The organism is Stenotrophomonas sp. STEN063, assembly GCF_056854515.1.
The window spans coordinates 1-57532 of sequence record NZ_JBXFWF010000014.1 but is presented as its reverse complement, the minus strand read 5'-3'; the positions used below and the strand labels follow the sequence as shown (position 1 = coordinate 57532).

General features: G+C 64.2%; 50 protein-coding genes (1 of these 50 cut by a window edge). 17 read left to right on the top strand and 33 right to left on the bottom strand.

All coding sequences use genetic code 11. The annotated features are described in order from the left end of the window. From AC1VWL_RS05835 to AC1VWL_RS05815, 5 genes are all read left to right on the top strand, one after another. Positions 1–904: the 3' portion of a C13 family peptidase gene (locus tag AC1VWL_RS05835; RefSeq protein ID WP_482986079.1), read on the top strand. It extends 92 nt beyond the left edge of the window; 904 of the gene's 996 nt are visible here — the last part of the coding sequence; its start codon lies beyond the left edge, outside the window; it ends in the stop codon at positions 902–904. 87 nt (positions 905–991) lie between these two features. Further along, positions 992–2368 carry an ATP-dependent RNA helicase DbpA gene (gene dbpA, locus AC1VWL_RS05830; RefSeq protein ID WP_482986078.1) on the top strand — a complete coding sequence of 459 codons (1377 nt, stop codon included), beginning with the start codon at positions 992–994 and terminating at the stop codon, positions 2366–2368. Positions 2369–2404: 36 nt separating this feature from the next. Beyond that, complete coding sequence (locus tag AC1VWL_RS05825) at positions 2405–3496, top strand: sensor histidine kinase (RefSeq protein ID WP_482986077.1); 1092 nt, start codon at positions 2405–2407, stop codon at positions 3494–3496. After that, positions 3493–4200 (top strand): LytR/AlgR family response regulator transcription factor, encoded by a 708-nt coding sequence (locus AC1VWL_RS05820; protein WP_482986076.1) that lies wholly within the window; start codon positions 3493–3495, stop codon positions 4198–4200. The genes AC1VWL_RS05825 and AC1VWL_RS05820 overlap by 4 nt, the downstream gene beginning before the upstream one ends. A gap of 113 nt (positions 4201–4313) precedes the next feature. After that, positions 4314–5651: an acyl-CoA thioesterase/bile acid-CoA:amino acid N-acyltransferase family protein gene (locus AC1VWL_RS05815; protein ID WP_482986075.1), complete on the top strand. Its 1338-nt coding sequence runs from the start codon at positions 4314–4316 to the stop codon at positions 5649–5651. Positions 5652–5658: 7 nt separating this feature from the next. On the opposite strand, the gene AC1VWL_RS05810 is transcribed toward AC1VWL_RS05815, so the two are convergent. The 6 genes from AC1VWL_RS05810 to AC1VWL_RS05785 all read right to left on the bottom strand — a co-directional run bounded on the left by AC1VWL_RS05810 (position 5659) and on the right by AC1VWL_RS05785 (position 10055). Next, positions 5659–6003 carry a hypothetical protein gene (locus AC1VWL_RS05810; RefSeq protein ID WP_482986074.1) on the bottom strand — a complete coding sequence of 115 codons (345 nt, stop codon included), beginning with the start codon at positions 6001–6003 and terminating at the stop codon, positions 5659–5661. Then, positions 6003–6785, bottom strand: a complete 783-nt coding sequence (locus tag AC1VWL_RS05805) for a thioesterase family protein (protein WP_482986073.1) — start codon at positions 6783–6785, stop codon at positions 6003–6005. Before AC1VWL_RS05805 ends, AC1VWL_RS05810 begins: the two co-directional genes overlap by 1 nt. Positions 6786–6818: 33 nt before the next feature. Next, the gene (locus AC1VWL_RS05800) at positions 6819–7361 is read right to left on the bottom strand and encodes an adenine phosphoribosyltransferase (protein WP_296246299.1); all 543 of its coding nucleotides are present in this window, start codon (positions 7359–7361) and stop codon (positions 6819–6821) included. 14 nt (positions 7362–7375) lie between these two features. After that, complete coding sequence (locus AC1VWL_RS05795) at positions 7376–8938, bottom strand: protein adenylyltransferase SelO (RefSeq protein ID WP_482986072.1); 1563 nt, start codon at positions 8936–8938, stop codon at positions 7376–7378. A 51-nt stretch (positions 8939–8989) separates the two neighbouring features. Then, on the bottom strand, positions 8990–9682 hold the full coding sequence (locus tag AC1VWL_RS05790; protein WP_482986090.1) for a glutathione S-transferase family protein: 693 nt from the start codon (positions 9680–9682) through the stop codon (positions 8990–8992). A 163-nt stretch (positions 9683–9845) separates the two neighbouring features. Further along, on the bottom strand, positions 9846–10055 hold the full coding sequence (locus AC1VWL_RS05785) for a cold-shock protein (protein WP_054659637.1): 210 nt from the start codon (positions 10053–10055) through the stop codon (positions 9846–9848). A 309-nt stretch (positions 10056–10364) separates the two neighbouring features. On the opposite strand from AC1VWL_RS05785, the gene AC1VWL_RS05780 reads away from it, so the two are divergent. After that, positions 10365–10850 carry a YaiI/YqxD family protein gene (locus tag AC1VWL_RS05780; RefSeq protein WP_481533389.1) on the top strand — a complete coding sequence of 162 codons (486 nt, stop codon included), beginning with the start codon at positions 10365–10367 and terminating at the stop codon, positions 10848–10850. Positions 10851–10853: 3 nt separating this feature from the next. Here AC1VWL_RS05780 and AC1VWL_RS05775 read toward each other — a convergent pair whose 3' ends face one another. Continuing rightward, positions 10854–11723, bottom strand: a complete 870-nt coding sequence (locus tag AC1VWL_RS05775) for a pseudouridine synthase (RefSeq protein WP_482986071.1) — start codon at positions 11721–11723, stop codon at positions 10854–10856. A gap of 63 nt (positions 11724–11786) precedes the next feature. On the opposite strand from AC1VWL_RS05775, the gene AC1VWL_RS05770 reads away from it, so the two are divergent. The 3 genes from AC1VWL_RS05770 to AC1VWL_RS05760 all read left to right on the top strand — a co-directional run bounded on the left by AC1VWL_RS05770 (position 11787) and on the right by AC1VWL_RS05760 (position 15796). Then, on the top strand, positions 11787–12335 hold the full coding sequence (locus AC1VWL_RS05770) for a YaeQ family protein (RefSeq protein WP_296246312.1): 549 nt from the start codon (positions 11787–11789) through the stop codon (positions 12333–12335). Positions 12336–12341: 6 nt separating this feature from the next. Beyond that, positions 12342–13532 carry a BaiN/RdsA family NAD(P)/FAD-dependent oxidoreductase gene (locus AC1VWL_RS05765; RefSeq protein ID WP_482986070.1) on the top strand — a complete coding sequence of 397 codons (1191 nt, stop codon included), beginning with the start codon at positions 12342–12344 and terminating at the stop codon, positions 13530–13532. Positions 13533–13726: 194 nt separating this feature from the next. Further along, the gene (locus AC1VWL_RS05760) at positions 13727–15796 is read left to right on the top strand and encodes a GGDEF/EAL domain-containing response regulator (protein ID WP_482986069.1); all 2070 of its coding nucleotides are present in this window, start codon (positions 13727–13729) and stop codon (positions 15794–15796) included. A gap of 215 nt (positions 15797–16011) precedes the next feature. Here the strand turns inward: AC1VWL_RS05760 and fabV are convergent, their stop codons facing one another. The 10 genes from fabV to AC1VWL_RS05710 form a co-directional block, all read right to left on the bottom strand. Further along, positions 16012–17271 carry an enoyl-ACP reductase FabV gene (gene fabV / locus AC1VWL_RS05755; protein WP_303746690.1) on the bottom strand — a complete coding sequence of 420 codons (1260 nt, stop codon included), beginning with the start codon at positions 17269–17271 and terminating at the stop codon, positions 16012–16014. A gap of 189 nt (positions 17272–17460) precedes the next feature. Then, positions 17461–18429: a protein translocase subunit SecF gene (secF, locus tag AC1VWL_RS05750; RefSeq protein ID WP_282271728.1), complete on the bottom strand. Its 969-nt coding sequence runs from the start codon at positions 18427–18429 to the stop codon at positions 17461–17463. 61 nt (positions 18430–18490) lie between these two features. Continuing rightward, the gene (secD, locus tag AC1VWL_RS05745; RefSeq protein WP_481533393.1) at positions 18491–20335 is read right to left on the bottom strand and encodes a protein translocase subunit SecD; all 1845 of its coding nucleotides are present in this window, start codon (positions 20333–20335) and stop codon (positions 18491–18493) included. Between the two features lie 57 nt (positions 20336–20392). Then, positions 20393–20722 carry a preprotein translocase subunit YajC gene (yajC, locus tag AC1VWL_RS05740; protein WP_282271731.1) on the bottom strand — a complete coding sequence of 110 codons (330 nt, stop codon included), beginning with the start codon at positions 20720–20722 and terminating at the stop codon, positions 20393–20395. Positions 20723–20848: 126 nt separating this feature from the next. After that, positions 20849–21988, bottom strand: coding sequence for a tRNA guanosine(34) transglycosylase Tgt (gene tgt, locus AC1VWL_RS05735; protein ID WP_282271735.1), 1140 nt, complete (start codon positions 21986–21988; stop codon positions 20849–20851). Between the two features lie 74 nt (positions 21989–22062). Further along, positions 22063–23064 carry an ABC transporter ATP-binding protein gene (locus AC1VWL_RS05730; RefSeq protein ID WP_481533394.1) on the bottom strand — a complete coding sequence of 334 codons (1002 nt, stop codon included), beginning with the start codon at positions 23062–23064 and terminating at the stop codon, positions 22063–22065. Next, the gene (locus AC1VWL_RS05725) at positions 23054–24706 is read right to left on the bottom strand and encodes an ABC transporter permease (RefSeq protein WP_482986068.1); all 1653 of its coding nucleotides are present in this window, start codon (positions 24704–24706) and stop codon (positions 23054–23056) included. Before AC1VWL_RS05725 ends, AC1VWL_RS05730 begins: the two co-directional genes overlap by 11 nt. Before the next feature lie 72 nt (positions 24707–24778). Next, complete coding sequence (locus tag AC1VWL_RS05720) at positions 24779–25861, bottom strand: Fe(3+) ABC transporter substrate-binding protein (protein ID WP_481533396.1); 1083 nt, start codon at positions 25859–25861, stop codon at positions 24779–24781. A 93-nt stretch (positions 25862–25954) separates the two neighbouring features. Continuing rightward, positions 25955–26998, bottom strand: coding sequence for a tRNA preQ1(34) S-adenosylmethionine ribosyltransferase-isomerase QueA (gene queA / locus AC1VWL_RS05715; RefSeq protein WP_296246330.1), 1044 nt, complete (start codon positions 26996–26998; stop codon positions 25955–25957). A 290-nt stretch (positions 26999–27288) separates the two neighbouring features. Beyond that, on the bottom strand, positions 27289–27720 hold the full coding sequence (locus AC1VWL_RS05710; RefSeq protein WP_282271858.1) for an Lrp/AsnC family transcriptional regulator: 432 nt from the start codon (positions 27718–27720) through the stop codon (positions 27289–27291). A 118-nt stretch (positions 27721–27838) separates the two neighbouring features. Between AC1VWL_RS05710 and AC1VWL_RS05705 the strand changes: the two genes are divergently transcribed. Next, positions 27839–29335 carry an aminotransferase class III-fold pyridoxal phosphate-dependent enzyme gene (locus AC1VWL_RS05705; protein WP_482986067.1) on the top strand — a complete coding sequence of 499 codons (1497 nt, stop codon included), beginning with the start codon at positions 27839–27841 and terminating at the stop codon, positions 29333–29335. A gap of 76 nt (positions 29336–29411) precedes the next feature. On the opposite strand, the gene AC1VWL_RS05700 is transcribed toward AC1VWL_RS05705, so the two are convergent. From AC1VWL_RS05700 to AC1VWL_RS05685, 4 genes are all read right to left on the bottom strand, one after another. Next, complete coding sequence (locus AC1VWL_RS05700; RefSeq protein ID WP_482986066.1) at positions 29412–30830, bottom strand: efflux transporter outer membrane subunit; 1419 nt, start codon at positions 30828–30830, stop codon at positions 29412–29414. Next, on the bottom strand, positions 30830–31567 hold the full coding sequence (locus AC1VWL_RS05695; RefSeq protein ID WP_482986065.1) for an SDR family oxidoreductase: 738 nt from the start codon (positions 31565–31567) through the stop codon (positions 30830–30832). Before AC1VWL_RS05695 ends, AC1VWL_RS05700 begins: the two co-directional genes overlap by 1 nt. Positions 31568–31697: 130 nt before the next feature. Further along, positions 31698–34868 (bottom strand): efflux RND transporter permease subunit, encoded by a 3171-nt coding sequence (locus AC1VWL_RS05690; protein WP_296246339.1) that lies wholly within the window; start codon positions 34866–34868, stop codon positions 31698–31700. Between the two features lie 105 nt (positions 34869–34973). Beyond that, positions 34974–36179 carry an efflux RND transporter periplasmic adaptor subunit gene (locus AC1VWL_RS05685; RefSeq protein ID WP_482986064.1) on the bottom strand — a complete coding sequence of 402 codons (1206 nt, stop codon included), beginning with the start codon at positions 36177–36179 and terminating at the stop codon, positions 34974–34976. Positions 36180–36683: 504 nt separating this feature from the next. Here AC1VWL_RS05685 and AC1VWL_RS05680 point away from each other — a divergent pair. Next, positions 36684–37706 carry a LysR family transcriptional regulator gene (locus AC1VWL_RS05680; protein ID WP_481533402.1) on the top strand — a complete coding sequence of 341 codons (1023 nt, stop codon included), beginning with the start codon at positions 36684–36686 and terminating at the stop codon, positions 37704–37706. A 205-nt stretch (positions 37707–37911) separates the two neighbouring features. Here AC1VWL_RS05680 and AC1VWL_RS05675 read toward each other — a convergent pair whose 3' ends face one another. From AC1VWL_RS05675 to AC1VWL_RS05655, 5 genes are all read right to left on the bottom strand, one after another. Then, the gene (locus tag AC1VWL_RS05675) at positions 37912–38391 is read right to left on the bottom strand and encodes a hypothetical protein (RefSeq protein WP_481533417.1); all 480 of its coding nucleotides are present in this window, start codon (positions 38389–38391) and stop codon (positions 37912–37914) included. Positions 38392–38602: 211 nt separating this feature from the next. Continuing rightward, positions 38603–39214 (bottom strand): inorganic diphosphatase, encoded by a 612-nt coding sequence (locus AC1VWL_RS05670; RefSeq protein ID WP_482986063.1) that lies wholly within the window; start codon positions 39212–39214, stop codon positions 38603–38605. 4 nt (positions 39215–39218) lie between these two features. Then, positions 39219–40547 carry a purple acid phosphatase family protein gene (locus tag AC1VWL_RS05665; protein ID WP_482986089.1) on the bottom strand — a complete coding sequence of 443 codons (1329 nt, stop codon included), beginning with the start codon at positions 40545–40547 and terminating at the stop codon, positions 39219–39221. A gap of 59 nt (positions 40548–40606) precedes the next feature. Then, the gene (locus AC1VWL_RS05660) at positions 40607–41716 is read right to left on the bottom strand and encodes a phytase (RefSeq protein WP_482986062.1); all 1110 of its coding nucleotides are present in this window, start codon (positions 41714–41716) and stop codon (positions 40607–40609) included. Further along, entirely contained in the window at positions 41713–44256 is a 2544-nt protein-coding gene (locus tag AC1VWL_RS05655; protein WP_482986088.1) for a TonB-dependent receptor, read from the bottom strand. Before AC1VWL_RS05655 ends, AC1VWL_RS05660 begins: the two co-directional genes overlap by 4 nt. 177 nt (positions 44257–44433) lie before the next feature. Here AC1VWL_RS05655 and upp point away from each other — a divergent pair, with 177 nt between their 5' ends. Next, on the top strand, positions 44434–45066 hold the full coding sequence (gene upp / locus AC1VWL_RS05650; protein WP_481533405.1) for a uracil phosphoribosyltransferase: 633 nt from the start codon (positions 44434–44436) through the stop codon (positions 45064–45066). Positions 45067–45124: 58 nt separating this feature from the next. Beyond that, entirely contained in the window at positions 45125–45535 is a 411-nt protein-coding gene (locus AC1VWL_RS05645; RefSeq protein WP_482986061.1) for a g-type lysozyme inhibitor, read from the top strand. Positions 45536–45671: 136 nt separating this feature from the next. Here the strand turns inward: AC1VWL_RS05645 and AC1VWL_RS05640 are convergent, their stop codons facing one another. From AC1VWL_RS05640 to rsmD, 7 genes are all read right to left on the bottom strand, one after another. Continuing rightward, positions 45672–46508, bottom strand: coding sequence for an alpha/beta hydrolase family protein (locus AC1VWL_RS05640; RefSeq protein ID WP_482986060.1), 837 nt, complete (start codon positions 46506–46508; stop codon positions 45672–45674). Between the two features lie 96 nt (positions 46509–46604). Further along, positions 46605–47495: an MBL fold metallo-hydrolase gene (locus tag AC1VWL_RS05635; RefSeq protein WP_482986059.1), complete on the bottom strand. Its 891-nt coding sequence runs from the start codon at positions 47493–47495 to the stop codon at positions 46605–46607. Between the two features lie 357 nt (positions 47496–47852). Beyond that, positions 47853–49595 (bottom strand): gamma-glutamyltransferase, encoded by a 1743-nt coding sequence (gene ggt, locus AC1VWL_RS05630; protein ID WP_482986058.1) that lies wholly within the window; start codon positions 49593–49595, stop codon positions 47853–47855. Then, a complete protein-coding gene (locus tag AC1VWL_RS05625) occupies positions 49592–49876 on the bottom strand; it encodes a YfhL family 4Fe-4S dicluster ferredoxin (RefSeq protein ID WP_282268820.1) in 285 nt (94 codons plus the stop codon). The genes ggt and AC1VWL_RS05625 overlap by 4 nt, the downstream gene beginning before the upstream one ends. A 453-nt stretch (positions 49877–50329) precedes the next feature. Next, the gene (locus tag AC1VWL_RS05620; protein WP_282268818.1) at positions 50330–50818 is read right to left on the bottom strand and encodes a hypothetical protein; all 489 of its coding nucleotides are present in this window, start codon (positions 50816–50818) and stop codon (positions 50330–50332) included. A gap of 39 nt (positions 50819–50857) precedes the next feature. Beyond that, the gene (coaD, locus tag AC1VWL_RS05615; RefSeq protein ID WP_481533409.1) at positions 50858–51361 is read right to left on the bottom strand and encodes a pantetheine-phosphate adenylyltransferase; all 504 of its coding nucleotides are present in this window, start codon (positions 51359–51361) and stop codon (positions 50858–50860) included. Continuing rightward, entirely contained in the window at positions 51358–51981 is a 624-nt protein-coding gene (rsmD, locus tag AC1VWL_RS05610) for a 16S rRNA (guanine(966)-N(2))-methyltransferase RsmD (protein ID WP_482986057.1), read from the bottom strand. The genes coaD and rsmD overlap by 4 nt, the downstream gene beginning before the upstream one ends. A 201-nt stretch (positions 51982–52182) precedes the next feature. On the opposite strand from rsmD, the gene htpG reads away from it, so the two are divergent. From htpG to AC1VWL_RS05590, 4 genes are all read left to right on the top strand, one after another. Beyond that, positions 52183–54087, top strand: a complete 1905-nt coding sequence (gene htpG / locus AC1VWL_RS05605) for a molecular chaperone HtpG (protein WP_482986056.1) — start codon at positions 52183–52185, stop codon at positions 54085–54087. Positions 54088–54520: 433 nt separating this feature from the next. Next, entirely contained in the window at positions 54521–55942 is a 1422-nt protein-coding gene (gene ftsY, locus AC1VWL_RS05600; RefSeq protein WP_482986055.1) for a signal recognition particle-docking protein FtsY, read from the top strand. Positions 55943–56099: 157 nt separating this feature from the next. Then, positions 56100–57155, top strand: a complete 1056-nt coding sequence (gene mutY / locus AC1VWL_RS05595) for an A/G-specific adenine glycosylase (protein ID WP_482986087.1) — start codon at positions 56100–56102, stop codon at positions 57153–57155. 17 nt (positions 57156–57172) lie between these two features. Next, positions 57173–57448 carry an oxidative damage protection protein gene (locus tag AC1VWL_RS05590; RefSeq protein ID WP_482986054.1) on the top strand — a complete coding sequence of 92 codons (276 nt, stop codon included), beginning with the start codon at positions 57173–57175 and terminating at the stop codon, positions 57446–57448. Positions 57449–57532 lie beyond the last annotated feature (84 nt).

Sequence of the window (57532 nt, the reverse complement as noted above, 5' to 3'; positions counted from 1 at the left end):
ATTCGCCGACGCCGCAGCAGCACCCCAGCGGCAAGCCACCACACCCAAACTCGAAGGCAGCCAACTCACGATGCTGGACGCCGCATTGGCGGGCTTGCCAGCCCAGCGCCCCGGCGTCACCGACATCTATGTGCTCGGCGTGGCCGGCGATGCCGACGAAGACGTGTTCCCCAATGAAGTGGCCTACCTGCGGCAACTGTCCGCAACACGCTGGGGTGCCGAAGGCCGCATGATCAGCCTGGTCAACCAGCCTGCCCTGGGCCATGGCGGCCCGCCGCAGGTTCTGGCTACCGCCGACAGCATCGGCCATGCCCTCAATGGACTCGGGCAGAAGCTGGACCCGGATGAAGACGTGTTGTTCCTCTACCTGACCAGCCACGGCCTGCATGACAACAGCGTCTACCTGCACACCGGCCGCGACCAGGAAGACTACCTGGCACCGGCACAGCTCGCGCGGATACTGGATCAAGCCCAGATCGGCAATGCGGTGATCGTGGTCTCGGCCTGTTTCTCGGGCGCCTTCGTGCCGGCACTGATGTCTCCGCAGCGCATGGTGATCACTGCCGCGCGCAAGGACCGCCCATCCTTTGGCTGCGGCAATACCGATAGCGCCACCTGGTTTGGCCGCGCCTTCCTGGTCGAGGCCCTGAACGCCACCAATGACTTCGCCCACGCCTACACACTGGCTGCAGGCAGCGTCCGCCGCCGCGAAAAGGAGCAAGGCGAGCTCCCCTCCGAACCGCAGTTCAAGACTGGCAAGGCCGTGGCTACCGTGCTCGAACAATGGCGTGCAGGCTTGCCGGACACACCTGCCGTGCCCTATCCCTTCGTTTACCAGCGCCCTTCCGGGGCCAAGACCGTCACACCCAGGAGCAAACCTGTCACCAATAATCGCAAGAACTGATTCCGCCCCACCGGCACTGGATGAAGCCGACCGGGCTACCCATTCAGGAAGGCAAGCGCCGCCGCCCGGCTTCTGCGAAAATATGGCATGACTGACTTCTCTTCCCTGCCGCTGTCGCCGGCACTCGCTCCTGGCATCGACGCGCTGGGCTATACCTCGATGACGCCGGTACAGGCGCTGGCCCTGCCGCCGATCCTGGAAGGCCGCGACGTGATCGCGCAGGCCCCGACCGGCAGCGGCAAGACCGCCGCCTTCGGCCTGGGCCTGCTCAACCGGCTCGACCTGTCCGTCAGCCGCACCCAGGCGCTGGTGCTGTGCCCTACCCGCGAACTGGCCGACCAGGTCGGCAAGCAGCTGCGCAAGCTGGCCACCGGCATCCCCAACCTGAAGCTGCTGATCCTCACCGGCGGCATGCCGCTGGGCCCGCAGCTGGCCTCGCTGGAAGCCCATGACCCGCAGGTCGTGGTCGGCACTCCCGGCCGCGTGCAGGAACTGGCGCGCAAGCGCGCATTGAACCTGGGCCAGGTCCGCAGCTTCGTGCTGGACGAAGCCGACCGCATGCTCGACATGGGCTTCGAGGAGCCGATCCGCGAAATCGCCGGCCGCACCCACAAGGAACGCCAGAGCCTGTTGTTTTCGGCCACCTTCCCGGAAGCGATCCGCGAACTGGCCCGCGCCCTGCTCAACGAGCCGGCCGAAGTCACTGTCGATGGCCAGGCCGAGGCACCGGCCATCCAGCAGCTGTTCTTCGAGACCGAGCCGGCCAACCGCCAGAAGGCACTCGGCGGCTTGCTGCTGAGGTATACGCCGGAATCGGCGGTGGTGTTCTGCAACACCCGCAAGGACGTGGACGAAGTGGCCAACTCGCTGCGCCAGTTCGGCTTCTCGGCGTTGGCGCTGCATGGCGACATGGAACAGCGCGACCGCGACGAAGTGCTGATGCAGTTCTCCAACCGCAGCTGCAACGTACTGGTCGCCAGTGACGTGGCCGCACGCGGTCTGGATGTGGAAGACCTGGCTGCGGTGGTCAACTACGAGCTGCCGACCGACATCGATACCTACCAGCACCGCGTAGGCCGTACTGGCCGTGCCGGTCGCAATGGTCTTGCACTGAGCCTGGTCGCCGGCCGCGAACGCAGCCGCGCCGATGCACTGGAAGCACAGCAGGGCAAGCCGCTGAACTGGCAGAAGACCCCGCTGGCAACCGCGCGTCCGGCTGAGCTGCCACAGGCGGCGATGACCACCCTGCGCATCGATGGCGGCAAGACCGACAAGCTGCGTGCTGGCGACATCCTCGGTGCACTAACCGGCGACGCCGGGCTGTCGGCCAAGACGATCGGCAAGATCGACATCTTCCCGACCCGCTCCTACGTGGCTATTGCCCGTGAGCAGGTAGGCAAGGCCTTGGCACGGCTGGAAGCCGGCAAGATCAAGGGCAAGCGTTTCCGCGTTCGCAAGATGTAAGCAGGTGCCGGCCCAGCCCGGCGCTTGAGCGCGCACATGACCTCCCAGCCGGACACCCGCTCTTCCAGCATTGCGGCGGATACGCACACCACGGCCTTTCCGTGGCGTGCCGTGTCCGCGGGTTGGCTGCTGCTGATCCTGGTCACCCTGCCGGCAGTACAGCTCACCGGCCCCTCCGCTGGCAGTCTGGCTCCCGTCGAGCTGATGCGCTCCCTGCTGTTCCTGCTTGGCATCTACAGCCCCTGGCTGCTGGCAACGCCTGGTCTTTGGCTGCTGTGCGCACGCTGGCCGCTGGGCATGGGCAGCGACGCCCAGGCAGCGGGCAAGCTGCTGACCGCCGGCATCTGCATCATTCCTGCGCTGTCGCTGATGGGCTGGATGTTTGGCTACCACCTCTCGCAGCTGGCGTTGCCCCGCGCGCTGCCCGACAGCTGGCTGCATGCGGTTGTCGCCACCAGCCTGTTCGCGCTCCCAACCTATGTTGCTGTCATCGGCATCGGCCAGGCATTGACCTATATCCGGCGCTATCGTCGCCGTGGCGAGCTGCTGGCGCAGGCGCGCGAGCAAGCCTTGCGGGCACGCCTGAATCACCACTTCCTGTTCAACGCACTCAATGCGATCGGCGCGCTGGGTTATCGCGATGCAGAACGCGCCGACGCTGCCTTGGCGCAGCTGGGTGAGTTGTTGCGCAACCTGCTGCAGAGCGAACCCTTCGTCGCCCTGCGCGAGGAAGTGGCGCAGGCGATGGCCTTCATCGAACTGCAGCGACTGCTGCAGCAACAGCCAGTGCAGGTGCAACTGCAGGCCAGCGCCGATGCTTGGGATGCGCGCGTGCCCAGCCTGCTGCTGCAGCCATTGATCGAGAACGCCGTGCGCTTCGCCAGCACCTCGGACACAGAGGACGCCACGATCAGCCTGCAGTTCGAGTCGCGCGATGATCTGCTTCACCTGCAGATCCGCAACCCGCTTGGCGACGCGACCGCCGGCATGGGGATTGGCCTGCAAGCCAGCCGCGAACGCCTGCAGGCAATCTACGGCGAGCATGCCACGCTGCGCGCACAACGCGACGGTGCGCACTTCCAGGTCAACATCCAGCTGCCGCTTGCCAGCGGCGAGCCCGCCGCATGATCCGCACCCTGCTGATCGACGACGTCGCACTGGCCCGCGAAAAGCTGCGTCATCTGCTGGGCGCGCATGCGGATATCCAGATCGTCGGCGAAGCGCCCAGCATCGCCCAGGCCCGTTCGCTGCTGGCTGCCGAACCGGTAGAGCTGTTGTTGCTGGACATCCAGCTACCCGATGAAGACGGCCTGCAGCTCGCGCGCAGCCTGGCCGCACCTGCACCGGCGATCATCTTCACCACCGCCCATGCAGAACATGCATTGGCCTCCTACGAACTGGGCGCGGTCGACTATCTGCCCAAGCCACTGGATGCCAACCGTCTTGCCGTCGCACTGCACCGGCTGCGCAGGCACCTGGCACGCGAGACCATCAACCCGCTGGCACCGCTATGCATCCGCAACGGCAGCCGCAGCGACTACGTGTCACCGACCGACATCGACTACATCGACAGCGCCGGCCACTATGCCTGCCTGCATGTCGGCAAGCAGGTGCACCTGTTGCGCGAGAGCATTGGCCGGCTCGCCGAGCAGCTGGCGCCGGCCGGCTTCGTGCAGGTACAGCGCGCGGTGATCGTCAATTGCGCACGGGTGCGCTATCTGCTGCCACGCCGCAATGGCGATGCGACGCTGGAACTTCTGGATGGCACACAGCTACCACTGAGCCGGCTGCACCGCGACGCCTTCGAATCGAAGATGGGCAAGGCCGGCTGAGACGCACGGCTCATGCCACGCCCGGCACGGCCTGCGCCATTGGTGGCGTCCACTTGTTCCGTTGCACTTCCAGCAGCGGCAACATCGCGGGCCGCTCCTCGTTCACAACACCCATGCTCAAGCATCTCCTGCTTCCGCTGCTGCTCAGCTGCAGCTCCCTGGCCTTTGCCGCCGAACTGCGCGTACATCCCGTGGACGGTCCAGCCGATCAACCGGTGCAGATCAGCGTTGCCGGACTGCTGCCAAGCCAAGCTGTGAAACTGCAACTTTCCATGCAGGACAGCAGCGGTAATCGATGGTTGGCGCACGCAAACTACCGTGCCGATCACAACGGCATTGCCGATACCGCCACTGCCGGCGCCGAGGCTGGCAGCTACGCAGGTGTCGATGCAATGGGGCTGTTCTGGTCAATGCGGCCAGAGGCAGGTAAGGGCAGACCCACGCCACTGCCGATGCGCAGCGAACCCGACGGCCTGCGCTATACGCCGGTAGCGATGCAACTGGAGGCCTTCGTCGACGGCGAGCGGATCGCTCAGCAGACGTTGTTGCGGCGGATCAACGCGGCCAATGTCGTTGCCACGCCTTTGCAGTTGCAAGGAGTGGTCGGCAATCTCTATCACCCCGCTGGTGCGCTGGACGACGACCGCCGCCATCCTGTCGTGATCACCCTGGGCGGCGCCGAAGGCGGCATCGATACTGCGAATCTGTATGCCGCCTGGTTGGCGTCCAACGGTTTCGTCGCTGTGGCCGTTGCCTATTACCGGATGCCCGGGCTGCCCAAGGATCTGATCCGCGTACCGATCGACCCGGTCAGCAGCACGGTGGATTGGCTGCGCACCCAGCCCTTTGCCGGCAAGGTCGGGGTGATGGGGGGGTCCTGGGGTGGCATCGTGGCGATGGCGGCCGCAGTGCATGATCCGCGCCTGCAGGCAGCGGTGTCATGGGTAGGTAGCCCTGCGCCATTCCGCGGCATCCGCCGTGATGTGCCGCCGGCCGATTTCCGCGCCGTGGACGAGCCCGCATTGCGCGTTGGTGGCCGCGACCTGCCATTCCTGCCCTATGTGGAACGGCTCAACTGGAATCAGCCTGGCGCGCACGCGGCAGCATTGGAGCAGGCGATGCTTCCGATCGAACGCATCAACGGCCCGCTGCTGCTGGTCGCAGGTGGTGACGATCAGCTCGGTGTTTCCGGCGAGATGGCGGCATTGGCGCTGCAACGCCTGAAGCGCCGCAGCGCGCCGCAAGCGGACGCACTGCTGTATTACTCCGACGCCGGTCATCTGATCACGCCCTTCCTGCAGCCCACCACCTTCCGCAGCGACACCGGCCCTCACATCCCGGTTGGCGGCACTGCCGAAGGCTATGCCCGCGCCGACCGGGAAAGCGGCCCAGCAGTACTGGCATTCCTGCGGCAGGCGCTGGCCGAAGGGGACATCCGGCTGACCCGCTGAACCCGCTTCAGGCAGCGCGAGCGCGCAGCGTCACCCGGAATGCCGCGGCAACAACCGCTACGCTGGCTGCCACAAACAGCGCCAGCGCAGTGGCCTCGCCGACGCCACGATGAATCAGCAGCAGGTAAACGCCGATGCAGCTTGCCTGTGCAAACAACGGCCAGGCAATACGGCGTAAACCACCACGGAACACGCGCCGGGCCAACACCGCGCTCAGCAGCCAGCCGCCGGCGAACGCCAGCGGGTCCAGTGCTGGCGAGAATTCATACACATTGCAGATGACGAACCACGCGCTCCAGCCCAGCATCGCCAGCAACAGCGCCAGTCCACCCAACACCCGCAGGGCGCGCATCAGGCAAACACCGCCACGCTCTGGCGGCCGCGCATCACCACCCGGCCCTGCTCATCCCAGGCCTGCATGTCCTGCGACGAATAGCCGTCACCCGCATGCTGGCTAAAGGAACGCAGCAGGAACCATTCGCCCAGCGGCGAAGGATCGAGCAGCTCAACGTTCCAGGTGATCGAACTGATCGGCGCAGCAGCACGGAAACTGGTGAATGCCGCCGGCGGCATCGCATCGCCCATCGCGATCAGGGCTACCGCCGGATCTACCCCGCCGGCATCCCGATGGCGAATCCAGGTCAGCAACTCCGGAATCTCCGCAGCCGACACCGGCATCGCGCCACCGGCAGGACGCATCTGGAAGTTGCGGGTAAAGGCCGGCGCGAACGGCATCGCCGCCATGTCGAAATCACGGTACGCGGCAGGCCCCTGGGCCGGGAGCTCGCCACCGAAATCATGCGCAACCGCACTTTCACGGGCGCGACCGAACACCAATGACAAGCGCGCCGCCAGGGCATCGTCGGAGAACACATCCACGCCGATATTCACCACCGACTTGCCCTCGCGCAGGACCGCCGGCACGAAACGCAGCAGGCCGGCTGCGGGCCCGATGAAGGTCACCTGCATCGCGCGCAATGGCGGCAACACGCCTGCATGGCTTTGCATCGCCGCGGCCACCGCCAGCGCACTGAGCACGCCGCCGTAGGCGGTGCGCCCCTGTCGCCAACTGTCAGGGAGCAGCAGCCCTTGTTCACCATCGAAGGAAGACAGCAGCTCGCTCAACGTCGGCATTCGGGACTCCGCGGATTGGGATGGATCAGGTACTCAGTAAACCAGTGTAGCGGCCAGCGGCAAACCATCAGGCCAGCGCTCACGGCCGCCCAGTCCGTCCAGCTCCACCAACACCGCGCCGCCAACAACCTGCGCCTCAAGCTGCGCAGCCAACTGCAAGGCGGCAAGCAAGGTGCCGCCGGTGGCCAGCACGTCATCGACCAGCAGCACGCGCGCGCCCGGCGGGGTTGCGCCGACGCTGACTTCGATGCGATCGGTGCCGTACTCCAACGCGTATTCCTGTTTCAAAGTCGCACCCGGCAGCTTGCCCGGCTTGCGCACCGGCACGAAGCCCACGCCCAGCTCAAGGGCCAACGCGGTGCCGAGAATGAAGCCGCGCGCCTCCACGCCCAGCACCGCATGCAGGCCAGCGTCGCGCCACGGCTCGGCCATGGCCTGCACGGCGGCACGGAAGCAGGCGCCATCGCCCAGCAGCGGGATGATGTCCTTGAACAGGATGCCGGGCTTGGGGAAATCAGCGATGTCGCGGATCGGGCGCGACCATTCGGGGTAGGCAGGAGAAGTCATATCAGTCATTCGTGGAAAGGTGCTCAGGAGCTGCACGACAGCATCGAGCAGCCGGCGCGGTTGCGCGCCCATTCCGGACGCTTGTCGGCAAAAGCCTCGCGCCCGGGTTGTTCGTCGTAAGGATGCCGCATCACGTCCAGCAAGTCCGTGATTCCAGCCATATCGCCTTGTTCGGCACGGTCGATGGCCTGCTGGGCCAGCCAGTTGCGCAGCACGTACTTTGGATTCGCAGCCTGCATGGCATCAAGGCGCTGTTGCGGCGACTGCCCTGCGCCCTGGACCCGCGCGGCGTAGCGCTGCAGCCAGTCGGTCAGTGCCGGCAGCACCTGCTCGCGGGCAGCCGGCGAGTAGAAGGCCTGCTCCAGCGGGTCAATCTCCGGCGCGTCGATATCAATGGACGCCAAGGCGCGGAACGCCAGCGTCATGTCCATCTCGCCTTCCTGCAGCAGCTGCTGGAACTGCGCCATCAGCTCGGCGTCGCCGTCGCGGAACTCGCCCAGGCCAAGCTTGGCGACCAGATGCGCGCGCTCTTCGGCTTCATAGCGCTGACGGAAGCCATCCAATCCGGCCTGCAGAGGTGCAACCTCGGCAAACAAAGGCGACAACGCCTGCGCCAATCGCACCAGATTCCAGTACGCCACCTGCATCTGCGTGCCAAAGCGGTAGCGGCGGCCCTGGGCATCGGTGGTGTTGGGCGTCCAGTCCGGATCGTAGTCCTCGACCCAGCCGTAAGGGCCGTAATCCAGGGTCAAACCCAGAATGGACATGTTGTCGGTGTTCATCACCCCGTGCACGAAGCCGACCCGCATCCACTGCGCCACCATCACCGCGGTGCGCGTGCAGACCTGCGCGAACCAGTCGGCGTACAGCGCCTCGCCACTGCCCTGCAGTTCGGGGAAATCACGGGCGATGCAGAACTCGACCAGTTGCCGCAGCAGCCCGACATCACCGCGCGCCGACGGCAGCTCGAATGTGCCAAAGCGGATGAACGACGGCGCGACCCGGCACACCACCGCACCGGGTTCGGCCTGCGGATGGCCGTCGTAGAACATGTCACGCATCACCGCCTCGCCGGTGCCGACCAGGCTCAATGCGCGGGTAGTCGGCACACCGAGATGATGCATGGCCTCGGAGCACAGGAACTCGCGCAGTGAAGAGCGCAGCACCGCACGCCCGTCAGCACCGCGCGAATACGGGGTTGGGCCAGCTCCTTTGAGCTGCAGCTCCCAGCGCTTGCCGCCGGCCAGCAACTCCCCCAGGGAGATGGCGCGGCCATCGCCGAGCTGCCCGGCCCAATGGCCGAACTGATGGCCGCCGTAATTGGCGGCCCACGGCTGCATGCCGGCGAACAAGGCATTGCCACCAAAGACCTCGGCAAACTCCGGGCTGGCAATCGTTGTTGGGGCGAAGCCAAGCAGGTCTGCGACCTCAGCCGAGTGCGCCAGCAAGCGCGGTGCAGCCACCGGTGCCGGCATCACGGCCGACCAAGCGGCACCCAGCACCTCGCGGCGACGCGCGCCGGTTTCAGGATCACCGGGCAGCTCGCGCTGGAAGCGGTTATCAAATAGCGGGGGCGTGTCGTTCATCATCTGAAAGTGGGGACTGCCGGGCCATGCTGCAAGCTTGGCCCGTTGTGCTCAACGAGCGCCGCCGATCAGATCCAGCGCGCCGCCACGCTGCTCGGCACGCTGATAGGCCGGCCGTTCGGCGATGCGGGCCAGGAAAGCCTGCAGCTTCGGATAGTCGGTCATGGGACCGGCGCGGACTGCCGCCGCCTGGACCGGGAAACTCATCTGGATATCAGCCGCGCTGAAACGCTCGCCGGCAAACCAGGTGGATTCGCCCAAGGCCTGCTCCATCCAGCCCAGGTGCAGACGCAGCTGCGGACTGATGAAGCTCTTCATCACCTTGTCGACAATGCTGTGGGCAATCGGCTTGGCGAAAAATGGCAGCGGTGCCTTGCGCACTTTCGCGAACACCAGGCTCATCACCAGCGGCGGCATCGCCGAGCCTTCGGCGTAGTGCATCCAGTAGTGATAGTGCAGGCGTTCCGGCGCCTCCACTGGCAGGGGCTGCGGCGACAGGCTGCGCTGCAGGTCATAGCGGTCAGCCAGGTATTCCAGGATGGCCCCGGATTCGGCCAGGATCAGTGCGCCGTCCTGCAGCACCGGAGATTTGCCGAGCGGATGCACCTTGCGCAGTTCCGGCGGCGCCAGCCAGGTCTTGGGGTCACGCTTGTAGCTGACCACGTCGTAGGCCAGGCCCAACTCTTCCAGCATCCACAGCACGCGCTGCGAACGCGATTGTTCCAGATGGTGCACGGTGATCATCGCTGGCTCCAACGTCATTCAATCGACACGAGACAACATCCTAGCCAACACCTGCAGAACGCAGCGTCAGTGCAAGGCGAAGCTCGATGCGAAAACACAAATAAAAACGCCGGAAGCTTTCGCTTCCGGCGTTCCAAGCAACCTTACGGTAGCAAGGGGTCGATTAGACCGCCTGCACCTGGTCAGCCTGCATACCCTTCTGGCCCTGCACGGCGACGAAAGTCACCTTCTGGCCTTCCTGCAGCGACTTGAAGCCGTTGCCCTGGATGGCGCGGAAATGCACGAACAGGTCCGGGCCGCTTTCCGGGGTGATGAAGCCGAAGCCCTTGGCGTCGTTGAACCACTTGACAGTGCCGGTCTGACGATCAGACATGTACTAACTCCTGAAACATAAGTTGAAATAATCGCAGCCACCGGAGATCGGGGCCGAGACTGAGTTGCAGGCGTTGGTAAAGCGGATCGATGAGCCGATCAAGAAGATCAACTGCATCAGGCCACGATTCACGGTGACCCTTGCAAGCACAGTGGGATGGACAATACGCCGCTTTGTTCCAAAAAGCGATAATTACCGTATTCAGAAACCCAATTTGATTCAGTTCGTCTATTAAGTCGCTGAAAACAGTCAATTTTCTGACGATAGCCCGGAACCAGCAAAGTCCGAAAATCCAATAGACTGCGCGGCATGAGCACTGAAGACGTCGTTTCCGCCACCCGTTCAGCCACCCAGATCTGGGTCGATGCCGATGCCTGCCCCGTGGTGATCAAGGAAATCCTGTTCCGCGCCGCCGAACGGGCCAAGGTCGAGACCGTACTGGTCGCCAACCAATGGCTGCGCACCCCGCCCTCGCGCTTCATCCGTGCCATGCAGGTGCCGGGTGGGCCGGATGTTGCCGACGACGCCATTGCCGAGCGGGTGAACCCCGGCGACCTGGTCGTTACCCAGGACATTCCGCTGGCAGCGCGTGTGCTGGAGAAAAAAGCCGTCGCACTGAATCCGCGCGGTGAGCTCTATACCGCCAACACCATCGCCGAGCGGCTATCGGTGCGCAACTTCATGGAAGAACTGCGTGGTGCTGGCGTTCAGACCGGCGGTCCTGCCACCTTGCACGCGCGTGACCGCCAGGCCTTTGCCGCCCAGCTCGACCGCTGGCTCGCGCAACGGCGCTGAAGCTCACACCAGCTCACGCGCACTGCGGAATTCCCGCTGCCGGCCGCTGAGCGGATCAACGAAGGCCAAGCGCCGCGCCAACAGTTGCAGCGGCTGCCGGTAGTCCTCCGGTGCGCGCTCGATTACCTGCGGGTAGAAATCGTCACCGATGATGGGCGCTCCCAGCGCGGCCATGTGCACGCGCAACTGGTGTTTGCGCCCAGTCACCGGCTCCAACGCGTAGCACCACACATCGCCACGCCGCTCGATCACATCCACCCGGCTCAGGGCATTGGCCTCGCCCGCCAGCTCGGCCATGCGAAAGAACGGTTCACCGCGGCCGATACGACTGTTCCGCTGCAGCGGGAACTGCAGCGTCGGCAGGGCCGGGGCCAGGGCCTCATAGCCCTTGTCGATGCGACGCTCGGCGAATAGCCGCTGGTAGGCGGCGCGCGTCTGCGGATTGCAGGAGAACAACACCAATCCCGCAGTGCCACGATCAATCCGGTGCAGCGGCACCAGCTCGCGATTGCCGGTGCTGGCGATCAGTCGCGCGAGCAGGGTCTGCCGCACGAAGCGCCCGGCCGGGGTGACCGGCAGGAAATGCGGCTTGTCGGCCACCAACAGGTGTTCGTCCTGGTGCAGGATCTGCTCGGCGAACGGTATCTCCGGCTCGTCGGCAACCTCACGGAAATACTGGATCTCCTGCCCTGCCCGCCACGGCTGCGCCGGCAGCAGCGGCCGGCCGTCGCTGCCCAGCACCCGCCCGCGCGCAAAACGGCCCAGCCATTGCGCCTGGCTTACCGCCGGGAAGCGGGCGCACAAACCCTCCAACAGGCTTGCCCACGGGCCTGGAGCGAGTTGCAGACGGCTTGGCAGGTCTTGGTCAGGCACGTTGAAACGGGTCCGGTGCGGGGCCAGGCATTATGATGGGCAGTCTTTGTACCCGGTATTCCCATGGCCCTCACCGCCACCATCCGCAAGGCCGAGCTGCAGATCAGCGACATGGACCGCGGTTACTACGCGACCCACAACCTGACCCTGGCCCAGCATCCCTCCGAAACCGACGAGCGCCTGATGGTGCGCCTGCTCGCCTTCGCCCTCAACGCCGAGGACCGGCTGGAATTCGGCAAGGGCCTGAGCAGCGAGGACGAACCGGACCTGTGGCAGCTGGACTACACCGGCGACATCGAGCAGTGGATCGACCTGGGTCACCCGGACGAATCACGCGTGCGCAAGGCCTGCAACCGCAGCCGTCGCGTGCAGATCGTCAACTACGGCGGCAATGCCTCCGACATCTGGTGGCAGAAGCAGGGCAAGCACCTGACCCGTTTCAACAACTTGTCGGTGATCGACCTGCCGTCCGCGTTCGTCGAGCGCTGGGGTGAGCAGGTGCAACGCGCGATGCGCTGGAGCGTGCTGATCCAGGATGGCGAGGTCCAGATCCTCAATGATCACATCCAGCTGGACGTGATCCCGGCCTGGCGCAAGCGCCCGGCGGAGTAAGCAGTAGTGGCTGACAAGGTAATCCGCTGCGACGTACTGGTGATCGGCGCTGGCGCCGCGGGGCTGATGTGCGCGCTCACCGCCGGCCAGCGCGGCCGCATCGTGCAGGTGATCGATCATGCCAACAAGGTTGGCAAGAAGATCCTGATGTCCGGCGGCGGCCGCTGCAACTTCACCAATACCGGCACCACCGCAGCGAACTTCATCTCGAACAACCCGCACTTCTGCAAATCAGCGCTGGCGCGTTATACGCCGGCCGATTTCATCGAGATGGTCGAACGCCACGGCATCGCCTATCACGAGAAGGAGCTGGGCCAGCTGTTCTGCGACATTTCCTCCAAGCAGATCGTGAAGATGCTGCTGGACGAGTGCTCCGACGCCGGCGTGCAGATCCGCACCGATTGCGGCGTGCAGCAGATCGAGCGCGGTGCCGATGGCTTCCATGTGCGAACCGCGCAGGGGCAATTCCACAGCACCTCGGTGGTGATTGCCACCGGCGGACTTTCGATCCCAAGCATGGGCGCCAGCGGCTTCGGCTACGAGGTGGCCCGCAACTTCGGCCATGAGCTGCTGCCGACGCGTGCCGGGCTGGTGCCGCTGACCCTGAGCGGCACCCACCAGGAACGCTTCGCCGAGCTCAGCGGCGTTGCGTTGCCGGTGGAGGCGCGCTGCAACGGTAAGAGCTTCCGTAACTCGATGCTGATCACCCATCGCGGCGTCAGCGGCCCGGCGATCCTGCAGATCTCCTCGTACTGGCAACCGGGTAATGACCTGCGGCTGGACCTGCTGCCCGATCACGATGCAGCCGAATGGCTGCGGCAGATGAAGCGCGAGCGCGGCGCCTCCGAATTGCGCACCGTGCTGTCCGAAGTGATGCCGCGGAGGCTGGCCCTGCGCCTGTGCGAGCAATGGCTGAAGGACAAGCCGATGCGGCAGATGGACGAGCCCGAGCTCAAGGCCGCCGCCAGCCTGCTGTCCGATTTCCCGCTAGTCGCCAGCGGCACCGAGGGCTACCGCACCGCCGAAGTCACCCTGGGCGGCGTGGACACGCGCAAGGTGTCTTCCTCGACGATGGAATCGCAGCTGGTACCCGGCCTGCACTTTGTCGGCGAGGTACTGGACGTGACCGGCTGGCTGGGCGGCTACAACTTCCAATGGGCCTGGGCCTCCGGACGTGCCGCCGGGATGGCGGTGTAAGCGGATTCGGCAGATCGGCAAGCCGGCCACACCGCTGCACACAGCAGCTGCGGGGAGGTGTTGCGTCCGCTGGCGACGACCCCTGGAGGCGGCCTTGGGACTACACTCACGGGAGTACGTCACAGGCAAGCGATCTGCGCATAGACGCCGGCGACGTGCATCGTGTATTAAACCCCGTCCCCCGGGAGTCCTGAATGCAGAACGCCAAAGACATCACCTTGCGCTTGCTGATCGTTGACGACAGTGCCGAGAGCGCCGAGGCCATCGTCAGCACCTTGCGCAACAGCGGCATCGCAGTGCGCCCGTCGCGGCCGCAGAGTGCCGAGGAGCTGAGCCAGGCACTGAGCCAACCCATCGACCTGGTGCTGGCGGCCAACTCTTACGCTATCCCGCAGTTGCTGCTGACCCAGCAGGTCGCGGCCAGCGGCAAGGACATCCCGATGATCCTGCTGACCGACAGCATCGATGCACAGATGCTGCTGGACTCGGCCGCCAACGGCATCCGCGCCATCGCGCTGCGCCAGCAGCCAGACCACCTGTTGTCGGTGGTGCAGACCGAATGGACCGACCTGCAGGCGCGCCGCGGCCTGCGCCGGATCGAGGCGCAGATGCGCGAGACCGAGCGCCGCTGCGACGCACTGATCTCGTCCTCGCGCGATCCCATCGCTTACATCCACGAAGGCATGCACATCCGCGCCAACGAAGCCTATCTGGACATGTTCGGATTCGAGTCGTTCGAGGATGTGGAAGGCATCTCGCTGTTGGACATGGTGGCGCCGCAGCACGTGGAGAACTTCAAGCAGCTGCTCAAATCGCTGAGCAAGGGCGAAGCGCCGCCACCGCAATACGAAGTGCACGCACGTAACCAGGACGGCGACACCTTCCCGGCGACGATGGAATTCACCGCTGCCACCTATGAAGACGAGAGCTGTTTCCAGATCGTGTTCCGTCGCCGCGAGGAGTTTGATCCGGAACTGGCACGCGAAGTCGAAGCGCTGCGCCAGCGCGACCAGGTCACCGGCCTGCTCAACCGCCCGACTTTCATGGTCCAGCTGGAGAAGGCCGTCGCCCAGGTTGGGCGCAGCGATGGCCAGTATGGCTTCCTGCTGGTAGAACCGGATCACTATGCACGCCTGCTGCCCGATATCGGACTGGATTCGGCAGACGCATTGATTGCAGCCCTCGGCCAGAAGCTGGCCCAGGCTGTTGGCGAGGACGCGCAGCTGGCGCGCTTTGGCGAGCATAGCTTTGCCCTGCTTACCGAGGGCGATTACACACATACCTCGCAGATGGCTGAGCGGGTACGCGGCGCCTTTGCCTCCTCGGTGTTCAGCATCGGCGAGCGCTCGGCCACCGTCACCGTCAGCATCGGCGGCGTGCAGGTGGGCGAGAAGATCGCCAGCGTTGGCCAGGTCCTGAACCGCGCCAATGACTGCGCACGCGCCGCCACTGAACTGGGTGGCAATACCTTCAAGGTATTCGATCCGGGCGCGGCCGACCGCGTCGAGGAAGAGCGCATCCAGAGCTGGGTACAGCGTATCCGCCAGGCAGTCGCTGGTGATGGCTTCCATCTGCGTTTCCGCCCCGTGCTGAACCTGATGGGCGAGCCGATCCAGCTCTACGACACCTCGCTGCAGATGGAAAACAATGGCGAGATGGTGGGGCCGCCCAGCTTCCTGCCGATCGCGCAGGAACACGGGTTGTTGGCCCCGATCAACCGCTGGGTGGTGGCCAACGCCATCCGCGCGCTGGGCGAGCGGCGCCGTGCCGGTCACCGCACGCACCTGATGGTACGCATCACCCCGGAGTCGTTCTCCGACCCGGAGCTGCTGACGGTGATCCGCAATGGCCTGCAGGCCGAAGGCGTGGAAGGCGCGCAGCTGTGGCTGCAGATTCCCGAGGCCAAGGTATTCACCAACCTGCGCAATGCGCAGCAGTTCCTGGGCGATGTCACTGCGTTGGGCTGCAAGGTTGGCCTCGAGCAGTTTGGCTCGGGACTGGATTCATTCCAGCTGCTGGCGCACTTCCAGCCAGGCTTCCTCAAACTGGACAGTGCTTTCACCGCTGATCCGGCGTTGGCCAAGGAACAGCTGGAGAAGACCCAGGAAATCACCACCAAGGCGCAGTCTGCGGGCATTCTGACCATCGCCGAGTTTGTTGCCGATGCGTCGACGATGAGCCTGTTGTTCAGCGCTGGCGTGGATTACGTGGAAGGCGATTTTGTCGGGCCGCCGACGGCTGAAATGGATTTTGAGTTTGGTTGATGGTTTCTGTGGGCTGCTTGTTTGCGCCAAGAGCTGCCCTCACCCCAACCCCTCTCCCGCAGGCGGGAGAGGGGCTCAGTCCACTACGAGCTTAAACATTGCTAGCCCCTCTCCCGCAAGCGGGAGAGGGGTTGGGGTGAGGGCAAGCTCTTAGCTTCAAACAAAAAAAGGCCGCGCAAAGCGCGGCCTTCTCATTACCAAGAAGCCAAAAGAACTCAGACCTCAACAATCCCCGGAATCGCCACATCCGGATTCACGTCGGCTTCGTAATCCACGCCGTCGATGCCGAACCCGAACAGGCGCAGGAAGTCGGCCTTGTAGCCGGCCAGGTCGCTGATCTCGTACAGGTTCTCGTTGGTCACCTGCGGCCACAGCTCCAGTACCTTGCCCTGCACTTCCGGCGCCATTTCCTTGTAGTCCGCTCGCAGACGGCCTTCGCCGTCGACCAGCGCGATCTCACGGCCCTGCGCGTCCTGCAACTGCTGGCGGATGTGGTCAGCCGCGTTGGCGCCGCCCTGCGGGCCGTTGTACAGAATGTCGTACAGGGTATCGAGCTGCTCGATGCAGCCTTCGTGCGTGCCCTGCTCTTTCATCACCTTGAACAGCAGCGACAGATACAGCGGCATGGTCGGGATCGCCGAGCTGGCCTGGGTCACAACAGCCTTCAGCACCGACACGCGCGCATCGCCGCCCAACCCCTGCAACTTGTCACGGATGGCCAGCACCTTGGCATCCAGATCCTTCTTGGCAGCACCGATCGAACCATTCCAGTAAATGGCCTGGGTGATCTCTTCGCCGACATAGGTGAACGCGGTGGTGGTAGCACCCGGTGCCAGCACGCCAGCCTCAAGCAGCGCGTCGATCCACATCTGCCAGTCTTCGCCACCCATGACCTGCACGGTGCCGGCGATTTCCTCGGCCGTTGCCGGCTGCAGCGTGGTTTCGGTCAGCACTTCCTTGTCGGTATCCAGGCCACGCAAGGTGATCGGCGCGCCGATCGGCTTCAGCGTGGAGCTGATGATCTCGCCGGTCTTGGGGTGCTTGCGACGCGGCGCGGCGAGGCTGTAAACCACCTGATCGACCTGGCCAAGGTCAGCCTTGATGATCTCGATGACTTTCTGCTTCACCTCGTCGGAGAACGCATCGCCATTGACGCTGCGCGCATACAGGCCCGCCTGGTGTGCGTACTTCTCGAATGCGGCGGAGTTGTACCAACCCGCCGTACCCGGCTTGGTCTCGCTGCCCGGGCGCTCGAAGAACACGCCAAGGGTGGCGGCATCGCTGCCAAACGCAGCCTTGATGCGGGCGGCCAGACCGTAACCGGTGGAGGCACCGAGCACCAGCACCTTCTTCGGGCCATTGGCCAGCTTGGGCTGGGCCTTGATGTAATCGATCTGTTCCTTGACCGCCGCATCGCAACCAGTCGGATGGGTGGTGACGCAGATGAAGCCGCGCACACGCGGTTTGATGACCATGAAAACCTCGGTTGGCTAAACAGAAGACAGCAGCACAAGCAGTTTGCGCGCTGAACCGGGAGGATCGTAGTGCGCTGCCGCATCGAAAACAACCGACGCCACCGCATGGACCGCCCTGCCCCCGCGCGGATTGCAGGCAAAAGAAAAGCCGCGCGGGGCGCGGCTTTTCAGCAAGGCAGTGCGGGTCCGTCAGGGACGACGAGCCAGCTCTTCCTCGTCCTTGGCCTTGGGCAGCAGATCCTGCTTGGTGACCTTGAACGGACCAATGCTCAGCAGCGGCACGGCCACGATGATCGAGGAGATGACCACGATCACGGCACCCACCATGTGGGTTTCGGCCAGGCCTTCCATCGACTCGCCACCGAACATGTACAGCGCAAGTGCGGACAGGAAGAACAGCACCGCGGTGATCACCGTACGCGACAGCGTCTGGTTGATCGAGCGGTTCAGCACTTCCAGCGGCTCCACGCGCAGGCTGCGGAAGTTTTCGCGCACACGGTCGAACACCACGATGATGTCGTTGATGGCAAAACCCATCACCGACAACATACCGGCCAACACGGTCAGGTCGAACTCGCGGCCGAGCAGCGACATGTAGGCGACCGTCAGGATCAGGTCGAAGAACGCGGTGATGCTGGCGACGATGGCGAACTTCCATTCGAAGCGGGCAGCGATGTAGATCAGGAAGCCGATGACCATGAACAGCGTGGCGTAGATGCCGTTCATCGCCAGGTCCTTGCCGACCTGCGGGCCGACGAACTCGCCCGGCTGCACGGTAGCGACATTGTCCGCCGCAGTCACCGCAACGCGGACATTCTCGGCAACCGTCTGCGCGGCATCGGCGGCATTGTTGTGCTCGCCATCCGGCGGCAGGCGGATCATCAGGTCATTGCCGCCACCGACGCTCTGCACCTGGGCGTTCTCGAAGCCAGCCTTCTCCAGACGCTCGCGCACCGTGTCGGCGTTGATGCTCTTCTCAAAATGCGTGCGCACAACCGTGCCGCCGGTGAACTCCAGCGCGTAGTTGAAGCCCTTGAAGCCGATGATGGCGAACGAGGCCAGCAGCAACACCACCATGATCGCGAGCACCGGCTTGCGGTGACTCATGAAGTCGATGTTGGTGTCGTTCGGAACGATGTGAAGTGGAAACAGTTTCATGCAAGGAGTTCCTTGGAAAACCCGCACCGGTCAGGTGCGGGTTTCTGCGAAGAGGTTCGCGTCAGATGGCCACGGAGTTCAGCTTCTTGCGCTTGGCGTAGATCAGCGTCGCCAGAGCACGCGACACGGTGATCGCAGTGAACATCGAGGCAAAAATACCGATGATCATGGTCAGCGCGAAGCCCTTCAGCGGGCCGGTACCGAACGCGTACAGCGCCACACCGACAATCAGGCCAGTGAGGTTGGCGTCGAGGATGGTGCCCGAGGCGCGCTCGTAACCCTCCGCAATCGCCTTCTTCGCCGGCATGCCCAGGCGCAACTCTTCACGGATACGTTCGTTGATCAGCACGTTGGCGTCGACCGACAAGCCGACCGACAAGGCCAGACCGGCGAAGCCCGGCAAGGTCATGGTCGCGCCGAACATCGACATAACCGCCACCACGATCAGCAGGTTGAACAGCAGCGCCACCGAGGTGATCACGCCGAACATGCGGTAGTAGATGGCGAAGAACACCAGGGTGAAGATGAACGAGAACACCACTGCCTTGACGCCGCGGTCCACGTTCTCCTTACCCAGGCTCGGGCCGATCACGTATTCCTCGACGAAGTCCATCGGCGCAGCCAGCGAGCCGGCACGCAGCAGCTTGGCCAGGCCGTCGGCCTCGGTCTTCTCCAGGCCGGTGGTCTGGAATTCCTTGCCGAACACGCCATTGATGTTGGCGATGGAGATCACTTCTTCCTTGACCCGGAAGCTGCGCTGCTCCACACCGTTGACCATCGTCACCTGCGGAATCCGCTCGGTGTAGACCACGGCCATCGGCTTGCCGACATTGGCGCTGGTGAAATCAAACATGCGCTGGCCACCGACGCTGTTCAGCGTCACGCTGACCGACGGCAGGCCGTTCTGGTCAGTGGAGGTCGCCGCCTTGACCATCTGGTCGCCGGTGACGATGGTGCGCTTGTTCAACAGCACCGGCATGCCACGGCGGTCGCGGTAGAGCTTGGCTTCCGGCGGGATGCGGCCGGTATCCACTGCATCCTGCGCGTTGCCATCGACCACGGCGCGGTATTCCAGCGTCGCGGTGGCACCGATCATGCGCTTGGCTTCGGCAGTGTCCTGCACGCCCGGCAGCTCGACCACGATGCGGTCTTCGCCCTGGCGCTGGATGATCGGCTCGGCCACGCCCAGTTCGTTGACGCGGTTACGCAGGGTGGTCAGGTTCTGCTCGATGGCGCCGGAGGCGATCTGCAGCATTTCCGCCTGCGGCACGGTGGCGGTGATGCGATCACCACTGACCGAGTAGCTGAAGGTCGGCTGTGCCTTGGCCAGTGCCGCACGTGCCTTGTCGGCATCGGCAGCGTTGGTCAGGGCGATGGCGATATCGCTTTCGCCGCGACGCTCTACCGAACGGTAGGACACGCGGTTGTCACGCAGGGTGGTACGCACGTCTTCGGTGAAGGCTTCGAAACGCTTGTCCACCGCGGCCTTCTGGTCCACCTGCAATGCGAAGTGCACGCCACCGACCAGATCCAGACCCAGCACCATTGGCTTGCCGCCCAGATTGGCCAGCCAGTCCGGCACGGTCGAGGCCAGGTTCAGGGCGACGGTGTAGTTTTCGCCGGCCGTCTCGCGCAGCACCTCATTGGCGCGCGACTGGGCGTCCAGCGAAGCAAGGCGGACGATCAGGTTGTTCTCGCCCTCCTTCTCCACCGACTTGGCGGTGACACCGGCCTCGCCCAGCGCCTTGTTGACGCGCTCTTGCAGCGCATCATCAATCTGCCCACCACGGTTGGCGGTGATCTGAACGGACGGATCCTTCTGGTAGATGTTGGGCAGCGCGTACAGCGCGCTGACCGCCAGAACGATCAGAATCAGGAAGTACTTCCAGCGCGGAAATTCAAGCATTGCAGGATCCTGCGCGACGCCGGTGCGGCGTCACGACGTGACGGAAAGGGATCAGTCTCAGGCGGCGTTCTTCAGCGTGCCCTTGGGCAGGACGTTGCCGACCGAGCCCTTCTGCACGCGGATGCGGACGTTGTCGGCCACTTCCACGGTGATGAAGTTGTCGCCGATGTCGGTGACGACGCCAGCAATGCCGCCGGAGGTCAGCACTTCGTCACCCTTGGCGATCTTCTCCAGCATTGCCTTGTGTTCCTTCTGGCGCTTCATCTGCGGGCGGATCATCAGGAAGTACATCACTGCGATCAGCGCGATGGGCAGCAGGAAGGTGCCCATGCCCGGAGCGGCTGGAGCGGCCTGGGCGACGGGGAGCAGGATAGCCATGAGAGTCATTTTGTAATCCTTGATGTTGGGCGGCACCCATGCAGGCCGGATGGCCTGCATCAGTTACCGCGAAACGGGGTCAGCCGTGAAGTATGCCACGCGTCCGGGAGCACGTCCCGGACCGTGTGAAGACCGCTACTCCCCCGACAACGCCGGGACACTCAGGCCCCGGGCTGCATAGAAGGACTCGCGGAAGGCCAGGAAGGTTCCCGCCTCGATGGCCGCACGCATGTCGGCCATCAGTTTTTCGTAATAGAACAGGTTGTGCAGGGTGCCCAGCATCGGCGCCAGCATCTCGTTGCAGCGGTCCAGGTGACGCAGGTAGGAGCGGGTATAGCCGCCAGTACAGGCGTGGCAACCGCAGCCTGGCTCGATCGGGTTCATGTCCCGCTCGTACTTGGCATTGCGGATGCGAACGGTGCCGAACGAGGTGAAATAGTGGCCATTACGGGCATTACGGGTCGGCATGACGCAGTCGAACATGTCCACGCCGCGGGCCACGCCTTCGACCAGGTCCTCCGGCCGGCCCACACCCATCAGGTAACGCGGACGGTCGGCGGGCAGGATCGGGTGCATGTGATCGAGCATGGCGTTGCGCTCGTGCTCGGGCTCGCCCACCGCCAGGCCGCCGATAGCATAGCCATCAAAGCCGATCTGCTGCAGGCCTTCGGCCGAACGGCTGCGCAGCTCAGTGTGCACGCCGCCCTGGACGATGCCGAACAGCGCCGCATCGTTGCCCATGGCGTCATGTGCGTTGCGGCTGCGCTGTGCCCAGCGCAGGCTGAGCTCCATCGACTTGCGCGCCACCGGCTCGGTGGCCGGGTACGGGGTGCATTCGTCGAAGATCATGACGATGTCCGAATCCAGCACCTTCTGGATCTTCATGCTCTCTTCCGGGCCCAGGAAGACCCGGGCACCGTCGGTCGGCGAGGCGAAGGTGACGCCTTCTTCGGTGATCTTGCGGCGATGCGCCAGCGAAAACACCTGAAAACCACCCGAATCGGTCAGGATTGGACCATTCCACTGGCAGAAGCCATGCAGGCCGCCGTGGTCGGCAATGACATCCAGGCCCGGGCGCAGGTACAGATGGAAGGTATTGCCGAGGATGATCTCGGCCCCGAGCGCGCGCACCTGCTCTGGCAGCACGCCCTTGACCGAGCCATAAGTGCCGACCGGCATGAACGCCGGGGTCTGCACGGTGCCGCGCGGGAAGGACAGCTGGCCACGGCGGGCGCGGCCATCGGTGTTCTGGAGCTTGAACTGCAATCTGGACATGGAAGCATTGAGGCGTCAGTTGCGCCAATTGTCGCGGATATGGGCCTGCAGGGCGAACTTTGGGCCCGGAATAGTCAGTCGGGGAAGCGAACCGGCGCTGGATCGTGCCAGGCCAGGCCAACCTCGGCACCAATATCCGGCAGCTGGCCAGGGCCGAAGTCCAGCTCCAGCCGCTCACCGCCCGCCAAGCGCACCCAACCGCTGCTGCCCGGCCCGCGAAATACCACGCCCTCGACCCGCGCACGCAGTGCCGCGGCCGGGTCCAGCAACAGGCTGTGTGGGCGCACCAGCACTCGCCCTCCCCCAACCATGCCGAGCCGCGCCGCCTGGATCAGCGCTCCGCGACCGATGAAACCGGCGACGAACGGATCCTGCGGCGCCTGATACAGCGCTTGGGCGCTGCTCCACTGCAGCAAGCGCCCTTCATGCATGACGCCGATGCGATCAGCCATGGCAAAGGCCTCACTCTGGTCATGGGTCACCATCAGCACCGTGGTGCCGGCCGCCTTGAGCAGGTCACGCAGTTCGCCAGCCAGCCGCTGACGGGTATCCACGTCCAGGTTCGAGAACGGCTCATCCAGCAGCAACAGGTCCGGTGCCGGCGCCAGCGCGCGCGCCAACGCTACGCGCTGCTGTTGGCCACCAGACAATTCATGCGGGTAGCGCAGCTCCAGGCCTGGCAAGCCCACGTACTGCAACAAAGCCTGGACCCGGGCCTTCCGCTTGGCACGTTGCAGGCCACGCAGGCCAAAGCCGATGTTCGCCGCCACGTCCAGGTGCGGAAACAGCGCGTAATCCTGGAACATCATCCCAACCCTGCGCTGCTCGGGCGGCAGCGCCCGCTGCGGCGCAGCCAGCTGCCGCCCGGCGAGCACGATGCCGCCCTGCTGCAGCGGCTCAAAGCCGGCAATGCTGCGCAGCACCGTGGTCTTGCCGCAGCCGGACGCACCCAGCAGGCATCCAATCTCGCCACGACCGAGCTGCAACGACAAGCCCTCCACCACCGGTTTGAAACCGCCCGCGACGGGATAGCCAATATGCAGGTCTTCCAATACCAGCTGTGCGTCAACGTGCATCTTCAACTCCATAAGCCGCACCTGCGCGTGCCAGCAGGATCACCGGCAGCAGGCCACTGACGACAATCAACAAGGCCGCCACCGCGCCTTCTTCATACGTCCCGCGCGCAGCCTCGGCATACAACCAGGTGGCAAGCGTTTCGAAGTTCATGGGCCGCAACACCAGGGTGGCCGACAACTCTTTCATCGTATCGACGAACACCAACAGCGCGGCAGCGGCCAGGGCCGGGCGCAGCAGCGGCAGATGCACCCGTCGCAATATCCCCGCTGCACCCTCGCCCAGACTCGCTGCAGCCTGATCCAGCGACAGCGGAATGCGCACCAAGCCCGCCTCGATCCCGCCCACCGATACCGCAAGAAAGCGCAGCGTATACGCCAGCACCAACACGGTCACCGAACCCATCAACAGCATCTGCGGCTGACCGCCAAGCAGCACCAGCAGTCGGCTGGCCACGGCATCCACCCCGCCCAGCGGCAACAACAAGCCAATCGCCAGCACCGTGCCGGGGATCGCATAGCCCAGCGTGGCAGTGCGACTGCTGACTATTGCCAGGGCGTTACGCCGCCGCGCCTGCGCCAGCCGTAATGCCCACGCAACCAACAACCCCAGCGCCATCGCCACAACCGTTGCCAACAAGGCAACCCGCAAGGTGTTCCACAGCGCAACCAGCAACTGCGGCGAGAAACCAGCAACCTGCAGGCGCTCAACCGCCTCCCAGAGCAGGTAAGCCGCCGGCACCACAAAGCCCAGCAACACCGGCAACAGCCCCAGAAACAACGCGAGCAAAGCCCCGGCACCACGCAGCTGCTGCGGCTGCAACGGACGCGGCCGCAGCACGCTGGCATAGCGCTGCCGGCGCCGACCATAGCGCTCCAGCGCCAGCAACACGGCCACCACCGCGAGCATCGCCAGCGCGATCTGGGCGGCGCCCGCCAGATCGCCGCGACTTACCCAGGTGGTGTAGATCGAAACAGTGAGGGTCTGCACGCCGAGGAATTCGGAGGCCCCGATATCGTTGAGGGCTTCCAGCAAGGCCAGTGCCACGCCTACTGCGATTGCAGGTCGCGCCAACGGCAGCGCCACCCGCCAGAACACCTGCAGCGGCGTCGCCCCTAGGCTGCGCGCCGCTTCAAGCAAGCCCGCCGCCTGGGTCATGAACAAGGCGCGGGTCGTCAGGTACACATAGGGATAGAGCACGAAGCCCAGCAGCACGATGCAGCCAAGCAGATGGCGGATATCCGGCAGGCGGAACTGGCGGGGACTGTCATAGCCCAGCAGGTCACGGATCAGCCCTTGCACCGGGCCAAGCGGATGCAGCACGTCCAGATAGGCGAAGGCGGCGATATACGTTGGCACCGCCAAGGGCAGCAGCAATGCCCAGCTCAACAGTTTGCGCCCCGGGAACGCAAACGCCGTCACCAACCACGCACTGCCCGTACCCAGCACTACGACCAATACGCCGACGCCCAGCAACAACAGCCCGGTATTGAACAGCGCGGTCGGCAGCACATTGGCCGATAGATGCGCCCACAGCCCGGCGCTGCCATCGCTCGCCGCCCACGCCAAGCCCAGCACCGGCGCCAACATCAGCACCGCTACCGATACCGCGCCCAGCAGCCAGGGATTCCATCGCCACGTCATCAAGCACTATCCATCGCGAAACAACGGCCCGGCACCGCAAGCACGGCGCCGGCCCGTAGGAAGCCGCAAGGTTCAGTTATCGAAACCGACCTTGTCCACCAGCTCACTGGCCAGCTTGCGGTTGGCAACCACTTCGGCCAAGGGCAGCGGGTCCACCTTCATCGGGCCGAAGCTGGCTACGACCGGGTCAAGCGCAACACCCGGCTTCACCGGGTATTCGTAGTTGGCGCGCGCGTACAGGCTCTGCGAGCTGTCGCTGACCAGGTATTCCAGCAACTTCACCGCATTGTCATGGTTGGGCGCATGACGGGCGACGGCGGCGCCGGAGATATTGACGTGGGTGCCGGTATCGGCAGCACTGGCAAACACCGGCCGCACTACCTGGATGGCATCACCCCAGCTGCGCTGCTCGGAGCCTTCCTCGGCGTTCTTCATGCGGCCCACGTAATACGCGTTGGCCACACCGATATCGCAGATGCCGGCAAGAATGTCGCGTGCAACATCGCGATCACCACCGGCAGCCTTGCGAGCGAGGTTGGCCTTGACCCCGCGCAGCCAGACTTCGGTCTTCTCCGCGCCATCATGCGCGATCATCGCCGCGAACAGACTGGTGTTGTAAGGATGCTGGCCGGAACGGATGCATACCCGGCCCTTCCACTTGGGATCGGCCAGATCTTCATAAGTGAAGCCGGTCAGGTCGAGATCCTTGTCGGCATAGACCACGCGGTCGCGCAGCGACAGCGCGAACCACTGCCCTTCGGGCGAGCGCAAGTGCGCAGGGATGGCCGCTTCCAGCACCGGCGACTTCACCGCCTGGGTGTGCCCGGCTTCAACCACGTCGAGCAGGCGACCGGTGTCCACCGTCATCAGCACGTCGGCCGGCGAACGCTCGCCTTCGGCAGCCAGACGCTCGGTCAAGCCGTCCTTGAGCAGCACCGTATTGACCTTGATGCCGGTGTCCGCGGTGAAGGCGTCCAACAACGGCTGCACCAGGGCGGGTTCGCGCGTGGTGTAGAGGTTGACCTCACCCGCAGTGGTGCCTGCTTGCGATGCGGCAGCAGGTGCGGGGGCGTCACCGCTCTTGGCGCAGGCGCCAAGCAGGACAAGGGAACACAAGGCAGCCAGATGGCCGGCGGCACGCTTCGGATGACGCATGATTTACTCCGGAAGTGGTCGTCGGTCCCGGCCACGATGGCCGGACACGGATCAAATGAGAACTTATCTCATCTGATCCATCCGTGCACTACGTCAAACAGCCGCACCTTCCGCAGCCGGGAACAACAGCATCGCATCGCCATAGCTGAAGAAGCGGTACTTCTGCGCGATAGCGTGCGCATAGGCCTGGAAAACACGCTCCTTGCCCGCGAACGCGCTGATCATCATCAGCAGGGTGCTTTCCGGCAGGTGGAAATTGGTGACCATCGCATCGACGCTGCGGATGCGATAACCCGGGGTGATGAAGATCTGGGTCTCTCCGGCGTAGGGATGCAGTTCGCCTTCGCGCATCGCACTCTCCAGCGCTCGCACCACGGTGGTACCGACACCGATCACCCGGCCACCGGCAGCACGGGTGCGCCGCACCTGCTCGACCAGCTCGGCGCCGACATTGAGCCATTCGCGGTGCATCACGTGCTGCGACAGATCATCCACGCGCACCGGCTGGAAGGTGCCGGCACCAACATGCAGGGTGATGTGCCCGAACTGCACGCCACGCTCGCGCAGCTGCGCCAGCAGCGCTTCGTCGAAGTGCAGACCGGCGGTCGGCGCAGCCACGGCACCGACCTGCTTGGCGAACACCGTCTGGTAGCGCTCGCGGTCGTCCACACCGGGCTCCCGGTGGATGTAGGGCGGCAGCGGCAGGCGACCTTCGTGCACCAGCCAGGATTCCAGCGATTCGGGGATATCAAAGCGCAGCACATAGAACTCGCCGTCGCGGCCAAGCACCTCGGCTTCGCCGCCGGCATCAAGCTGAATGCGACTGCCGGGCTTGGGCGATTTGCTGGCACCTATCTGCGCGCGCGCCTGCTGGCCACCGAGCAGACGCTCGATCAGGATCTCGACGCGGCCGCCACTGGCTTTCTGCCCGAACAGGCGCGCCGGGATGACGCGGGTGTCGTTGAACACCAGCAGGTCACCAGGCTGCAGCAATCCGGCCAGATCACGCACCTGACGGTCGTCGAACGGCGCCGGCGCCGGCGGAACCAGCAGCAGGCGACTGGCCGAACGTTCGGCCAAGGGAGCCTGGGCGATCAATTCCTCAGGCAGGTCATAGGTGAAATCGGACTTCTTCAAGGCCGGAACTTCGTGCGGGGAGCCGACTATTGTAGCTCCCGGGGGAGGAAGAGCTGGTTTCTGGGCTTGGGCCTGGGTTCGGGCCTTGGCCTTGGCTTCGCTTCATGCCGTCATTCCCGCGAAGGCGGGAATCGCTCTGGCTCTGGCTCTGGCACTGGCTTGCTCCTGAATTCGCACTGGCCAGACCAAATCAACAGCGAACAGCCAAAGCAAGAGCGATTCCCGCCTTCGCGGGAATGACGGCTGTAGAGCATGGGCAAGGCAGCGCCGAAGCAACGCTGCCAGCTACCTCACCGCTCAAACTTGGTAGAAAGAATGATCGCGCTGTTGGTCCGTTCCACCCCATCCACCGCACCGATGGCGTCGGTCACCACGTCCATCTCGCTGACTCCCCCCACCACCACCATCGCGATCAGGTCGTGGTTGCCGCTTACCGAATGCAGCGACCGCACCTCGGTGATGTCACGCAGCGCCTTGACCACGGCCGGCATCTTCTTCGGCAGCACGGTGATCAGCACGTGCGCACGCACCTGGCCCTGCTCGTAGTCCTCATGGGTGCGCACTGTGTAGCCGGCAATCACCCCCAACTGCTCAAGCCGGTCGATGCGGCTCTGCACCGTGGTCCGTGACAGGCCGAGCCGGCGGGCGATCTGCGCGGTGGAGGCGCGCGCGTCCTCGCGCAACACGGACAACAGGCGTTCGTCGGCAGGAGAAATATTCACATTGCAAACCAGCTTCGTCGATTCGACGAAATTACCCGAAAATCCGTCGAGATCATAGCTGCCATATGTCCAGAATCTCCACATAATGGGTATATACAAGAAACTTCTGGAGATGAGCATGACCGTACTCGGCCCCCTCGCCCCGCTTCGCGCGCACGCCGGCAGCCGCCTGACCCAAGGCCTGGACGACGCCAGCGTTGAACGCCTGGCCGTCGCTCACCCGGACCTGGCAGGCGCCATCGCCGCTGCCGCCAGCGAATACGCCCGCATCAAGGACGAAGCTGCCGACCTGCTGGATCTGGACGAGCACGACCAGATCGCCGCCATGCAGGCCGGCTTCGTCAATTTCTACGCCGACGACGCCGTCGTCCCGTACATCGCCCTGGCCGCCTGCGGCCCGTGGGTGGTCTCGCTCAAGGGCGCCGTGCTGTATGACGCTGGCGGCTACGGCATGCTCGGCTTCGGCCACACCCCGGCCGACGTGATGGCCGCTGCAGCCAAGCCGCAGGTGATGGCCAACATCATGACCCCGAGCCTGGCCCAGCGCCGCTTCGTGCAGGCCATGCAGAAAGAGATCGGCCACAGCCGCGGCAGCTGTCCGTTCTCGCACTTCATGTGCTTGAACTCCGGCTCCGAGGCCGTTGGCCTGGCCGCTCGAATTGCCGACATCAACGCCAAGCTGCAGACCGATCCGGGTGCACCGCATGCCGGCGCCACCATCAAGCGAGTGGTGATCAAGGGCAGCTTCCACGGCCGCACCGACCGCCCGGCGCTGTACTCCGACTCCAGCCGCAAGGCCTATGACCAGCACCTGGCCAGCTACCGCGGCGAGAACAGCGTCATCACCGTACCGCCCTACGACGAAGCGGCGATGCGCAAGGTGTTCGCCGATGCCAAGGCCAACAACTGGTTCATCGAGGCGGTATTCCTGGAACCGGTGATGGGCGAAGGCGACCCGGGCCGCGCGGTGCCGGCCAGCTTCTACAAGCTGGTCCGCGAACTCACCCGCGAGCACGGCAGCCTGCTGCTGATCGACTCCATCCAGGCCGCACTGCGTGCGCACGGCACCCTGTCCTTCGTCGACTACCCGGGCTACGAGACGCTGGATCCGCCGGACATGGAAACCTATTCCAAGGCCTTGAACGGCGCGCAGTTCCCGCTGTCGGTGCTGGCCGTCACCGAGCATGCCGCCAAGCTCTACCGCAAGGGCGTGTACGGCAACACCATGACCACCAACCCGCGCGCGCTGGATGTGGCTGTCGCCACCCTCGCCCGCCTGTCGCCGGAAGTTCGCCAGAACATCCGCCTGCGTGGTGAACAGGCCGTGCAGAAGCTGGAAGCGCTCAAGACCAAGCTCGGCGGCCTGATCACCAAGGTGCAGGGCACCGGCCTGCTGTTCTCCTGCGAGCTGGCCCCGCAGTTCAAATGCTATGGCGCCGGCTCCACCGAAGAGTGGCTGCGCATGCACGGCGTCAACGTCATCCACGGCGGCGAGAACTCGCTGCGTTTCACCCCGCACTTCGGCATGGATGAAGAGGAGCTCGACGTGCTGGTGGACATGGTTGGTCGCGCGCTGGTTGAAGGCCCGCGCCGGGCGCAAGCTGACGCTGCTTGATCTTCCGTGATGCATAACGAAACAGGCGGCCATTGGCCGCCTGTTTCTGTTTGCAGATCCAGAAGCTCCCGCTCTGTCAGCGCACGCTGGTCACCGCCAGCGCAGGGCCCGGCTGTCCACCCCAGCCACCCAGCGCCTTGTAGACAGCAACGACACTGACATTCACCGACGCTTCCGCTGCCGCCAACGCATCGTCGGCAGCCAACTGATTGCGCTGCGCATCCAGCAAGGCCAGGAAGTCTTCCGAGCCTTCGCGATAACGCAGCTGCGCAAGCAATTCCGCCTTGCGTGCGGCCTGTGCCTGCTCAGCCACGATGCCCAAGCGTGCCTGCTGCTTGGCATAGCGGGTCAGCGCGTTCTCGGTGTCTTCCAATGCCAGCAGCACCGCCTTCTCGTACTCGGCTGCCGCGCCATCGGCCTGCGCCTTGCTGGCACGCAGGCGTGCCCGCACGGTGCCGAAATCGAATGCCGCCCAGCTGATCGACGGGGTCAACGACCACGCCTTGTTGTTGCCGTTCACCAGACCGGAAGCATCGCCGCCAAGGAAGCCGACGAAACCACTCAGGCTGATGCGCGGGAACAGATCGGCTGTCGCCACGCCAACACGCGCCGTGGCTGCAGCCAGGCGACGCTCGGCCATGCGCACATCGGCACGCTGCCGCAGCAGGTCGCTGGTGTCGCCCAGTGGCAAGGCCTTGGCGAATGCAGGCACTTCACGTGGCTGCAGCAGTGTGTCCAGCGAACCGGGACGCTGCCCAAGCAGCACGGCAAGACGATGCCGCGACTGCACTTCGGACACTTCCAGCAACGGAATATCCGCCTCGATCGCCTTCAAGCGGGCGCGACTGCTCTGCACGTCCAGCTCGCTGCCTGCGCCCAGTTCCAGCCGGGTTTCGGTCAGGCGCTGGGTCTCGCGCAGATTGACCAAGGTGTCGCGCGCAACCGCAATCCGCTTCTGTGAGCCGCGCAACTCGAAGTAATTGCGTGCCACCTCCGCCGCCACCATTACCTGCGCGTCGGCCAGATTGTCGCGTTCGGCGCCGAGGTCGGCGCGCGCCGCTTCGGCTGCACGTCGTTGCCGGCCAAACAGATCCAGCTCCCAGCCGGCGTCGAAACCAAGTTGATAGGTTTCGCTGAAGACACGCTCGCCGCCGACCGATGCGTCAGGCTGCTTGCGCCGATCCTGGCTGCCAGCAGCGGTCACGTGTGGGAGCTGATCCAAGCGCTGCTCGGTGAACGCTGCACGTGCAGCGCGCACGCGGGCCATGGCGATCTGCAGATCCAGATTGTCGCCCAGCGCGCCCTGCACCAGCTGTGCCAACACCGGATCATCAAACTGCGCCCACCAGTTGGCCACCGGTGGTGCGCTGGAGAACGCAGCATCTGCCGCGCCCTGCAGGCTAACCGGCTCTACCGGTGCTGCCTTGTAGTCCGGACCAACGGTCACGCAACCGGCCAACAAAGCGCTGGCCATTGCCGTCACCAATACGCGCATCACCACGGCAGCACCTCACCGAGGTAGCTGAAGCTGCCCGTCGGGCCATCGGCGCCAATCAAGGCCATGCCGACGCTGGAACGTGCGCCTTCGGCGACATCAATCTCACCTTCGCCACCGTTCATGTCGGTCTTGACGTAGCCCGGATGCACCGCGTTGACCTTGATCGGGCCTTCGCGCAATTCGTGCGCCAGCTGCACGGTCCAGGCGTTCAGCGCGCTCTTGGAAGCGTTGTAGGCCGGCACGATGAAACCGTAGATCGAAGAGCCCGGCTGCGCATGCAGGGTCAAGGAGCCGAGGATGCTGGACACATTGACGATGCGTCCGGCCGGTGCAGCGCGCAGCAGCGGCAGGAAGGCAACGGTCACTTCAACCACGGCGAACAGATTGGTGTTGAAGGTGCTGCGCCAGGTTTCCAGCGATTGGCCGCTGGCACCGGCCTGCAGGTCATCGACCAGCACGCCGGCGTTGTTGACCAGGATATCGAGCTTGCCGTGCTGCTGCGTCACGCGCTCAACCGCTACCGCGATGCTGTCAGGGTCATTGACGTCGAGCTGGATGGCTTCCACCGGCAGGCCTTCCGCCTTCAGCTCCTGCGCCTTTGCGGCAGCAGTATCGTAGTTGCGCCCGGCCAGCAGCGTATGCACGCCCGCGGCTGCGAGCTGGCGTACGGTCTCAAGACCGATGCCGCGGGTGGCGCCGGTAACCAGGGCAACGTTGGTGTTCTGGGTATTCATCTGCTTTTCCTTGGGGGAATGAATTGATACAAGCCCGATAACATTTCAAACCATCCTTGCCAGTGAAGGTGACAAGGACCTGCGTGAGGCAGGACTTCTGCTGCCTCACGCAACGCGTATACACCTGCCATCAATGGTGGAGCGTCGGCTCACCGTGCTGTACCAGCTTGCCGCCGCCGTTACGTGACACGAACTTGCGCAGCGCCACGTAGAACACCGGGGTCAGGAACAGGCCGAACAAGGTCACACCCAACATGCCAGCAAACACGGTGATACCCGTCACCGAGCGCACCTCGGCACCGGCGCCATGCGAAAGCACCAACGGCACCGTGCCGGCGATGAAGGCGATCGAGGTCATCACGATCGGGCGCAGACGCAGACGGCAGGCTTCCAGCGCCGCCTCGACGATGCCCTTGCCCCCCATCTCCAACTCACGGGCGAACTCGACGATCAGGATCGCGTTCTTGCATGCCAGGCCCATCAACACAACCAGGCCTACCTGCACGAAGACGTTGTTATCACCGCCGGTCAGCCATACGCCGAACAACGCCGACAGCAAGGTCATCGGGACGATCAGGATCACCGCCAGCGGCAGCGACCAGCTCTCGTACAGCGCGGCCAACACCAGGAAGGCCAGCAGGATCGCCACCGGGAACACGATGAAGGCAGCCTTGCCTTGGGTCGCCTGCTGGTAGCTCAGGTCGGTCCATTCGGTGACCATGCCGGCCGGCAGCACCTGGCCGGCAATCTCGGTGAGCTTGTTCATCGCCTCGGCCGAGGACAGCATGCGCGGATCTGCCTCACCGGCCAGATCAGCCGCCGGATAACCGTTGAAGCGCAGCACCGGATCCGGGCCATAGGTTTCCTTGACGGTCACCATCGAACCGATCGGCACCATCTCGCCGCGATCATTGCGGGTACGCAGCTTGCCAATATCTTCCACGCTGTCACGGAACTGACCATCAGCCTGCGCGATCACCTGCCAGGTACGGCCGAACTGGTTGAAGTCATTGACATAGGCCGAACCCAGGTAGGTCTGCAGCGTGTCGAACAACTCGGTCAACTGCACCCCTTGTGCCTTCGCCTTCACACGGTCGACCTCTGCATCCAGCTGCGGCACGTTGGCCTGGTAGCTGGTGATCGGATAGGCCATGCCCGGCGTCTGTGCCACCGCGCCCTGCATGCTCTGCACCGCGTTCTGCAAGGCGCCATAGCCGAGATTGCCACGGTCTTCGATGAACATCTGGTAACCGTTGCCGTTACCCAAACCAAGGATCGGCGGCGGCATCATCGCGAAGGCGAACCCTTCCTGCAGCCCGGCGATCTTCTGGTTGATCTCGGCATTGATCTGCGCGGCAGTACGGCCCTTGCGTTCGTTGAACGGCTTGAGCGGAATGAAGGCCACGCCGGTGTTTGGCGTATTGGTGAACTGCAGCGCATTCAAGCCGGGGAACGAGATGGTGTGGGCAACGCCATCGGTTTCCTGGGCAATCTTGGCCACCTTGCGCAGCATTTCATCGGTACGTGCAATCGACGAGCCTTCCGGCAGTTTCACGCCGGCGATCAGATACAGCTTGTCCTGGGTCGGGATGAAGCCCGGCGGCACCAGCTTGAAGATCACGCCGGTGCCCACCAGCAGCACCGCGTACACCACGAACACCGCGCCGCGACGACCGAGGATGCGTGACACGCCGCGCTCGTACTTCTCCGAGCTGGTCTTGAAGAAACGATTGAACGGACGGAACACCCAGCCGAACAGCTTGTCGATCAGACGGCTGGGCGCATCCTTGGCCGCACCATGCGGCTTGAGCAGGCGCGCAGCCAGGGCCGGCGACAGGGTCAGCGAGTTGATCGCCGAGATCACCGTGGAAATGGCAATCGTCACCGCGAACTGCTTGTAGAACTGGCCGGTGACGCCGGACAGGAACGCCATCGGCACGAACACCGCACACAACACCAGCGCGATCGCGACGATCGGGCCGGACACTTCCTTCATCGCCTGGTGCGCGGCAGCCGTGGGCGACAGGCCCTCCTCGATGTTGCGCTCGACGTTTTCCACCACCACGATCGCGTCATCGACCACGATGCCGATCGCCAGCACCAGGCCGAACAGGCTCAGCGTATTGATCGAGAAGCCCAGCAGGTACAACGCAGCAAATGTACCGACCACCGACACCGGCACTGCGATCAGCGGAATGATCGAGGCACGCCAGGTCTGCAGGAACAGGATCACCACCAGCACCACCAGCGCGATGGCTTCCAACAGCGTGGTCACCACCGCCTTGATCGAGTCACGCACGAAGATGGTGGTGTCGTACACCGCCTCGTACTTCACGTCGGCCGGGAAGCTCTTCTGCAGCTCGTCCATGGTGCCGATCACGGAATCGCGGATCTCCAGTGCATTGGCACCCGGCGCCTGGAAGATACCGATGCCGACCGCATTCTTGCCATCCAGCTGCGAACGCAAGGTGTAGTCACCCGCGCCCAGTTCGATACGCGCCACGTCCGACAGGCGCACCACCTCACCGTCGGTGCCGCTCTTGAGCACGATGTCACCGAACTCCTGCTCGCTGCGCAGGCGGCCCTGGGCATTGATAAGGGTCAGGAACTGGCTGTTGGGCATTGGCTCGGCGCCAAGCTGACCAGCGGAAACCTGCACGTTCTGTTCGCGCATGGCGCTCACCACGTCGCTGGCGGTCAGTCCGCGCGAGGCAACCTTGTCCGGGTCCAGCCATGCACGCATGGCGTAGTCACCACCACCGAAGATCTGCGCATCGCCGACGCCGGGAATACGCGCCAGTCCATCCTTGACGTGCAGGCGGGCGTAATTGCGCAGGTACAAGGTGTCGTAGCTGCCCTTGGGCGAAGTGAGGTGCACGACCATCAGGAAGGTCGGCGACTGCTTCTGGGTCGTCACGCCCTGCCGCCGCACGTCTTCAGGCAAGCGCGCCTGCGCCTGCGCAACGCGGTTCTGCACCTTCACCGCCGCTTCATCCGGATCGGTGCCCGGGCGGAAGGTGACGGTCATCTGCAGCACGCCGTCGGAGCCGGCCACCGACTTGAGGTACATCATGCCCTCGACGCCGTTGATCGCCTCTTCCAGGGGTGTCGCCACCGTCTCGGCGATCACCTTGGGATTGGCACCCGGATACACAGTGCGCACCACCACCGACGGCGGCACCACTTCCGGATACTCACCAATGGGCAGGAACGGAATGCTGACCAGGCCAGCGGCGAAGATCACGATCGACAACACCGCCGCGAAGATCGGTCTGTCGATGAAAAATCTGGAAAAATCCATGGGAAATCCTTGGAAAAGCTGGCGTCAGGCTGCAGCTGCCCTGCCCGCTCCCGACAGGAGCAGACAAACACAGCCGACAGCCACGCCGGCAAAGGTAGTAACGGCTTAGTTGATGCTGCTCACGGCCTGGGTGGCTGATGCAGCGGCGCGCTGCATCGCAACCGGCTTGGCCTGCACCGGCATGCCCGGCATGAACACCTTCTGCACGCCGTCGACGATCACCTTGTCGCCAGCAGCCAGACCCTGTTCGACGATGCGCAGGCCCTCGGCATTGCGGCCAAGCTGCACATCACGACGCTGCGCCTTGTTGTCCTTGTCCAGCACGAACACGTACTTGCGGTCCTGGTCGGTCAGCACCGCCTTGTCGTCGACAAGTACTGCCTGGAACTGCCCGCTGCCCAACAGCTGCACGCGAGCGAACAGGCCCGGGGTGAACTGGCGGCTGGTGTTGTCCAGCAGCGCACGCACGCGGATGGTGCCGGTGCTGCGGGTGATCTGGTTATCGAGGAAATCGACCTTGCCTTCGTGCGGATAGCCCTGTTCGCCACTCAAGCCAACCTTGACCGGCAAGGCCTGATCACGCTCACTCGGGCGCTCACCATTGCGCGCCATCTGCGCGTAGCGCAGATAGGTGGACTCGTCGGCGTCGAAGTAGACGTGCACCGTGTCCAGTGACACCAGGGTGGTCAACACGCTCGCTGCATCACCGGCGGTGACCAGGTTGCCTGCGGTCACCATCGCGCGGCCGGCACGGCCATCGATCGGCGCACGCACCTTGGTGAACTCCAGGTTGAGACGCGCCGCATCCAATGCTGCCTGCGCGGCCTGCACCTGTGCACCGGCCTGATCTGCACTGGCGCGGCGCTGTTCGGCGGTTTCCGCAGCAATGGCCTGTTGTTCGGCCAGGCGGCGGGCGCGCTCGGACTCGCTGCGTGCCAGACCAGCCTGCGTGCGTGCGCGATTCAATTCGGCCTGCGCCCGGTTGAACTCGGCCTGGTAGCTGCGCGCATCGATGGTGAACAGTACATCGCCCTTCTTCACCTCATCGCCTTCGACGTAGTTGACCTTGTCGATGTAGCCAGACACGCGCGGACGCAGCTCAACGCTCTGCACGGCCTCGACGCGGCCGCTGAACTCGTCCCATTGGGCGACCTGCTTGATCAGCACTGGCGCAACGCTTACTTCGGGTGCCGGTGGCGCGGCGTTTTCCGCGTGACCGCCACTGCAGGCGACCAGTACGGCCAGACTCAGCGCTGACATGCCTGCCAAGGCGACGCGGCGCAACGCGGGTGATGGGGAGATGCCTTTCATTTCGTGCTCCAAGGGGGAGGTGATCAGGGGATTGCAAAAAAAACGAATGGAGCTCGACATCGCGGTGGCGCCAGCCCGTCACGCGACAATCTGCGCAGCTCGGCCCTGGGCGGGCGGATCAGCGGCAGCGGCGGCGAAATCACTGTCCCGTCCGCGGAAATTTTTGGACCACCAATGGGACAAACAACCCCAGGGCCCGTCGCAGCATCGCAACACCTTGCCGCTTGGCGCCTCGAGGGGCAGCTGCCTGCACGTCGCCAAGCAAGGCCTCAAACTGCAATGGATTCAATTGATTGCAGGCCAACCTTGAAGGCAAAGCGTTGCGGTAACTGGGCTCGCGGCGAGGTGTTGGCAGGGCCATGGGGGAGCGCATGCGCATGACGGCATGTCCGGATTGGATACAGGTGTACAAGATAGGCCCCTAATCCAGACTTGATTAGTACGGATTGAAGGGAATAATCATCCCGTCGCCGGCACAATTCCGTTGCCGCAAGAGTCCCAACCATGGCCAACGATCTCAACGACACCCTGATCTTCGTCAAAGTGGTCGAACAGGGCAGTTTCACTGCCGCTGCGCGCCTGCTCGGTCAACCCAAGACCACGGTCAGCCGCAAGGTGCAGGAGCTGGAGACCCGCCTGGGCGCGCGTCTGCTGCACCGGACCACGCGGCGCCTGGGCCTGACCGAAGCCGGGACCGTGTATTACGAGCACTGCCAGCGTATTGCGCGTGAACTGGATCAGGCCGAAAGCGCGGTCAGCCAGTTGCAATCCGGCCCCCGCGGTTGGCTGCGTTTCACCGTTCCGTACTCGATTGGTACCTGCTGGATTGCACCGCTGCTGGGCCAGTTCCAGAGCGAGTACCCGGAGATCCGGGTCGACATGCACCTGGGCAATGAGACCTTGGACCTGATTTCAGGGGAAGTGGATCTGGCACTGCGCGTTGGCGCACTGCCCGACTCCAACCTTATCGCGCGCAAGCTGGGCAGCCTGCGCACCCAGGTATTCGCCAGCCCGGCCTATCTCGCCGTGCACGGCGAGCCCAAGCACCCGGACGAGCTGCAATTCCATCGCACCTTGGCGATCCGCAAGCTCCATCATGGACAAACCCAGCGTTTTACGTGGGCATTGGCCGAAAATGGTGGCGAGATGCGCGAGTTTGCGGTCAATCCGCTACTGGTGGCAAATGACCCGTCAGCCCTGAATGCCGCCCTGGTCGCTGGCGAGGGCCTGATGCTGAGCAGTGACGTGATGGCCAAGCCCTTTGTCGAATCCGGCATGGTGCGGCAGGTTCTGCCTGGCTGGACTGGCCCGGATTACGACTTCAATGCGGTATTTGCCGGCGGCCGTCTGGTCTCCCCCAAGGTGCGCGCGTTCATCGACTTCCTGGTCGCCAAGCTCAACTTCGACGCCAACTACATGATGTTGCAGTGCCCGAATGCCAAGCGGTTGGCCGATATCGAGCAGGAGTACCAGCAGCGCTCAAAGGGCCACCCAAAACTGCGGGTGGTGGAAGCTCTCAGCGCCTGAGTGCGGCACTACGCGTCAAACAGAAACGGCGGCCATCAAGGCCGCCGTTTCTGTATGCATCAAGCGCTCTTGTCGCCAGGCCGTAGCCCGGGTAAGCGCAGCGCACCCGGGAAGAACAGCAATACGGTCAAATCCGGCTCGGAAACCTGATGACTCCGCAGCCCCGGGGGCGCTGCGCTTGCCCAGGCCAGGAATCAATACGTCGTCAGTAACCGCGGTAATACGGCCACAGCGGCACGATCTGCACTTCCTTGCAGCCGTCATAGCGGCTGCAGCTTCCGAAGTAACCCGGCCCTGAGTAGCGCTGGCGGGCATCGCGGTTATAGGGGCTGTTGTAGAAATCCGGACGCGCGAAATGGCCGGAACCGTAGTAACGGTAAGGCGTCTGGCCGATGCTCGACTCGGTACGGAAGGTCTGCGCCAGCGCCTGTGCGCCGTCATTGTCGACGTAGCCGTTCTCGTTGTCGTAGCGGACCAGGCGGTAATAAATCGTCTCGCCACCCTGCTTGCGGCTGTGCAACTGCTCCATCTGGCCACCGCCAGCATCGGCATAGGCCTTGCCACCCTCGAACAGAACTTCGCTGGGGTTGACGACTTCTTCTTCCAACGGCGGGGCTGCCGCCGCACTCGCAGCTACTGCAAGCAACATGGCTGCTACAGCCAACTTGTTCCACGCCTTTCCCATGATGCGCATGACCACCCTCCTTGATTGGGCACCTGCCGTTACCGGCAGTCCGCCGTGATCGCCCGGCCAACACCCTTGGCCGAGCTGTCATTGCTACCTGCTGCCATCGCGGCGCGCGGCCTTACCGGCACCCGCACGGCAGCACTTTCGGACAAATCCGTGTTCATTATAGGAGGAAGCCGCATCCAGAGCCGTGAAACCGGTTGGATACTCAGCGCGTCGGCCTGACCTGCTGGTATTCCAGCAGTGCCCGGCGTATCACCTGGCGGGCCTCGGCCGCGTCGCCCCAACCGTTGAGCTGGATGTCGGCGCCAGTTGGCAGTTGCTTGTAGGTGCGGAAGAACGCCTCGATGCGCTGCACGTCCATGACCGGCAGATCCTCCAGCCCACGTACCTTCGCATAGGTCGGGTCAACTGCATCCACCGGCACGCCGACAATCTTCTCGTCGGCCTCGCCCTTGTCGACCATGCGCAACACGCCCAGCGGGCGGAAGCGGACGACGGCGCCGGGCTGGATCGGGAACCGGGTCAACACCAGCGCATCCAGCGGATCACCATCACCGGCCAAGGTCTGCGGCATCGAACCGTAGTTGGCCGGATAGGCCACCGGCATCGACAGGAAGCGATCCACCCGCAACTCGCCATGCTCACCGAGCTCGTACTTGATCGCGCCGCCAGCGGGAATCTCCACCGCCAGCAGCACTTCCTCCGGCGCCATATCGGGCTGCGGCAAAGCGAAGGGATGCAGCAGCTCGCCAGCTGCCAACAACGGTGACGCGGTAGCCAGCATCACGCCACAGAGAACTGCCTGCATCACCTTCATCCACCTACTCCCAGCAACGATCGTCGCGGCCCTTGGGCGACACCGCACGCGGGCAATCACGCTGCGGGATGCGCCCTTCGGTGATCTCGCTGAACTGCTTGCCGCCATCGGCACCGCGGCTGATCTGGAAAGCGTCATACAGCCGACCGGTTGCCGTGCGCGCTTCGTAGTGCAGCCCCTTGTCGTCCAGCCGCAGCACCTGGAACAACTGCGTGTCCTCGGCGGTAGGCTTCATCGTCGCGCGTGCTTCCGGCGACAAGCGGTACTGCTTGGGACCGGCAACGGACGAGATGTACTGCGGCAACGCGGCACCTGTATCGGCACGACGGCCGTAGGTGTGATCGTGGCCCTGCAGCACCAGATCGACCTTGTGCCGCTGCAGTACCGGACGGATCTCGCTGGCCAGCACCGAGCTGTCACGCTCTGCGCGCAAGGGATACAGCGGCTGGTGCACGACCACGATGTTCCACGGCTGGCGGCTGCTTTCCAGCACATCCTCCAACCAGTTCGCCTGCGCCTTGGCGGTGCCCAGATCCAGTGCCGAAGTACCATCCAGCACCACCACGCGCAGACCCTGATAGTCGAACCAGTAGGTGGTACTGGCAGTAGCCGGCGCACCATTGCCCGGCAGCGCGAAGGTCAGCGGCCAATGCTTGCCCAGCACACGTCGTTCCTGCGGCGTGTCCTCGAACTCTTCGAAGTACTCGTGGTTACCTGCGGCCGGTGCGACCGCCGTGCCCGGCAGCAACCAGCCACCGGCGGCGAACCACTCGCCCCATTCGTTGTCGTCCTCGCCATCACCGCCACTGACCAGATCACCCGCAAACAAGGTCAGCCGCGCATCCGGTGCGGTCTGCCAGCCCTGCCGTATCACTCGGCTGACATGGCTGAGGTTCTTGTTCTGGGTATCGCCGAAGTACAGCACCGTCAGCGGCTGACCAGCGGCAGCGGCAGTACGGAAGTGCTGCCATGCACTCCAGGTGCCCTGCCCCTGCACCCGGTAGGCATACAGCGTGTCGGCCTGCAGACCATCAATCAACGCACGATGGTGCTGGCTGTTGCCGTTCTCGGTCTGCAGCAGTTGGCTGCTCGCAGTGAGCTGCCGCACCTGGCCCATGTCCGGCGAGTCGCCAGCCACGGTGATTTCCAGCAGCGCCGGCTCGGCCAGTGGCGCGGTACGCCACGCCACCGCGAAGCCGCTGCTGGCATCCTGCGCTGGCGACGCGACGATGCGGTCAGGAAAGCCACTGGCCGCATAGTGCCGGCTCCCCGCCGGCACCTGCGTGTTGGGCTCGGCAGCTGGAGCGGCCCCCACCGCTCCAGCTGCGCCCATCAGCGCCGCGCTGATCAGCACCAGCAGTGGCAGCCGCAAGCGAGAGCGTCCCCGCGCCCTCATTGGCCACACTCCTGCGGCAGCGACAACGCCTTGGCGATATCGCGCCAATCAAAGGCCACCACGCCCTGATCGTCATGCACCGCGTACAGCGCCCCCTGCGGGAAACGCGCCGACACCTGCTGGCTGTTCCAGATACCGTCGGTATTGGCCACCGTGTTGCCGTGGAACGAACCCACCGGCGCCAGTGTCTTGCGATCGAACAGATGGAAGGTACTGCGCTGCTTGCCCTGCTCGGTGGTGATCCACCAGCCGCCATCGCCGCAGGTACGCAGCATCACGCCTTCGGCCTGTGCCTTGAACAGGCCGCGCCCAAAGGTCTCGCCACTGAAGTCACCGGCCAGGTTGTAGACCTTGAACTCGCTGGCATAGGTTTCGTCTTCTTCGGCGATCAGCAGGCGGTCATTGGCCGGATCTCCCCAGATCGACTCGACCACACGCAGCGCGCCCTTGGGCGATGTGTCACCGATGCTGCGCACCAGCTTGGCCTGCACCTCGCCGCCATTGACGGTGACGTGATAGCGACGCACGCGCTCGTCCAGACGCTCCAGCGCCGGCAGGATGTCATTGCCCGCCGCATCCTCGCCATCGTCGTAGGAATCAGTGACGTACAGGTCATAACCGCCCTGCACCGGGTTCACCCATAGGCCATAAGGCTTGCGCAGGTCGTTGCCGGCGAACACGCCCAGCGGCTTGAAGTCCGGCAGCTGCAGCACCTGCACACGGTGGTTGTCACGTTCGACGATGAACACCAGGTCGCCCTGCACCGCAATGCCATTGGGACGGTCGAACTGCCCCAACGCGGTGCCGGTGCTGCCGACGTCACGCAGATGCTTGCCGGTCTGGCCGTCGTACACCACCAGCTTGTCGGTGGCCTTGGCGGTCGCGATCAGCCACAGCCGGCCATCGGCACCGCGCCAGCTGGCCGGCGAATCGATGTTGTCAGCCGGCGTCATCGGGGTCAGGAAGGCTTCGGCCACCAAGGTGGACGGGACAGCGGTCGCGCCCTCGGCAAGATCGGCTGCGGTCGGTGGCGTGCTGGACTTCGGCACCGGCTGGCAGGCGCCCAGCACCAAGGCAACGGCGGTAGCGAGCAGCGCGGCCCTCACAGTGCCACCTTCACGCCAATCGCATAGGTACGGCCGTATTCCTCGTTCTGCAGGGTACGCGAGGACACGCCCTGGTACAGCTCGAGCGGCTCATCCAGCAGGTTGGAAGCTTCCAGGTACAGGCTCACGTTCTTGCTCAGCTTGTAGTCGAAGCTGAAATCGAGCTGGGTATGCGGCGCGACGTAGATATCGAATGCACGGCTGTCGCCGATGGTGTCCAGGTACTCGCTGCGATAGACACCGGCCAGGCGGGTGCTGAGGCCGCCCCATTCGTAGCCGATATGCGCGCTGTAGATGTTCCTGGACGCGCGCGGCAGGTTGAAGTCATCGCCTTCGCGGTCAGCGATGCCCGGATCAAAATCCGTGTCCAGCCAGGTGCCACTGGCACCGACCAGCAGGCCAGACCATGCGCCCGGCAGGAAGCTCAGCTGCTGCTGCCAGTTGAACTCGGCGCCGAACACCTTGGCCTTGTCGCCATTGATCGAGCGGGTCACCTTGAAGTCCGGATACTCGGGATCGTTATCAGTCTCGGTCTGCACGATGTAACCATCGATGGACTTGTGGAACAGACCCAACGAAATGATGCCGCTATCGCCGAGGTAGCGCTCGAAGGAGAAATCAAGATTGGTGGACTCGTACGGGTCCAGGTTCGGATTGCCGATACGTGCTTCTTCATCATCGCGGTTGACCGCCAGACGCGGCGAGACATCACCGAACGACGGTCGCGCCACGGTCTTGTTGACCGAGCCGCGCAGCACCCAGTCGTTATTGGTGTCGTAGCGCAGGTGCAGGCCAGGCAGCACACTGGTATAGCTGTTGTTGGCGATACGCGGGGTCACCGTGACGGTCTTGCCGTCGCTGGCAACATCGACATCGTTGCCGGTGGCATTGAACTGCGTGTTCTCCACGCGCACGCCGCCGATCACCCGCAATGCGCCGATGTCCCAGGTGCCCATCGCATAGGCGGAGAGGATGTCTTCGCTGGCGATGTAGTCTTCTTCCAGCGAAGTCATCGTGTTGCCGGCGACATCGCCCGACCTGGCGCTGTACTTGCTGCCATTGGCTGCCCACCAGGCACGCATCGCCGCCGAGCTCATGCCCTGGCCGAGGCTGCCACCGCGGTGATCAAGCGTCTTGCCGTTCCAGCTGGTCAAGTCAACGGCTGGACCGGTTCGCAGCTCGACTTCGTCCACATTGACATCACGCTCGCGCCAGCGGCCCAGCACACCGAACTTGTAGCTGCCCTTGTCGCCATCGAAGCGGATGTTGACCTGCGCGCTGCGCTCGCTGTCGTCGATCTGCTTGGGCGAGAGCACGACGCGGTCGAACGCGTAGTTGCCGTTGTCCATCCAACCGCTGTCGCTCAGGCTCAGGCCGGGAATGCCACTGTTCTGGTTGAGCGTGGCGGAGAATGGGCCACCGTCGTAGTCAAAACGCGCTTCCATTTCATCGTTCACGCGCTCGCGGGTCTTGGTGTAGCCCACCTTGTAGTCCAAGACCGCGCCGCTCAGCTGATTCTCACCGCCCAGGCTGACCGCAAAGGTGTTCTCTTCCTTGGTGCGGTAGCGCATGCGCTTGCTGATGGCATCGGCATCGAGCTCAGCTACCTCGTAGCGCCCCCCACCCAGAGCAGTTATCCCTTCGTTACCAAGGCCAAAGATCGTGCGCTGGCGGGTTTCCGCATCGTCGAACTGGCTGTACAGCGTGCGCAGGTAATAGCGGTTGGCATCATCAGGACGCCAATCGAAATTCAGGTTGGCGCCGGTGCGCTCGCGCTCGATGGTGTACTTGCGGCGCTGGATCTCGACCGCGACCAGATCATCATCGGCACCGCCATCGAACGTGTCGTACTCCACTTCCGTGTTGTCGGATTCGAAGGTGCGCTTCTGGTAGTTGACACCCAGCGCCACACCGAAGGTTTCCGCAAACACTTCGCTGTAATTGAACGCAGCCTTCGGGCTGGTCTCGCCCGAAAGCTCCTGGTGGCTGCCCTCCAGCTTGCCCTTCAGGGAGCGGCCATCGCGGTCGAAGGCCGAGGCCGATTCCACCACTACCGCGCCGCCGATGGCATCACCCGGCATGTCCGGCGTAGCCGACTTGATCACTCGCAGGCGCTCGGTGGACTCGGACGGAATCACGTCCAGCGGCGCTGCACGCGAGGAGTCCTCGGGCGTGCCGATGGCGATGCCGTCGATGCTGACGCTGTTCAAGGCGGCATCCAGGCCGCGGATCACCACGAAGCGACCCTCACCCTGGTCGCGGGTGACGCTGACGCCGGGCAGTCGCTGCAGCGACTCGGCGACATTCATGTCCGGGTAGTCGCCCATGGAGTCGGATGCAACCGCATCCTGCACGCCATTGGCGTCACGCTTGAGCTCCACCGCACGGATCTGCGCTTCGCGCTGCGCACGCACTTCGATGCGTTCCAGATCGATGGCTGCGGCCGCACCACTGGCCAGCGTGGTCGTGCCATCGGCCGTGGCCTGTTGTGCATATGCAGGTGCGGCTGCCATGCAGGCCACCGCTGTCGTCACCGCCATCACCAAGACGCTCTTGCGCACTACCGCCCCCAATCTGTGTAAAGGATGGGTGTGCACGGTATGTCCGTTCAGTTGCATGACTGTTACAGACGCACGGCTGCAATATTTCAGTCCGTTACTGGCTGGGTACAGCGGGACTGCGGCAAACTATGTGCTCTTCCCTGTCATCACACCGCCATGAAAATCGTCGAAGTCCGCCACCCGTTGGTCCAGCACAAGATCGGCCTACTCCGCGATGCATCCATGAGCACCAAGGATTTCCGCGAGGTCGTCAACGAACTTGGCACCCTGCTGGCCTACGAGGCCACCGCCAATCTTGAGACCGAAAGCCACACCATGGCAGGCTGGGCCGGCCCGGTGCAGGTGCAGCGCATTGCCGGTGCCAAGATCACCGTGGTGCCGATCCTGCGCGCCGGCCTCGGCATGCTGACCGGCGTGCTGTCACTGATTCCAGCCGCGCGTGTCAGCGTTGTCGGCCTGCAGCGTGACGAGGAAACCCTGCAGCCAGTGCCCTACTTCGAGCGCCTGACCGGCCGCCTGGAAGAGCGCGACGCGCTGATCCTTGACCCGATGCTGGCCACCGGCGGCACCTTGATCGCCACCATCGACATGCTCAAGCGGGCCGGCGCCCGCCGCATCAAGGGCATCTTCCTGGTCGCCGCACCGGAAGGCCTGAAGGCACTGGAAGCCGTGCATCCGGACGTGGAGGTGTATACCGCCGCCATCGACGAACGCCTCAACGAGAAGGGCTACATCATGCCGGGCCTGGGCGATGCCGGTGATCGCATCTTCGGCACCCGCATCGGTTGAGCATCGCGGCCGGCCAGACAGTTGCCGCCGCCAACCACCAACTCAAGCGGTGAACATGATGAAACGCGCCATCACTTTGGTTCTGGCCGCTGCGTGTGCAATCAGCACGCCGGCCGCCTTTGCCGCCGACAAAGTCACCCAGACTCCCGTGCAGTTCGCAAAGGGCATGAGCAGCTACAGCACCAGCCATAGCCTGCTTGGCTACGACAGCGTGAACTACACGCTGGATGCCAAGGCCGAGCAATCCATGCGGGTAAGCCTGAGCGACAGCAGCAATGTCGGCTTCAACATCTATGCCGCGGGGGATATTCCCGGCGTTGCCACCGCTCTCGGCAGTGGCAGCCTGGGACAGGACTGGAACGGCATATTGCCTGCCTCCGGGACCTACACCGTGCAGGTGTACCAGGTGCGTGCGGCAGCCCGGCGCGATGCGCAGGCGGCCTATGCCATCACCTTCGCGATTCATTGACATTGATCCCTGCCATGCGGGCCGGCATGGCGGCAGTGGCAAAGTCAGCAACCGCCGCTCTGCGGCGCTTGCTGACTGAAACGAGCTGGAGCGAATTTGCGCAAGACGCGTAATCCGTCGAACCAACTGCAACGAATCAGCGGCGCAGCCAGCGCTCATTGGCAGCAGCAGGCGCCGCCAACAGCTGCCGCGCCTGTTCGTCCTTGAGCAGTTGTGCACGCAGGAACGCCGTGCCCAGCTCGCGGGCGCGTTCGAACAACAGCTCAGGTTCTCCGCCAATCAGGTTGTGGTCGCCCCCGGCAAGTACCACGCCGGTCTTGTCTCCAGCAGGCGCCGTCTCGACGGGATAGAGGTGATCGACTGGGTCGCTGACGAAACCCGGCACCAGATCCTTGTCACCGGTGACCAGCAGCAAAGGCACCGCCAGCGAGGCATATGACTGCTCGTTGATCAGCCCCGGAATCCGGCCTGGCGACGAAAAGCCCAGCACAGCCGCCACTGACGGATCGCGCAACGGCCCCAGTCCGTTCAATGCACCACCAAGCGTCGCCGAGATCAGCGTCCCCAGACTATGACCGGCTGCAGCAACCGGCATCCCGGGCCAATGCTTCGCCGCGTAGCTGCTGACAGCGCGCATGTCGACGAAGCGCTCGATCAAGCCTTGTTGCAGCGAGAACTGCTCACGCTGCGGATACTTCATCGAGTCCACGTGCAGCGGTGCCAACACCACGAATCCGGCATCCGCCCAGGACTGCAGCAGGCGCTCGTAGCGCTCCGGCCAGGCACCGTGCCCGGAGGAAAACAGCACCACGCCACGCACCTGCGCCGGCTCCCAGATCGCCAGCGTTGTCGAGCGCTCGGCACCGACCTGCAATGGCAGCACCTGAGTTGGAGCCGCCAGCGCGGCAGCAGCGGGGCCCAGCAACATGAGCACGGCAAGCCCGGCGCGTCGCAGCAGGGAAGGAAGTTTCATGACATTGCCCCGGATCTGGATGATGGGACCAATGTCGGTTTTGACAGCTTCCGGAATCAGTGCCGGAAGTCAGTTTTTTTCCTGCCGTTGGTCAGCTCAGGCGGCCAGCGAACGCGCCTTCAGCTCACCCACTTCATGGGCGGTGCCAAACCGCCCTTTCTCATCACGCACCACCTGCGCCATCGCGCATTGCGGGTCGTGGGTGAAGAACAGGTGCACGTTACGCGCCAGTTTGTCTTCCAGAAATGCCCGCTTCTCGTCGATCAGCAGTTCGGCATTGCGGTCGTAACCCATGGTGATCGGCACATGCACCCAGGAACGGCCAGGAATCAGATCGGCACAGAACACCACGCCACCGCGCGGCTGGCCGTTGACCCGCTCGGGGCCGACGATCTCGGCCAGCATCAAGCCTGGCGTATGGCCGTCACTGAAGCTGAAACGTACCGATTCGCCGAGTACTTTCGAATAGGCACCACTGACGATCTCAAGGCGGCCACTGGCTTCCAGCAAACCGGTCAACTCGGGAATGAAGCTGGCCCTGTCACGCGGGTGCGGATGCTTGGCCCGCTCCCAGTGCTCGGCACCAATCACGAAGGTCGCATTGGGGAACAACAGCTCCGGCTCGCGACCTTCCGACCACGGCGCCAGCAAGCCCCCTGCATGATCGAAATGCAGATGACTCAGCACCACCACATCAATGTCTTCGTGCTCGAAGCCTGCTTCACGCAGCGAATCCATCAGCACATGCCGCGGCTCCTGCACGCCATAGCGTTCGCGCAGCTTGGGCTCGAAGAAGGCACCGATGCCGGTTTCGAACAACACCGTCTTGCCACCCAGCGGGCTGGCCAACAATGCCCGGCATGCCAGCTCGATGCGATTGGCATCGTCGGCCTCCGCCCAGCGCTCCCACAACGCCTTCGGCGCGTTGCCGAACATCGCGCCGCCATCGAGTTTTTGCGAGTTACCGCGAATCGACCAAAGTTTCATATGAAAAATTCTACCCGCTGCGCGTTAAATATTCGCAAGGATCCAGTGGCGGATAATTGACGGGCAACGGCACTGGCGGGGACGTCGTGCTGTGTGCACCTATCGGAAGGATGATTACTGATGGGGCCTGGCTTTGGATCGGCTTTTGCTCATCTGCCGTCATTCCCGCGCAGGCGGGAATCGCTCTAGCTCTAGCTCTTGCTCTCGCCACTGCCTCCGCGATGCAGTAAACCGAGAGCAGGGAATGGAGCAAAGAACGTAAGGCAAAAAGCCGGAGCGATTCCCGCCTGCGCGGGAATGACGGCATAGATCAAAAGCCAAACAAAAACCCCGCCGAAGCGAGGTCTCCTGTTTACCTCAGTCAGCCTTTCCCAGCTTGCGAACCTCGGCACTGCCAACCGGGTTACGCGGATCACTGCCGCCGCTGAGGACATTGCTGCGCCGATCCCACTCCACCGTCTGCAGGTTGCCCCAGACATGGCTGGAGCCACGGCCGCCTTCGGCGGAGTCGCCCGGCAGTTCCACCTTGTGCCCCATCGCCTGCAGCTGCCTGGCGACTTCCGGGGAAAACGCGCCGCTCTCCGCCGAAATCTCATCCGGCAACCATTGGTGGTGGTAGCGCGGCAAGGCGGCTACCTGCTGTGCATCCAGGCCGGCGTCGTAGCCGAGGATGCCGAGCAGGACCATGGTGATGATGCGGCTGCCACCGGGCGTACCAATCACCACGACCTTGTCGTCGTTCTCCATGAAGGTCGGCGTCATCGAGCTGAGCATGCGCTTGCCCTTGGCCGGCGCATTTGCCGCATAGCCCATCACGCCGAAGGCATTGGGCGTGCCCGGCTTCAACGCGAAGTCGTCCATCTCGTTGTTCAACAGCACGCCGGTGCCAGCCGGAATCAGGCCCGACCCGTACAGCAGGTTCACCGTCTGGGTGCCGCCAACGCGGTTGCCTTCGCTGTCGATGATCGAGAAATGCGTGGTCTCGTCATCTTCCAGTGGCGTCGGGTTGCCCGACAGCAGATCGCTGGGCGTGGCCTTTTCCGGATGGATGGTCGCACGCAGGCCCTGCGCGTAGTCGCGGCTGGTCAGCACCTTCTGCGGGATGTCGACAAAGTCGGGATCGCCGAGGAAGAAGGTGCGGTCGCGATAGGCACGACGCATCGCTTCCACCACCAGGTGCGTGCTGTGCGCCTGGTCCAACTTGCTCAGGTCCCAGGGTTCCAGGATCTGCAGCATCGAGGCCAGCGCGATACCGCCGGAAGACGGCGGCGAGGCAGTAGTGATCTTCCAGCCGTGGTAGTTGAACACGATCGGCTCGCGGGTCTTGACCGTGTAGCCGGCCAGTTCCTCGGCAGTCCAGCGGCCGCCGGCCTGCTTCACGCCGGCCAGCAGCTTGCGCCCGGTCTCGCCGCGGTAGAAGCCATCAAAGCCGTTGGCGGCCAGCAGCTGCAGCGTGTGCGCCAGCTCCGGCTGCTTGAAGATATCGCCCTCTGCGATCGGCTTGCCGTTGCGCAGGTAGACCTCGCGGGTGCCCGGGTAACGGTCCATCACTTCACGGCGGCTGGTATAGCCACGGGCCATGCGTGCGTACACCGGGAAGCCATCGGTGGCGACGCGGATTGCCGGTGCCAGCGAATCGCCCAGCGGCAACTTGCCATGCTCGCGCGCCAGCTTCACCAGCGCCGCCGGCAAACCCGGAATGCCGGCCGACCACGGGCCATTGACCGAGCGGTCACGGTCCAGGTTGCCGTTCTTGTCCAGGAACTGCTCCGGCGTTGCGGACTCGGGCGAGGTCTCGCGCGCATCCAGCATCAGGTCCTTGCCGGTCTTGGCATCGTGCAGCAGGAAAAACCCGCCGCCACCCAGACCCGAGCTGATTGGTTCAACCACGGCCAGCGTGGAAGACACGGCCACCGCTGCATCGAACGCATTGCCGCCCTGGGCAAGGATTTCCATACCGGCCTGGGTTGCCAGCGAATGGCCGCTGGCAATCGCAGCGCCATCAGGGTGTGCGGCGCGCGCCGGCGCGGTGTCGGCTGCCCACGCGGCTGGCGACAGCACCAGTGCGAACAGCAGCAGGGAACGGGCAACGAGTTTCATGCCGTTGGATTCTCCGATTGGTAAAACTCAGGGTGATCGCGCTGCAGGCCGGCCAGTTTGGCCAGCAGCTGATCTTCGGTTTCGACGATATCCGGGTCCGGGTCAATGCATTCGACCGGGCACACCACCACGCATTGCGGTTCATCGAAATGACCGACACATTCGGTACAACGGGCCGGATCGATCACATAGATCGTCTCGCCCATTGCGATGGCCTGGTTGGGACAGGCTGGCTCACAGACGTCGCAATTGACGCAGAGCTCATTGATTTTCAAAGACATTGTTGCGGTGTTCCCGTCGGAGCGGGGCTTGCAACCGGCGCCTGCCGGTTCATCGGTCCTGCTGTTCATGGACTGCCAAGGGCAGTGCCGACAGCAAGCTTACCGGATACTGGTTTTGCCGGGGCCCAAGCTGCTGCTTCCACAGCGTTCTGCGAGTGTTGGTGCTGGATTGGGTGGCCGCTGGATTTGGCTGAATTGCGCGTTGTTGGCAGGGGTCTCGCAACGCCTGAGCAGAATCAGGGCTAGCCCTAATGCTGAGGCTGAAACCAGAACAAGGGCGACCCCCGTCTTCGCGAGGGTGGTGCACTGGCAAAGGCGGAGCCGCTACGCGGCCCCGCGCCAGCTGGAGCGGAGCTACATCCAGAGCCAGAGCAGGAGCTAGAGCGATCCCCGCCTTCGCGGGGATGACGCACTGGCAAAGGCGGAGCCGCTACGCGGCCCCGCGCCAGTGCGTCACTTGGCTTCGACGAAGACGTAGTCGGCGCCGGTCGGCTTGACGATGGTCTGCACACGGGCGTTGTCAGCGGCATCGCCGATGAACACCACGCGCACACCCTTCATCGAATCAGCCTGCACGTCCTTGAAACTGGCTTCGATCAGGTCAGCCATCTTGGCCGACGCCGACGAACCGAAAGCCAGCATGTTGCCCGGCTGGACGCCGCGACCGACGGCACCGGTGGCGCTCTCAGCCTGACGGTCGTACTTGGCAGCGAACTCCGGATCCGATTCCGGCGGCAGGTAGTACAGGAACGGGCTGGCGGTGATGTTGCCCATGTTCTGCACGGCGACCGCCTGCAGGTACTTCTTCCAACCCGCGTCGTCATCCTTGGCCGGGGCGACCAGCGCCTGCTGCGCTTCGACTACCGGTGCTTCTTCTTTCTTGCAGGCCGTTACAGCCAGCACCATCGAGGCGGCAAGCAGCACGCGCATCGTGTTCTTCATGATCGTTCTCCCGTTGAAAAGTGGTGTTACCAGAAAAATTTACTGCCCACGCGCTTCGCGGGCCTTGCGCAACGCTTCAAGCACAGTGGCCGGCACGAAACCGGAGACATCCCCGCCCAACCGGGCGATTTCACGCACCAGCGAGGAGGAAATGAAGCTGTGCTGCTCGGAGGGGGTCAGAAACAAGGTCTCCACCTCCGGAATCAGATGCCGGTTCATGCTCGCCATCTGGAATTCGTATTCAAAATCGGACACGGCGCGCAGGCCGCGCAGCAGCACCCCGCCGTGCACGGAGCGCACGAAATGGGCCAGCAAGGTGTCGAAACCGACCACTTCCACGTTGTCGTGGTGTTGCAGTGCTTCCACCGCCAATGCCACCCGCAGCTGCAGTGGCAGCGTCGGGCCCTTGGATGGGCTCTGCGCCACGCCGACCACCACCTTCTCGAACAAGGGCGCGGCACGGTTCACCAGATCGATGTGACCATTGGTGATCGGGTCGAAAGTGCCCGGGTATACGGCGATGCGGCGATTGGCTGAGGTCATGCGGGTTCGGTCGCGTTCATGTCGCCGCGAAGTGTAGCAGCGGCCCGGCGGTAGAGGGCATAGGCCACCTCACGGGTACTGCCTTCGCGACGCAGTTGCCATTCCGCCGGCAGCTGCAGCGCCGCGCCTACCGGCGCTTCCACGTACAGCCAGGCATCGTCAGCCAGGTGCCGGGGAAGACGTTCGATCACCTGTTCCCACAAACCGGCGGCGAAAGGCGGGTCCAGAAACACGACGTCGGCCCGTGCGGGCAGCGCACTGCCCAGCCAATGCAGGGCATCGCCGGCAATCACCTCAACCTGGGCCCCTGCCCCCAACCTTCCGACCACGCCGCGCAGCGCCGCCACCAGCTGCGGATCGCGCTCCACCAGCTGTGCGAACGCCGCACCGCGCGATACCGCCTCCAGGCCCAGCGCGCCGCTGCCGGCAAACAGGTCCAACACGCGCGCGCCCGGCAGTTTGGGCAGCAGCCAGTTGAACAGGGTTTCGCGGACCCGGTCGCTGGTCGGCCTCAGGCCCGGCAATTCAGGAACCTGCAAACGGGTATTGCGCCAACGTCCACCGACGATACGCACCTGCCCGCTGGCAGCAGCAGGCGCTTTCCCACGAACCGGACTCATCCGCCCCGCACCGACAAAGCCAATGGCAAAACGTGGCAAATCAAATACATCGGCGGTCTACATCCAACAGATCCAAGTGCTGCAGATGATAGACCAGCACCTGCCCCGGCTGCGCCCACCTTGAAATCGGCCCATTCACCCTTACCCAAGCTGCAGTCGCCGCGCAGCTGCGCGCCCCATAGCAACGGAGCACCCCGACCGATGAGCAACCCGAATCACAAGGAAACCCGCGGTTTCCAGACCGAGGTGAAGCAGCTGCTGCACCTGATGATCCATTCGCTGTACTCGAACAAGGAAATATTCCTGCGCGAGCTGGTGTCCAATGCCGCCGACGCCGCCGACAAGCTGCGCTTCGAAGCGTTGACCCAGCCCGAGCTGCTCGAAGGCGGCACGCCACTGCGCATCCGCATCGAGGCCGACCCGGCCGCGCGCACCCTGACCATCGACGACAACGGCATCGGCCTGAGCCGCGACGAAGCCATCGCCCACCTCGGCACCATCGCCAAGTCCGGCACCGCCGAGTTCCTGAAGAACCTGTCCGGCGACCAGAAGAAGGACTCCAATCTGATCGGCCAGTTCGGCGTGGGCTTCTATTCGGCCTTCATCGTGGCCGACCAGGTCGACGTCTACAGCCGCCGCGCCGGCCTGCCGGCCAGTGAAGGCGTGCATTGGTCATCCAAGGGTGAAGGCGAGTTCGAGGTCGAGACCATCGACAAGCCCGAGCGCGGCACCCGCATCGTGCTGCACCTGAAGGAAGGCGAAGACAGCTACACCGACGGCTGGCAGCTGCGCAGCCTGATCAAGAAGTACTCCGACCATATCGGCCTGCCGATCGAGCTGCAGAAAGAACATCACGGCGAGGAAGCCGACAAGCCGGCCACCCCGGAATGGGAAACCGTCAACCGCGCCAATGCCCTGTGGACCCGCGCCAAGTCCGATGTCAAGGACGAGGAATACAAGGAGTTCTTCAAGCACATCGCGCACGATCCGACCGATCCTCTGGCCTGGACCCACAACAAGGTCGAAGGCAAGCTGGAGTACACCTCGCTGTTGTACACGCCGGGCCGCGCGCCGTTCGACCTGTACCACCGCGACGCACCCAAGGGCCTGAAGCTCTATGTGCAGCGCGTCTTCATCATGGACCAGGCCGAGCAGTTCCTGCCGCTGTACCTGCGTTTCATCAAGGGCGTGGTCGATTCCAACGACCTGCCGTTGAACGTGTCGCGTGAAATCCTGCAGTCCGGCCCGGTGATCGACTCGATGAAGTCGGCGCTGACCAAGCGTTCGCTGGACATGCTGGAGAAGCTGGCCAAGGACAAGCCGGAGGACTATGCCGGCTTCTGGAAGAACTTCGGCCAGGTGCTGAAGGAAGGCCCGGCCGAGGATTACGGCAACCGCGAGAAGGTCGCCGGCCTGCTGCGCTTCGCCTCCACCCATGACGACAGCGGCGAGCAGAGTGTCGCCCTGGCCGATTACGTCGGTCGCATGATCGAAGGCCAGGACAAGCTCTATTACCTGACCGGCGAGAGCTACCAGCAGGTCAAGGACAGCCCGCACCTGGAGGTGTTCCGCAAGAAGGGCATCGAAGTGCTGCTGATGACCGACCGCATCGATGAGTGGCTGATGAGCTACCTCAACGAGTTCGACGGCAAGTCCTTTGTCGATATCGCCCGTGGCGACCTGGACCTGGGCAAGCTGGAGACCGAAGAGGACAAGAAGGCACAGGAAGAAGTCGCCAAGACCAAGGAAGGCCTGGCCGCGCGCCTGAAGACCGTGCTGGGCGAGGAAGTCGCCGAAGTGCGCGTCTCGCACCGCCTGACCGACTCGCCGGCCATCCTCGCCATCGGCGAACAGGACCTGGGCCTGCAGATGCGCCAGATCCTCGAAGCCAGCGGCCAGAAGGTACCCGACAGCAAGCCGGTGTTCGAGTTCAACCCGGCGCACCCGCTGATCGAGAAGCTGGATGCCGAGCCGGACATGGACCGCTTCAACGACCTGGCCCATGTGCTGTTCGACCAGGCCGCATTGGCCGCCGGCGACAGCCTGAAGGATCCGGCCGGCTATGTGCGCCGCTTGAACAAGCTGCTGCTCGAGCTGTCGGCCTGACGACCCGCCGCCTCTCCCGCATGCGGGAGAAGGCCGTAGTGCCGAGCCATGCTCGGCAGAGGCCTTCCCGGTAATGCCCCAAAAACCGCCCTCACCCCAACCCCTCTCCCGCAAGCGGGAGAGGGGCTTATAGAGCGAGGAGCCTGTAGTGCCGAGCCATGCTCGGCAGAGGCCTTCCCGGTAAAGCCCCAAAAGCCCCCCTCACCCCAACCCCTCTCCCGCAAGCGGGAGAGGGGCTTGTAGAGCGAGGAGCCTGTAGTGCCGAGCCATGCTCGGCAGAGGCCTTACCGGCAATGCCCAAGAGTTGCCCCCACCCCAACCCCTCTCCCGCAGGCGGAAGAGGGATTTTGGCAACAGCACTCTCGCCACCGCACCGCCGGCCGCCTGACCGCCAGTGGTAGAATGGACAACTGATTTCAGGCCTTTTTCCTTCATGTTCAGCTTCTTCCGCCGCAAAAAGACCGACGACGCCCAACAGCCCGCAAAGCCGTCCACGCTTAGCGCCGAGGAACTTGCCGCCGCGTTCCCGCAGGCACCGTCGGCACAAGCGCCGCTGCCCGCAGAACCCGCCCAGCCCGAAACCGCACAAACGTCGGTCGAAGCCCCGGTCGCTGCTCATGCGCCGGCAGGGCCTGCAACAGAAGCCGCAGCAGCGCCCGCGCCGCTTGTCGAACAAGTTGTCGTGGTCGAAGCAGCCCCTGTTGCAGCACCAGCCCAGATCGAAGCACCGGCTGCCGCCGAACCGCCCGCCCCTGCAGCCCTTGAAATCGCTCCGCAGGCGATGGAGCCCGTTGCCGCCCCTGCTCCTGTCGTTGCTGCTCCTGTTGTTCCAGTTGCAGCACCGGCTCCGGCCGCTGCCGAAGTCATCGTCCCCAGCTCCCCCGATTCAGACGCCGCGCTGATTCCCGTCGATGCCGCTCCCGCAGCACCGGCCGGCAAGCTCGGCTGGCGCGATCGCCTGCGTAACAGCAGCTTCGCGCGCAGCTTCGGCGGCCTGTTCTCGCGCAATCCCAAGCTCGACGACGACCTGCTCGATGAAATTGAAACCGCCCTGATAACCGCCGACGTCGGCATGCCGGCAACCACGGCGCTGGTCGAAGACCTGCGCAAGCGCATGAAGTCGCGCGAGTTCGCCGATGCCAACGCACTGCTGGCCGCGCTGCGCGCCGACCTGATCGCAATGCTGCAGCCGGTCGCCAAGCCGCTGGTCATCGACACCAATGCCAAGCCATTCGTGATCCTCACCGTCGGCGTCAACGGCGTCGGCAAGACCACCACCATCGGCAAGCTGGCCAAGCGCTTCAAGGATCAGGGCCATAGCCTGATGCTGGCCGCTGGCGATACCTTCCGTGCCGCCGCGGTTGCCCAGCTGCAGATCTGGGGCGAGCGCAATGGCGTTGCCGTCGTCGCACAGGGTCAGAACGCCGATGCCGCTTCGGTCGCGTTCGATGCACTGCAGGCTGGCAAGGCTCGCGGCACCAGCGTGCTGATCGCCGACACCGCCGGTCGCCTGCACACCCAGACCGGCCTGATGAACGAGCTGAGCAAGATCCGCCGCGTGCTGGGCAAGATCGACGACACCGCTCCGCACGAAGTGCTGATGGTGATCGACGGCACAACCGGTCAGAACGCGCTGTCGCAGCTGCGCCAGTTCCATGCTGCTGCTGGTGTCACCGGCCTGGTCGTGACCAAGCTGGACGGTACCGCCAAGGGCGGCGTGGTGTTCGCGTTGGCGCGCGAGTTTGGCATTCCGATCCGTTTCGCCGGCATCGGCGAGCGCCCGGAAGACCTGCGCGTATTCGATGCAGAAGCCTTCGTCGACGCGCTGCTGCCGCAGGCCTTGGGCAGCAACTGATCTGCTAGCCCCTCTCCCGTTTACGGGAGAGGGGTTGGGGTGAGGGGAAGCTCTACGAGCGGAATCAAAAGCTCCCCTCATCCGCCCCTTCGGGGCACCTTCTCCCGCCCGCGGGAGAAGGGACTCGATGCAATCGCCAGCCATCGCCTGCGAGCCAATGCCCAACTTCCCCAGCCAACTCCTCACCTGGTTTGACCAGCACGGCCGCCACGATCTGCCCTGGCAGCATCCGCGTTCACCGTACCGGGTGTGGCTGTCGGAAATCATGCTGCAGCAAACCCAGGTTGCGACGGCAACTCCGTACTTCCAGCGTTTCGTGCAGTCGTTCCCGACCTTGCGCGATCTGGCAGCAACCGACAACGACACCTTGATGGCGCACTGGGCCGGCCTGGGCTATTACGCACGCGCCCGCAACCTGCATGCAGCAGCCAAACAATGCGTCGAGCTGCACGACGGGGAATTGCCGCGTGATTTCGATGCCCTGCTCGCCCTGCCCGGCATCGGCCGCAGCACCGCCGGCGCCATCCTCAGCCAGGCCTGGAACGACCCGTTCGCGATCCTCGACGGCAACGTCAAGCGCGTCTTGACCCGCTACCACGGCATCACTGGTTTCCCCGGCCTGCCTGCCATCGAGAAACAACTGTGGGCACAAGCTGAGGCACACGTCGCGCAGGTGCCGGTCGGGCGCATGGCCGACTACACCCAGGCGCAGATGGATTTCGGCGCGACCCTGTGCACACGCGCCAAGCCGGCCTGCATCCTCTGCCCGCTGCAGCGCAGTTGTACCGCATATGCACGCGGCCTGGTCGATTCACTCCCCACGCCGAAGCCCAGCAAAGTGCTGCCGGAGCGCGAAGCCAGCGCCCTGTTGCTGGAAGACAGCGACGGCCGCATCCTGCTGCTCAAGCGCCCGCCAACCGGCATCTGGGCCTCACTGTGGACGCTGCCGCAGGCCGACACTGACAGCGCGCTGCGCGAGTGGTTCGCCGCCAGCATCAAAGGCAACTACGACAACGCCAACGAACTGCCGCTGATCGTGCATACCTTCAGCCATTACCGCCTGCACCTGCAGCCACTGCACCTGCGCAAAGTCGCACTCAAATCCAAGGTCGGTGACAATGCTGATCTACGCTGGGTAGCGCGTGACGAGCTCGCCGCAATCGGCCTGCCCGCGCCCATCCGCAAACTGCTGGAACGTCATCCAGCACACTGATTCGACAGGACTACACCATGCCCCGCTCCGTCTTCTGCCAATACGAACAACGCGAAACCGAGGGTCTGGATTTCGTGCCCTACCCCGGCGAACTGGGCCAGCGCATCTTCGCCAACATCGGCAAGCAGGCGTGGGCGGCATGGCTGGCGCACCAGACCATGCTGATCAACGAGAACCGGCTGTCGCCACGCGACCCCAAGCACCGCGCCTTCCTCGAGGAGGAGCTGGTGAAGTACCTGTTCTCCGGCGGCGCGGAAAAGCCGGCGGGCTACGTTACGCCGGAAGCGGAATAACACCGGACCCTGTAGTGGGGGGGGGGGGGGGGGGCGGGGGGGGGGGGGGGGGCGGGGGGGGGGGGGGCGGGGGCGGGCCGCCGG

Excerpts from the sequence above, each read along its gene's own strand:
- dbpA (WP_482986078.1), top strand. The coding sequence starts at position 992 with ATGACTGACTTCTCTTCCCTGCCGCTGTCGCCGGCACTCGCTCCTGGC.
- AC1VWL_RS05825 (WP_482986077.1), top strand. The coding sequence starts at position 2,405 with ATGACCTCCCAGCCGGACACCCGCTCTTCCAGCATTGCGGCGGATACG.
- AC1VWL_RS05820 (WP_482986076.1), top strand. The coding sequence starts at position 3,493 with ATGATCCGCACCCTGCTGATCGACGACGTCGCACTGGCCCGCGAAAAG.
- AC1VWL_RS05815 (WP_482986075.1), top strand. The coding sequence starts at position 4,314 with ATGCTCAAGCATCTCCTGCTTCCGCTGCTGCTCAGCTGCAGCTCCCTG.
- AC1VWL_RS05810 (WP_482986074.1), bottom strand. The coding sequence starts at position 6,003 with ATGCGCGCCCTGCGGGTGTTGGGTGGACTGGCGCTGTTGCTGGCGATG.
- AC1VWL_RS05805 (WP_482986073.1), bottom strand. The coding sequence starts at position 6,785 with ATGCCGACGTTGAGCGAGCTGCTGTCTTCCTTCGATGGTGAACAAGGG.
- AC1VWL_RS05800 (WP_296246299.1), bottom strand. The coding sequence starts at position 7,361 with ATGACTGATATGACTTCTCCTGCCTACCCCGAATGGTCGCGCCCGATC.
- AC1VWL_RS05795 (WP_482986072.1), bottom strand. The coding sequence starts at position 8,938 with ATGAACGACACGCCCCCGCTATTTGATAACCGCTTCCAGCGCGAGCTG.
- AC1VWL_RS05790 (WP_482986090.1), bottom strand. The coding sequence starts at position 9,682 with ATGATCACCGTGCACCATCTGGAACAATCGCGTTCGCAGCGCGTGCTG.
- AC1VWL_RS05785 (WP_054659637.1), bottom strand. The coding sequence starts at position 10,055 with ATGTCTGATCGTCAGACCGGCACTGTCAAGTGGTTCAACGACGCCAAG.
- AC1VWL_RS05780 (WP_481533389.1), top strand. The coding sequence starts at position 10,365 with ATGAGCACTGAAGACGTCGTTTCCGCCACCCGTTCAGCCACCCAGATC.
- AC1VWL_RS05770 (WP_296246312.1), top strand. The coding sequence starts at position 11,787 with ATGGCCCTCACCGCCACCATCCGCAAGGCCGAGCTGCAGATCAGCGAC.
- AC1VWL_RS05760 (WP_482986069.1), top strand. The coding sequence starts at position 13,727 with ATGCAGAACGCCAAAGACATCACCTTGCGCTTGCTGATCGTTGACGAC.
- fabV (WP_303746690.1), bottom strand. The coding sequence starts at position 17,271 with ATGGTCATCAAACCGCGTGTGCGCGGCTTCATCTGCGTCACCACCCAT.
- secF (WP_282271728.1), bottom strand. The coding sequence starts at position 18,429 with ATGAAACTGTTTCCACTTCACATCGTTCCGAACGACACCAACATCGAC.
- secD (WP_481533393.1), bottom strand. The coding sequence starts at position 20,335 with ATGCTTGAATTTCCGCGCTGGAAGTACTTCCTGATTCTGATCGTTCTG.
- yajC (WP_282271731.1), bottom strand. The coding sequence starts at position 20,722 with ATGACTCTCATGGCTATCCTGCTCCCCGTCGCCCAGGCCGCTCCAGCC.
- tgt (WP_282271735.1), bottom strand. The coding sequence starts at position 21,988 with ATGTCCAGATTGCAGTTCAAGCTCCAGAACACCGATGGCCGCGCCCGC.
- AC1VWL_RS05730 (WP_481533394.1), bottom strand. The coding sequence starts at position 23,064 with ATGCACGTTGACGCACAGCTGGTATTGGAAGACCTGCATATTGGCTAT.
- AC1VWL_RS05725 (WP_482986068.1), bottom strand. The coding sequence starts at position 24,706 with ATGACGTGGCGATGGAATCCCTGGCTGCTGGGCGCGGTATCGGTAGCG.
- AC1VWL_RS05720 (WP_481533396.1), bottom strand. The coding sequence starts at position 25,861 with ATGCGTCATCCGAAGCGTGCCGCCGGCCATCTGGCTGCCTTGTGTTCC.
- AC1VWL_RS05705 (WP_482986067.1), top strand. The coding sequence starts at position 27,839 with ATGACCGTACTCGGCCCCCTCGCCCCGCTTCGCGCGCACGCCGGCAGC.
- AC1VWL_RS05700 (WP_482986066.1), bottom strand. The coding sequence starts at position 30,830 with ATGCGCGTATTGGTGACGGCAATGGCCAGCGCTTTGTTGGCCGGTTGC.
- AC1VWL_RS05695 (WP_482986065.1), bottom strand. The coding sequence starts at position 31,567 with ATGAATACCCAGAACACCAACGTTGCCCTGGTTACCGGCGCCACCCGC.
- AC1VWL_RS05690 (WP_296246339.1), bottom strand. The coding sequence starts at position 34,868 with ATGGATTTTTCCAGATTTTTCATCGACAGACCGATCTTCGCGGCGGTG.
- AC1VWL_RS05685 (WP_482986064.1), bottom strand. The coding sequence starts at position 36,179 with ATGAAAGGCATCTCCCCATCACCCGCGTTGCGCCGCGTCGCCTTGGCA.
- AC1VWL_RS05680 (WP_481533402.1), top strand. The coding sequence starts at position 36,684 with ATGGCCAACGATCTCAACGACACCCTGATCTTCGTCAAAGTGGTCGAA.
- AC1VWL_RS05675 (WP_481533417.1), bottom strand. The coding sequence starts at position 38,391 with ATGGGAAAGGCGTGGAACAAGTTGGCTGTAGCAGCCATGTTGCTTGCA.
- AC1VWL_RS05670 (WP_482986063.1), bottom strand. The coding sequence starts at position 39,214 with ATGAAGGTGATGCAGGCAGTTCTCTGTGGCGTGATGCTGGCTACCGCG.
- AC1VWL_RS05665 (WP_482986089.1), bottom strand. The coding sequence starts at position 40,547 with ATGGGCGCAGCTGGAGCGGTGGGGGCCGCTCCAGCTGCCGAGCCCAAC.
- AC1VWL_RS05655 (WP_482986088.1), bottom strand. The coding sequence starts at position 44,256 with ATGGCGGTGACGACAGCGGTGGCCTGCATGGCAGCCGCACCTGCATAT.
- upp (WP_481533405.1), top strand. The coding sequence starts at position 44,434 with ATGAAAATCGTCGAAGTCCGCCACCCGTTGGTCCAGCACAAGATCGGC.
- AC1VWL_RS05645 (WP_482986061.1), top strand. The coding sequence starts at position 45,125 with ATGAAACGCGCCATCACTTTGGTTCTGGCCGCTGCGTGTGCAATCAGC.
- AC1VWL_RS05640 (WP_482986060.1), bottom strand. The coding sequence starts at position 46,508 with ATGAAACTTCCTTCCCTGCTGCGACGCGCCGGGCTTGCCGTGCTCATG.
- AC1VWL_RS05635 (WP_482986059.1), bottom strand. The coding sequence starts at position 47,495 with ATGAAACTTTGGTCGATTCGCGGTAACTCGCAAAAACTCGATGGCGGC.
- ggt (WP_482986058.1), bottom strand. The coding sequence starts at position 49,595 with ATGAAACTCGTTGCCCGTTCCCTGCTGCTGTTCGCACTGGTGCTGTCG.
- AC1VWL_RS05625 (WP_282268820.1), bottom strand. The coding sequence starts at position 49,876 with ATGTCTTTGAAAATCAATGAGCTCTGCGTCAATTGCGACGTCTGTGAG.
- AC1VWL_RS05620 (WP_282268818.1), bottom strand. The coding sequence starts at position 50,818 with ATGAAGAACACGATGCGCGTGCTGCTTGCCGCCTCGATGGTGCTGGCT.
- coaD (WP_481533409.1), bottom strand. The coding sequence starts at position 51,361 with ATGACCTCAGCCAATCGCCGCATCGCCGTATACCCGGGCACTTTCGAC.
- rsmD (WP_482986057.1), bottom strand. The coding sequence starts at position 51,981 with ATGAGTCCGGTTCGTGGGAAAGCGCCTGCTGCTGCCAGCGGGCAGGTG.
- htpG (WP_482986056.1), top strand. The coding sequence starts at position 52,183 with ATGAGCAACCCGAATCACAAGGAAACCCGCGGTTTCCAGACCGAGGTG.
- ftsY (WP_482986055.1), top strand. The coding sequence starts at position 54,521 with ATGTTCAGCTTCTTCCGCCGCAAAAAGACCGACGACGCCCAACAGCCC.
- mutY (WP_482986087.1), top strand. The coding sequence starts at position 56,100 with ATGCCCAACTTCCCCAGCCAACTCCTCACCTGGTTTGACCAGCACGGC.
- AC1VWL_RS05590 (WP_482986054.1), top strand. The coding sequence starts at position 57,173 with ATGCCCCGCTCCGTCTTCTGCCAATACGAACAACGCGAAACCGAGGGT.